Here is a 49,924-nt window from a genome sequence, read left to right on the forward strand (position 1 = left end):
GTTCTGCGGAAGTCGCGTATACCGTGATGGGTGGGATGTCGGACCACGACGACGAGATTCCGGATGATTTCGCGCCGGCGATTGTCGCCGAAAGCACCAAGCAACTGAAAACAATGTCCGTAGCGACCGCCGTGATGGCGCTCGACATGACGGACGAGCCGCTGCTGCTTTTTCGCAGCCCCGGCAAGGAACAACTAAACATCGTTTATCGTCGGCACGACGGTAACATTGGCTGGATCGATGCAGCCAGCATCAAAAGCTGAGATCAGGGCGAAGGGCGGCAGTTAGGCTGCCGCTCTCCCTTTCTTGGTGCAGAAGGAAAATAAAATGGCATTGGCAGATTTGCTGCAGCAAAATGCGATAATTCCCGCCCTCAGGGTAAATTCCAAGAAACAGCTCCTCCAGGAATTGGCTGCAAAGGCGTCGAAAGTCACAGGGCTTTCGGAGCGGGAAATTTTCGATGTTGTCCTGCAGCGCGAGCGCCTCGGCTCGACAGGCGTCGGAAACGGCATCGCCATCCCGCACGGCAAGCTCGCAAGCGTCCACTCCATCGTCGGCATCTTCGCACGTCTCGATCAGCCGGTGGATTTTGAGGCTCTGGACGATCAGCCAGTGGATCTGGTGTTTCTGCTGCTGGCGCCCGAAGGCGCGGGCGCCGATCACCTCAAGGCTCTGTCGCGCATCGCCCGCGTGCTGCGCGATCATGATCTCGTCGCCAAGCTGCGTGCGACCGACTCCGCTTCGGCGATCTATGCGTTCCTCAATGAGGAGCAGACCTCGAACGCGGCCTAAGCATTCATATTCCAGCAAAAGGCGCCTGATTGCTCAGGCGCCTTTTTTCGTTTCAGGTGGTCGAATCCGCTTAGAACTCTTCCCAGTTGTCCTGGGCAAGCGCTGCTGAGCCGTGCGTTTGGGGAACCGCGCGCCGTGGTGCCGATGCTGCTGCCGGGCGGTAGGTCGGTACCCCGGTTGGCGCGCGCATCTGCTGAGCCGTCGAGCGAAGCGCCGAAGCGTGACCCATGCCGGATACGCGGAAGCGTGTCACGAGTTGCTTCAGCGTCTGGGCTTCATCGTTGAGCGTGACGCTGGCTGCCGTCGTTTCCTCGACCATGGCGGCGTTCTGCTGGGTAACCTGGTCCATCTGGTTCATGGCCTGGTTGATCTCCTTCAGGCCGATCGCCTGTTCGCTGGCCGAGGCAGAGATCTGGCGGATGAGGCCATTGATACCCATCACCTGCTCGGAGATCTTGTGCAGCGTGTCGCCGGCGCGGCCAACCAGATCGACGCCTTCCTTGACCTGCACGGCCGAGGTGTTGATGAGCGTCTTGATCTCTTTGGCGGCATTGGCGGACCGTTGCGCCAGCTCGCGGACTTCCTGCGCGACGACGGCAAAGCCCTTGCCCGCTTCACCGGCACGTGCTGCTTCGACACCCGCATTCAGCGCCAGCAGGTTGGTCTGGAACGCGATCTCATCGATGACGCCGATGATGCGCGAGACCTCGGTGGAGGATTGTTCAATACCCTGCATCGAAGCAATCGCCTTGCGCACCACTTCGCCCGACTTCTCCGCATCCTCGCAGGCGAGGTTGACGTTATCTGCAGCGGTACGGGCATTCTCGGCGCTAGAGTTAACCTGTGCGGTGAGCTCGTTGAGCGCTGCTGCTGTTTCTTCCAGGCTTGCTGCCTGCTGCTCGGTGCGCTTGGCGAGATCGGAGGCGCTGCCACTGATTTCACTCGTACCGGAGCCGATGTTCACGACGCTGAGATTCATCGTCTTGATGGTTTCCTCGAGGCTTTCGAGCGCCGCGTTGAAATCCTGCTTCAGCTTGGCGTATTCGCCCGGGAAGTCCTCGGTGATGCGATGGCCGAGATTGCCTTGCGACAGCTCCGACAGGCCGGAGCCGACGATCGAGACGATGTGACGCTGCAGCGTAACCGACTGCCGCCGCTCCGCCTCCGACCGGCCGCGCTCGGCCTCGGCGGCGTCACGCTGGTTGTTCGCCTCGGCTTCAAGGCGCTGCGTGTCGGCGAGGGCAAAGCGGAAGCCTTCAAGGGCCTTGGCCACGGAGCCGATTTCGTCGGCGCGATCCTGGCCGGCAACCGGATGCTCGTACTTCCCGTCGCTGAGGTTCTTAACGCTGGCGACAAGACCACCAATCGGGCGCTGAACGAAGGCGCGGACGGCGAAGTAGAGGGCGATCATGACTGCGGCAAGCACGAGGATGCCTGCGACGACCATCATGAAGGTCTGATCCTGAACGGGCGCGTTGATGGCAGTGTGCGGCACGTCCACGAGGATCACCCATGTCGTGTTCACGTCGGGCAGGGCGAAGGGATAGACGACGCGGTCGAAGGGTTCGTAGCCGTCGAAGGTCAGGTTCTTGACGACCGCAGGCTGCAGCGTCGAGAGCGCACTCTTCACCGCATCCGCGCCTTCGCCGTCATAATCCTTCATCGAGAGATCGGGGATCGGCGCGACGATCCATTTACCGGTCTGCGAGAGTAGCGTGACGCGGCCGGAGCCGAAGGGGTGGAGCGTCGAGAGCTTGTCGCGGAGCGATTTCAGCGAGATATCGACACCGCTGACACCAATCATCTTGCCGCCAGACATGACCGGATAGGCGATCGAGGTCATCGCCGTGTTTTCGCCGGTGGTCGTTTCTGCATAAGGCGGCGTGAGCGCCCCCTTCTTGCTCTGCGCAGCAAGCGCGTACCAGGCAGCCTTGTAGTCGGACTCGAAGGTGGAGAACGTGAAGCCGCCGTCCTTGCTCTTCGTCCAGTACGGGTTGAAAGTACCGTCCTTCGCGGCGCCGAAGTCGGCCTTGCCAGCCATGCTGGCCGACTGTCCGTCGAAGGCGTTCGGCTCTTCGGCGAACCAGCTGCCAAAGGCAAACTGGTTGCGCTCGACGTTTGCCTTCAGCATGTCGAGAACCGCCTTGCGGTCGAGATATTTGCCCTCCTGACCACGGCCGATCGCGCCAGCCATGGAGCGTGCCGCCCCTGCCAGTTCACCGACGGAAGAGGCGACCTCGTTGGCTATCGCCTTCGCTTCCAGATTGGCCTGGTCCATAGTGAGTGTCTGGACGCGATTGCGCGTCTCACCGATGAGAAAGAAGTTGGAAACGAGGAGGACGAGGGCGATGGCAATGCCGGTAATGAGGATAAGCTTGGCTGCAAGCGATTTCATGCGAAAGATGAACATGGATTCCTCGGGGAGCAAGGATGTGCCGGACGGGGCATTCATCGGCACAGGGAGGAGGGCGTCGCCCCATCATGGAGCAGCCGTTACAGAAGCCGGTCCCTGGGAGAGATCCGGTGATGCTGGAACATCGCCGGAACCTCTTAAATTTCAATGAAATCCAACGAAAATGGATGGGGACCTGCGGCAAGCCGCTCCACTATGTCGCGGGACGAATTGCCCTATAGCTCGTTTGCGACTTCGGCGCTCGAGGGGATCGATGGCTGGGCACCCTGCTTCAGGCAAGCGAGCGAGCCGGCGACGGCCGCACGCCGCAGGGAGGCCTCGAAATCCAGCCCTTCGTCCAGGCTCGCCGCGAAGTAGCCGCAGAAGGTGTCGCCGGCGCCGACCGTATCGACGGGCTCGATCTTCAGCCCCTTGGCACGGGAAATGACACCATTCCGGATCGCGATCACGCCGTCTGCGCCGAGCGTTACGATCAAGGTCTGCCCAGTTTCCGCATTCAGCCGCTTCAGTGCGGCTTCGCGATCATCCGCTCCCATGTTTTCCTGGCCGGCGAGGCGCTCGAACTCTGTTTCGTTAGCAATAACAATGTCGGCAAGGCGGCCGAGGCGCGGCGCATCATCGATCAGTGGGGCAAGGTTGAGCACGGTCGTCACGCCTTTGGCGTGGGCATCGGCCAGCGCCCGCTCGACGGCCGGAACAGGCACTTCGAGCTGAAGCATCAGGATGTCGCCTTTGTTCATGGCATCGATCGCTGCATCGGCATCGGCCGGCGTCATCGTGCCGTTTGCACCGGGCACAACAGCAATCATGTTTTCGCCGTCGCCACCGACGAGGATCAGCGCGGTTCCGGTCGGCTCGTCGACCTGCTTGACGGTTTCAAGCCCCGTGCCGGCCTCCTTCAGCAATGCGAGCGCCGGCTCTGCGAAGCCATCCCGACCGACGGCGCCTGCCATGTGAACGGTGCGCCCGGCGCGTCGCGCGGCAAGCGCCTGGTTGGCGCCCTTGCCGCCCGCCGCCGTCGAGAAGCCGTTGCCAGCGACCGTTTCGCCGGGCTTCGGCAAGCGCGCGGTGGTGGCGATGAGGTCCATATTGATGGAGCCGAAAACTGTGATCATGGGTGTCCCGTCCGATGCTTTTCTTGGGCGCGACACTGCCCGAAGGCGTTACTCGTCGTCAACCACCCTGAGCTTGAGAAGCCCGCTGCGGCTGTCGACGGATTTCGGCGCCGGGTCATTATCTCGTGCCGTGGCCTTGCCGCTGTCGCCGCCCTCGAACTCCAGAGCCTCGATCTTCGCTCCACGCTTGTTGAGCTTGTCGGCGGACGTGATGATCATGTCGACATCCTTCTGCGCCATCGCGAAATGGCCCTGCAACTTGCGCACGCGCTCGTCGAGGCGGCCAAGATCGTCCATCAGGCTCGCGACCTCGCCCTGAATGACATGTGCCTGGGCCCGCATCCGTTGATCCTTGAGCACCGCCTGAATGACCTGGATGGAGAGCATCAGCAGCGAAGGTGACACGATGACGATGCGCGACCGGTGTGCCTTCTGCACGATCGCTTCGAAATTCTCATGGATCTCGGCAAAGATCGATTCCGATGGCACGAACATGAAGGCCGTGTCCTGCGTCTCCCCCTGGATCAGGTATTTCTCCGAGATATCGCGGATATGCGTCTCCATGTCGCGGCGGAACTGCTGCGACGCAACCTTGGCTCCATCCGGTCCGCCCGCGTCTCGGATCGCGTTCCAGGCTTCGAGCGGGAATTTCGCGTCGATCACCAGCGGCGGCGCGCCGTTCGGCATGCGGATCGTGCAGTCGGGACGCGAGCCGTTGGACAGCGTTTGCTGGAATGCATAGGCGCCCATCGGCAGGCCATCGGCGACAATCGTCTCCATGCGCGATTGGCCGAAAGCGCCGCGCGTCTGCTTGTTGGAGAGGATCGCCTGCAGACCGACGACGTCCTTCGCCAGCGTCTGGATATTGCTCTGGGCGGCATCGATGACGGCGAGACGCTCTTGCAGCCGTTGCAGGTTCTCGTGCGTCGATTTGGTCTGTTCACTGATCGTCGTGCTGACGCGCTGCGACATTCCGTCCAGGCGCTGGTTGATCGCCTGGTTGAGTTCGGACTGCCTGGAGCCGAAGACTTCGGCCATCGTCGACATGCGCCCATGCATCTCGGCCTGGATCTTCAGAAGCTCGGCCATGCGGGCGTCCGTCTCGGCGGCACGAAGGCTCGCGACCTCGGCCTGCTCGCGCCGGACCTGTCCGCTGCGGACGAGGAGGACGACCAGAAGTAGGATCAGCGCGGCGATTGCGCCTCCGGTAAGGGCCAGCATGGCGGGGCTTGTCTGCGACAGGGCAAGGAGAAACGACTCAGAGCTGGGGTTCATGCTGGCAACAATAGCAAACTCAAATGAGATATCCAGATCAAAACGTGAACAGCCCACAAGCTTTCCGGCAAACCAAATGACATCAGAAAGCAAACGGCAACTGACGAATCGGAAGCGCATTTAACCATTGCTCAACCATATTGCGCAAAAGCTCTGCTCAAATTTCCTTCAGCATCAATCGCAAAGCAGAGACATCATGACCAGCCAGCAGTCCGACAGCGCGCTCAAGCAACGCCTCGATTTCATCGAGTTGGATGATGGAGCCCGCACGGCGCTTCGCGAGATGCGCCCGGCGATCGCGGAGCTGCTCGGCGGCGCCCTCGACAAGTTCTACGCGAAGTTGGCGAAGACATCCGAGGTCGCGGGCTTCTTTGCCGACAAGGCGCATATGGGGCACGCCAAGAAGCGCCAGGAAGATCATTGGGCCAATTTGGCCGGCGGCAACTTCGACGAGGCCTATGTGAAAGGCGTGGTTGCGGTTGGCAAGACGCATGCCCGCATCGGGCTGGAGCCGCGCTGGTACATTGGTGGCTATGCCTTGCTGATGAGTGAACTCGTGAAGGGCCTCATGGCCAAGCAGTGGCCCTCGATGTTCGCCAGGCAGCAGGGCAAGGTGCTGGCCGAGAAGCTCGCCGCCGTTATCAAGGCCGGGATGCTCGATATGGATTACTCGATCTCGGTCTACCTCGAAGCACTTGAAGAGAAACGCCGGAAGCTGGAGGAAGAGCGGGCGAAAGCCGAGCAGGATCAGGCAATCGCTCTCGATCATCTTCGCCGCAGCCTGGAAGCGCTCTCGAACGGCGATCTCGAGGCGACGCTACCGCCCGACCTCCCCGGCAATTTCAAGAGCATGGCCGACGATTACAATCGCGCGGTCGCTGCTCTTCGTACGTCCTTCGCGTCGGTACGGGCAACTTCGGGTGAAATCCTGAGGGGCACGGACGTGATTGCCAAGGCCTCGGATGATCTTGCATTGCGCACGGCGCAGCAAGCCGCCGGCGTCGAGGAAAGCTCGGCGGCACTGCAGCAACTCTCGGTCAGCGTCGGCCAGACGGCCGCAAACGCCGAAAAGGCATCCGGTGCTGTTCGCGAGACCCAGCAGAAGGCCAAGAGTTCGGGCGAACTCGTCACCAGCGCCGTTTCCGCGATGGCCGGTATTGAAAAGTCATCGACCGAGATCGCACAGATCATAGGCGTGATCGATGAAATTGCCTTCCAAACGAACCTGCTGGCGCTGAACGCCGGCGTTGAAGCTGCGCGTGCCGGCGACGCAGGCAAAGGTTTTGCCGTCGTGGCGCAGGAAGTCCGCCAACTCGCGCAACGCACCGCCGACGCGGCCAAGGAGATCAAGAACCTGATTTCGGAAAGCTCGTCACAGGTGAATGAAGGGGTCGACATCGTCAGCAGCACCGGCGAGGCACTGAACGACATGATCAACCGCATCGATATCATCAACCGCTTCGTCGCCGATATCGCGGCTGCGGCACGCGATCAGGCGACCGGCGTCAACGAGGTCAGCGTCGCCATTCGCAACATGGACACCATCACGCAGCAGAACTCGGGTATGGTCGAGAATACCTCAGCCGAGACACGGCGCCTTCGCGGCGAGGTCGATAATCTGGTGGCGCTGCTGCAGCGCTTCCGCACCGGCGTCGGACATCGTTCGATGGCCGCCCCGCGCCGCGCCGCCTGACGGGAATGCGGCTAAATTCAGGGATGGAGCGTAAAAAAGCGCTCCACCCGCCTGCCGGATAATTCCATCCTGGAAAAAGATGCGTTATGGGAACGCCATGACCATCAAGCCACTCATCATTCTCCCCGATCCGCTGCTTCGTCAGGTTTCCAAGCCGATCGAGCGCGTCGATGCCGATTTCCAGCGCCTTGCCGACGACATGCTTGAAACCATGTATGACGCGCCAGGTATCGGCCTTGCTGCCATCCAGATCGGCGTGCCGCGCCGCATGCTGGTGATTGACGTTTCCCGTGAAGGCGAAGAGAAGCAGCCCCTCGTATTCGTCAATCCGGAGATCCTCGCATCGTCCGACGAGCGCTCGGTGTATGAGGAGGGATGCCTTTCCATCCCTGACTACTATGCCGAAGTCGAACGCCCGGCGACGGTCACCGTCAAGTACCTCGACCGAGACGGCAAGGAGCAGGCGGTGCAGGCCGACGGCCTGCTCGCGACCTGCCTGCAGCATGAGATCGATCACCTGAACGGCGTGCTCTTCATCGACCACATCTCTCGCCTCAAGCGGGACATGGTGATCAAGAAGTTCACCAAGGCCGCGAAGTCGGCGAAGGCGCTCTAGCTCTGAGTTGCGCCGGCAGCCGGCTTGCAGTGCGCCGATTGCGATCCGACGGCTTGATCTGGCGCTCGCAATCCCGTTTGAAGAGGCCGACCGGAAACATGGCGGGATAAAATGTCGCTTCGCATCATCTTCATGGGTACGCCCGAATTCTCCGTTCCGACCCTGCGAGCGTTGGTCGATGCCGGGCATACGATCCTCGCTGTCTACAGCCAACCGCCAAGGCCGGGCGGACGGCGTGGCCTCGATCTGCAGAAGTCGCCTGTTCATCAGGCTGCCGAACTGCTCGGTATCCCCGTCTTTACGCCAGTGAATTTCAAGGATCCGGAAGAGCGTGAACGCTTCCGGGCATGCGATGCCGACGTTGCCGTTGTCGTTGCCTATGGCCTGCTGCTGCCGGAAGCTATCCTGACTGGCACGCGTTACGGCTGCTATAATGGTCATGCCTCGCTGCTGCCGCGCTGGCGGGGTGCTGCCCCCATCCAGCGAGCGCTCATGGCCGGCGATCAGAAGACCGGCATGATGGTGATGAAGATGGATAAGGGCCTGGATACCGGCCCGGTGGCCCTCACCAGCGAAGTCGAGATCGGCGCCAACACTACGGCCGGGGAGTTGCACGACAAGCTGATGCATGTCGGTGCCAAGGCGATGGCTGAGGCAATGGTCAAACTCGAAATGGGCGACCTTCCCTTGACGCCGCAGCCCTCGGACGGCGTGCTCTACGCCGCCAAGATCGACAAGGGCGAGACGCGGATCGATTTTTCAAAAGACGCCGCTGAAGTTCACAATCACATTCGCGGTCTGGCACCATTTCCGGGCGCATGGCTCGAAGTGGCAACTGGCGGCAAGCCTGAGCGCGTCAAGGTGTTGGCCTCGGAGATTGCGCAAGGCAGCGGCAGCGCCGGCGAACTGCTGACAGACGATCTTGTCGTTGCCTGCGGAACCGGCGCCGTTCGCCTGACCAGATTGCAGAAGGCCGGTGGCAAGCAGTTGCCGACCGCCGACTTCCTGCGTGGGACACCGCTCGCATCTGGCACGAGGCTGTCCTGATGCATCGCTATCGCATGATCGTCGAATATGACGGTGGTCCTTACGTCGGCTGGCAGCGGCAAGAAAACGGACCTTCCGTTCAGGGCGCGATCGAGAAGGCGATCCTGTCGGCAAGCGGAGAGACGGTCTCGGTCCGTGGGGCGGGCCGCACCGATTCCGGCGTCCATGCTACGGGGCAGGTGGTTCATGCCGACCTTTCCAGAGAGTGGTCGGCCTTCAAGCTCCAGAACGCGGTGAACGCCCATCTCAAGCTGGCGGGCGAGCGGGTCGCGATCATCAGTGTGGAAGCGGCAAGCGAGTTCTTTGATGCCCGCTTCTCGGCACTGCGGCGCCACTATCTTTATCGCATCATCAGCCGTCGCGCGCCATTGGCGCTTGAGGCCGGTAAGGCCTGGTGGGTGCCGAAGCCGCTCGATCACGAGGCCATGCATGCAGCGGCGCAGACATTGGTCGGCAAGCACGATTTCTCGACGTTCCGCTCCGCCCATTGCCAGGCCAACAGTCCGATCCGCACGCTCGATCGGCTGGACGTGACAAGAAACGGCGAATTGATCGAGATTCGCGCCACCGCCCAAAGCTTCCTGCACAACCAGATCCGTTCTTTCGCGGGAACACTGAAGCTTGCGGGCGAGGGCAAATGGACGCCGAACGATGTCCGTGCCGCGCTGGATGCCCGCGACCGCAAGGCCTGCGGTCCCGTTGCACCCCCGGATGGACTTTACTTCATGCAGGTGGATTATCCGGCGGTGATCACCGATCGCCGCCCGCTGCTGGAGGGCGGCGACAGCGATGACGGTGACGAGCTATCATGACCCGGCCTACAGGGCCCGATAGATGGCCTTGCCGATATCCAGCGGGAAGGCGCCGAACAATCCTTCGAGCGCTGTGTTCGTAAGCGCCACCACTGTCAGTTTCCTTTCCCGATCGACGAACCATGAGTGGCCGTGGACGCCGCCCCACTGGAGCGCTCCCGGAGCCAGCGGCAAGTCGGAACGGTCCGGATCGGTCACAACAGCCCAGCCGTAGCCGAAACCTAGCCCGGCGCGCGCAAGCTCAGCAAGGCCCTTCGTCCGGTCGTGGACCATTGCGGAAACGGTGTCTGAATCAAGCAGCGGCGCTCCGCCACGTCTAACGGTTTCGAGTATGGCGAGGATGTCCTCGGCCGTGCCTGCCATGCCGCCGCTGGCGGAGTGATAGCTGTGAGGATCGAGGATGCGCTCCGTCGAATAGCGGATCACGCCGGAAGAGGTGACGACCGAATCCTCGCACGCCATCGGCTCGGGTTCCGGCGTCGCATTCTTGTAAGGGACGGCAAGACGACCACGATCCGTTACATGAAACGCGGTATCGGAAAGTCCGAGCGGTTGAGTGACGAGCGCGGCGACTGCTTCGCCCAGCGGGCCGCCGGTTTCTTTTTCGATGACGCCGCCGAGCACATCCATCGAGATCGAATAGCGCCAGGCTCCACCGGGCTCGTAAAGCAACGGTTCGCTCGCAAGCCGGCGAAGTTTTTCTTCGAGCGCGATGCAGGCAGGGTGTCCGCCCGCGAGATTGGTGCCCTCTGGCCTCCCTTCGCCCCCGTCGCCTGTCAAACTGTCGCCGAGGCCCGCCGTGTGCGTCAGCAGATGATGGATCGTGATGGCCGGTGCAGATCCATCCGGCAGCCGTGGACGGAAATAGGGCAGCCAGCGAGTGACAGGATCAGCGAGATTGATCTGTCCCTCTTCGACGAGCCGCATGGCGGCGATGGTGACGATCGGTTTGGTCACCGAGGAAAGCCGGAAGATCGTGTCCGTGCGCATTGGCAGGCTGTTCTCCCGATCCGCCATGCCGGCGGCGCGACTATAGGCGATGCTGCCCTCCTGGGCGACGAGGACCACAGTTCCAACGAGCCGCTTCTCTTCCAGTGCGGAGTCGATTGCGCTGTCGAGCAGCCGAGTCATTTGCGGGTTCGGTCTGATGGCGATTGTATCGGAAGGCATGTTTTTCCTCTCAAAGAAATGGCGTGCAGTATCGGTCAGCCGCCCGCGGGACCAGCGGTGTGTAAAATCCGGAAGAGGTGGGTCGCGCCAAGGAGGGCTCGTGTGACGACAGCGAAGACCTTAATACTTGCGCACAGCTGCGATAATCGGCTCTATATTCTCAGGAGCTGAGCATAGGGCGCAAAGATGACGGGTTTCGCGGATCGATTGGACATCTTCCTCAAGGTCGTTGCCGCGGGAAGCTTTTCCGCTGCCGGTCGGGAACTCGGCATGCAGGCGTCGTCGATATCACGGCAGGTCGACCTGCTGGAAAGTGAACTCGGGGTGGAGCTATTCTATCGGTCCACGCGTCGGCTCGCATTGACGTCAGCGGGGGAGACACTTTGCCATCGCGCCCGGCAGGCGCTTGGCCAGCTCGAGGAGACCCGGAGCGTTGTCGCGGCAATGGCGAGCGAACCGCAGGGATGGCTGACGATTTCGGCGCCGGTCTGTTTCGGCCGGCGTCACGTCGTTCCGTTGGTGCCGATCTATCTGGAACGATTCCCGAAGGTGCATCTCGAACTGTCTTTGGAGGATCGGGCCGTGAATCCCATCGGGGAGAGCATCGATCTTGCTGTCCGCATCGGCAAGCTGCAGGATTCCGCGCTTCTCGTGACGAAGCTTGCGGCAACGGAGAGCGTCGTCTGCGCCGCGCCGTCCTATCTTCAGCGCCACGGCGTTCCGGCGGTCCCGGCAGACCTCGTGCATCACGCCTGCCTGACCACACCGAAGCCGATGAAGGCTGGGATGTGGCAGTTCGGCGAAACCGGCTCGGAAGACCGGCTCGAGGTTTCCGGTCGTTTTGTCTGCGCCGACATGGACGGGCTTCTTGCAAGCGCCATCGCAGGGCTGGGGATCATCCATCTGCAAACATGGCTGGTGGCCGAGCCGCTCCGGGACGGCCGGCTGGTGCGGCTCTTCCCCGCGCTGCCGCCGAGACCAGACGGCAGCGGCATCCACGCGCTCCGACCGCCGGGCGCGTTGACGACGAAGGTGAAAGGGATGATCGACCTCCTGAAGGCGCGCATGGCCGCACTGTCGGAATAGAACGATTCCGGCGGATCTATATTGGATAGATGCCCAGAAAGCGCTGCAGGTATTCCGACAGCATCAGCGATGGCACCAGCAGCACCAGCGTCAACGCGCCGACCATCAGACCCTGGCCGTAGAAGATCATCCTGAGAATGCGTGCGATCGCAAAGACCTGTGCCAGCATGAAGGCCAGCAGCAGCAGCGAGACGAGGCCGACCATCTGTGGCAGGAAGAAGACCAGTGCGAGCAGCAAGCCGTTGACGTAGGAGAGCGGCACGCCCAGCCAATTAACGCTGACGATAACGGGCGCGAAACGCTCGCCCTTCTTGAAGGCGAGCAGTAACAAGCCCGCAAAGACCAGCGGGACGAACCAATTGGCGGCTTCGACAAGCCCGAGCCGGAAATAGAAGAGGGCGCCGACATTGGTATGCGGCGGCATCGTCTGCAGGAAGGCCTGGCGCCACCAGAGCCACGAGATTCCCATCGGCGGCAGGCACCAGAAGATCGCCCAGAACGAACGGTTGACGCCGCGCTCCGACATGTCGAGGAAACGGAAGCCACGCGGATCCATGCGGATCAGCAGCCAGATTCCGGCGAGATAGTACTGAACTTCCCTAAAGCCCGGCATTCGCAAACCAGCGCTCGATGAAGGTTTCATAGATTACCGTGAGTCGCTCGAGGTCGGAAACAGCGACGCGTTCATCGACCATGTGCATGGTCTGGCCGACGAGACCGAATTCGACGACGGGGCAATAATCCTTGATGAAACGGGCGTCGGAGGTGCCGCCTGTGGTGGAGAGCTTCGGCGACTGGCCGGTGACGCTCTCGACGGCGGAAGAAAGCGAGGCGATCAGCGCATTGTTGCGCGTCAGGAAGACGTGGCTCGGCCGCTCCGCCCACACGATATCGTATTTGAGTGGCGGCCGGCCGGGGCGAAGCACGCCTTCCGCAGCGGCGGCATCGAGGCGGCGCAGGATCTCCTGCTGCAGGCTCTCGGCGGTCCAGGTGTCGTTGAAACGGATGTTGAAGCTCGCCGTTGCCTTGGCAGGCACGACGTTCGTCGCCGGATTGCCGACGTCGATTGTCGTCACTTCGAGGTTGGATGGCTGGAAGTTGTCGGTGCCGCCGTCGAACGGCGGGTCCATCAGTGCTTGCGTCAGCTGCAGGATGCCGCGCACCGCGTTGTCGGCCAAATGCGGATAGGCGGCATGGCCCTGGACGCCGTGCACAGTGATCTTGCCGGAGAGCGAACCGCGGCGGCCGATCTTGATCATGTCGCCAAGCTTATCGGGGTTGGTCGGCTCGCCGACGAGGCAGGCATCCCAGCGTTCGCCGCGTTCGGCTGCCCATTTCAATAGTTTGATCGTGCCGTTGATCGCCGGGCCTTCCTCGTCGCCGGTGATCAGGAAAGAGACCGAGCCCTTCGGCGCGCCATGCTTTTCGATATGGCGCGCGATGGCCGCAACAAAGCAGGCAACGCCGCCCTTCATGTCGACGGCGCCACGCCCGAACAGTTCACCGTTCGCGATCTCGGCGGCAAAGGGCGGATGCGTCCAGGCGGCTTCGTCGCCAACGGGGACCACATCGGTATGCCCGGCAAACATCAGGTGTGGGCCGCCATCGCCAAGCCGTGCATAGAGGTTCTCGATATCGGGCGTTCCCGGCGCAGTCGCCTTCACCTTGTCCACCTTGAAGCCGAGCGGCGACAGCATCGCCTCAAGCGCCGAAAGCGCGCCGCCCTCGGCGGGCGTGACGGACGGGCAGCGAATCAGGGTCTGAAGATTGGCGACGGGATCGGTAGCGGTCATGGGAGTGGAACTATCCAGCGGTAGTGGCAAAGAAAAGGCAAGGCGGCGATACCGCCTTGTTGAAATGTGCCGTCATTTTGCCGGATCAAGTCCGACTGTCAGCGTTCGGGCCGCGCGTATCGCCCGAGACACGCAGGCCGCTGGAACCTCAAGATTTATCAGTCGCGTAGCAGTTCGTTGATGCCGGTCTTCGAGCGGGTCTTTTCGTCGACGCGCTTGACGATGACGGCGCAGTAGAGGTGCGGTGCCGGCTGGCCGTTGGCCATGCTGGCATTGCCCGATGGCATCGAGCCGGCGACAACCACGGAGTAGGGCGGCACTTCGCCGTACATGACCTCGCCGGTGGCGCGATCGACGATCTTGGTCGATTTGCCGATATAGACGCCCATGCCGAGAACCGAGCCCTCGCGGATGATGCAGCCTTCAACGACTTCCGAACGAGCGCCGATGAAGCAGTTGTCTTCGATGATCGTCGGGCCAGCCTGCATCGGCTCCAGAACGCCGCCGATGCCGACGCCGCCCGAGAGATGCACATGCTTGCCGATCTGGGCGCAGGAGCCGACAGTCGCCCAGGTATCGACCATCGTGCCTTCGTCGACGAAGGCGCCGAGGTTGACGAAGGACGGCATCAATACGACGTTCTTGGCGATGTAGGCGGAGCGGCGCACGACGCAGTTCGGAACGGCGCGGAAGCCGGCGGCGCGATATTGGTTTTCGCCCCACCTCTCGAACTTGGACGGCACCTTGTCCCACCAGGTCGAATTGCCCGAACCACCCTTGACGACTTCCATGTCATTCAGGCGGAACGAGAGAAGCACGGCCTTCTTCAGCCACTGATTGACCTTCCAGGCGCCGTCGCTGCCACGCTCGGCAACGCGCGCCTTACCGCCGTCGAGAAGTTCGAGTGCTGCTTCGACCGCGTCGCGAACCTCGCCCTTCGTCGACGTATTGACGTTGTCGCGGTTGTCGAAGGCCGCTTCGATGGTCTTTTCGAGGGAAGAAAGGTCGGTGGCGCTCATGGGAATTCCTTAAACTTCGGTCTCTATCGTGGAGACCGAAGCCTCCGGGAATTGTGATTGGCGGGATGCGATCTGCTCTATCGCATGCAAGGGTAAAATGGAATGATTTTTCGGGGCATAGTAATTCTCCCGATTCAAGCATGAAACGACATACCGGCAGCGTTTGCCGGCTGTACTGAAAGGCATTTAGACATGGCAAAGGCAAGAAACGGCAGGCTGCGGCGCAAGGACGGCGTCTGGGACCCGCTGAAGACGAGCGCAACCGACAAGCACCGCGCAGAAGCTGTGCCGAAAACGCCGCAAACGCTGTCGCCGTCCTACCGCCTTGCCTATGTCGACGAAGAGTTTCTGTGTCGCGAGGAACTGCGGCCGATCCGGCTGCAACTCGAATTGCTGAAAGTCGAGATGATGCTGGCTGAACGCGGCATCCGGTCGACGGTCGTGATGTTTGGCGGCGCCCGCATTCCCGCTCCGGGCCAAAGCGCCTGGGCGGCACGCAACGAGGTGCAGCGCGCCAACCTTGAGGCGGCATCGGTCTACTACGACGAGGCGCGCAAGTTTGCTCGGCTATGCTCGAAATATTCGGCCGGCTTCGATTTTCGTGAATATGTGATCGTCACCGGCGGTGGCCCTGGTGTCATGGAAGCCGGCAATCGCGGCGCGGCCGACGAGGGCGCGCCCTCGATCGGCCTCAACATCGTGCTCCCGCACGAACAGGCGCCGAACGTCTACGTGACACCGGAGCTGAGCTTCAATTTCCATTATTTCGCGATCCGCAAGATGCACTTCATGGTGCGCGCTAAGGCAATCGCTGTCTTTCCCGGCGGCTTCGGCACTCTCGACGAATTCTTCGAGTGCCTGACGCTGATTCAGACCGGCCGCATGGAAAAGATGCCGCTCATCCTGTTCGGTGAAAAGTTCTGGAGGAGCATCGTCAATTTCGAGGCGCTTGCGGAGTTCGGAACGATCGCGCCGGACGATGTCGATCTGATCAGCTTCGTCGACACTGCCGATGCAGCGTGGAAGATCATCGAGGATTTTTACGAGCGGCACGAATAGGAAGCCCGCCGAGGGTGAACTGACCCCCGAAGGTTGTTGTCCAATTTTCGGGGGGCAGTTCAGGGTGGCGGGCTTCGGTCTCGGTAAGTGCTTGCTTACGGGAACGGGCGATCCGGCATGTCGTCGAGCGAGATCACGCCGTCCTTGTTGCGGTCCATCCAGGTGAAGAACTTGTCGAACGCGGCTTCGGCTTCCTCCTTGGAAATCTGGCCGTTCTCGTCGGTGTCGAAGCGTTGCATCATCATCATGCCTCGCATCATCCCGCCATGCATGCCACGGCGATCCGGTCGGCCGTCGGGGCTGGGTTGCGGTGGGGCTGGCTGGGCGTCGTCGGCATCCGGCGGCGGCGCCATCGGCGTAGCATCGTCATCCGTGGCGTCATCGGCGGGGGCTTTCGCCTTGGCGATCTGGGCTTCGCGGTATTTGCGGATTTCGCCCGGCGTCAGCGAGCCGTCCTTGTCGGTATCGATGGCAACGAAGATTGCCTCCATGCCGTCCTTGACTTCCTGCTTGGAAATCTGGCCGTCCTTGTTCGTGTCGAACTGCTTTAGCATGCGAACGAAGACGACTTCACGGATCGCGCCCATGCGCGGTCCCATCATCATGCCCATGCCGTGTTGCGGGCGAGGCGGATGATGCTTCTTGTCGTGAGACGCAGCAAAGCTGGTGCCGGCTGCGGCACCGACGATCATGACGGAGGAGAGTGCGGCCAGTATCAGCTTGTTCCGAGACATTTCAGCTCCTTTCAATGTGCAATCGCATGGGATCGCAGACGAAAGGGTAGGGCCGATGTGGCAAATCGCCCAATTAAAGATCGGTAAGCTGGATGAAACTTTAGTAATCTAGCCGGCAATCTTCGCAAGAAAATCAGTGAGATCGTCGGTCACGAAGTCGATGTGATCATCCTCGCCGCTGGTCTTTTCCCACCATTCGACAACCGTATCCTCGAGATTGTTAGGTACCAGCAGGACAGTCTGCATGCCAAGCGTTTTTGGAACCTTGAGATTGCGGGGCAGGTCCTCGAACATCGCCGCTTTGCCGGTCTCGATCCGCTTCAGTGCCGCGAACTTGTCATAGGTCGCCTGCGCCGGCTTCGGCACGAAGTCCGCCGCCACGATGTCGAAAATATCGTCGAAATGCTCGAGGATGCCGAGCGCACCGGCCGCCATCTCGGCATGCTTGACGCTGCCATTGGTGAAGATGAACTTGCGACCCGGCAGGGCCTTGATGGCCGCGCCCAGTTCGGGCTGCGCCGTCAGGCTCGAATAGTCGATCGCATGCGCCTTCTCGAGAAAGTCGTTCGGATCGACGCCGTGGTGAATCATCAGACCCTGCAGGGTCGTTCCGTGATCGAGATAGTATTGTTTCTGCAGCTTGCGTGCCTCGTCCCGCTCCATCTGCAGCAGAGTCGAGACGTAGGCCGTCATGTTCTTGTCGATCTGCGCGAACAGATTGACATGATGCGGGTAGAGCGTGTTGTCGAGGTCGAAAACCCACTCGGTCACATGTGAGAAGTCTGCCTTGGTCGGCGCGCGATCTATCTTGGTCATGGGGGCGTTATGGCACGGCTTCCCGGGCAAGGAAATCGGCAAGAAAAAATAGACGCCCGATTTGCGGCGGACGCGGCGCGGAAGGGATGGTAAAACGCCTCATGCTCTTTGATCTGCCCAATGACGACGCGCTGTACGATGCGCTGATTGACCGCAGCCCGGCCTATGAGGGCCTTGCCTATGTCTGCGTCAAAACAACGGGTATTTTCTGCCGGCTGACTTGCCCCGCTCGCAAGCCGAAGCGGGAAAATACGCTGTTCTACGATTCTATCGCCACCTGCATGCAATCTGGCTTCCGGCCGTGCCAACGGTGCCGGCCGCTGGAAGAGGCAGGCAGGGAGCCGATCGTCGACCAACTCCTCACGGTGCTCGACCGTGATCCCGCAGCGCGATGGACAGAGGACCATCTGATCGCGCACGGCTACGATCCCTCGACCGTGCGGCGGGCTTTCAAGCGATCCCTCGGCATGACCTTTCTCGATATCGCCCGCTATCGCCGTCTTGGCGAGGCGGCAAAGCAACTGGCGAATGGCGCCCGTGTCATCGATGCTCAGATCGAGGCAGGATTTGAATCGGGCAGCGGCTTCCGCGCCGCGTTTCAGCGGCTGATCGGTAAAGCGCCTGCGATGTCGCAGAACCGCGATCTCTTGTTTGCCGACTGGTTCGAAACGCCGCTCGGCCCCATGGTTGCGGTGGCCGACCAGACGCATCTGCATCTTCTCGAATTCCACGACCGCAAGGCGCTGCCGGCCGAGCTGGAGAAGCTACAGCGCAAGACACGCTCCACGGTCGCAGCCGGCCGCACATCGGCGATTGATCAAATCGGCGCCGAGCTGAAAGCCTATTTCGATGGCAGGTCCGCAACGTTCCGGACGCCGCTCGCGTTGGGTTTCGGTACGGCCTTCGAATGCGAGATCTGGTCGAAGCTGATGCACATACCCATCGGTGAGACACGCGCTTACAGGGACATTGCGCGCAGCATGGAAAACCCGCAAGTGGTGCGCGCCGTCGGCCGCGCCAATGGGGCGAACCAGTTGGCGATTGTCATCCCCTGCCACCGGCTGACAGGCGTTGACGGGTCACTGACCGGCTATGGCGGCGGGCTCTGGCGCAAGCAATGGCTTTTGCGACACGAAAATGAGATGAAGACCAAGGGATTGTTTGTGGAGGAGATCCAATGAATCAGGCTGAGAAGGCAAAGGCGTTCGGCGCGCTCCATCAAAAGGGCAATCCTGTTGTTCTTTACAACATATGGGACGCAGGAACGGCGAAAGCCGTGACCGAGGCCGGCGCCAAGGCGCTGGCAACAGGAAGCTGGTCGGTTGCCGCAGCACAAGGTTATGGGGATGGTGAGAGGATTCCGCTGGATGCGCTGGTAGCAACGGTTCGCCAGATTACGGCAGTCAACGACCTGCCTCTCTCCGTCGACTTCGAAGGGGCGTATTCGACCAATCCGGCCGGGGCAGCCGCCAATGTCGCCAAGCTGATCGACGTGGGCGCCATCGGCATCAACTTCGAAGATCAGGTGGTGGGCGGCGAAGGGCTGCACCCGGTCGAGAAACAGGCAACCCGCATCCGGGCCATTCGCGAGATGGCTGATGCGAGGGGCATACCCTTTTTCATCAATGCGCGCACCGATCTGTTCTTGCGCGAAGGTGATCTCTCCAAGCATGCAGATCTGGTCGACGAAGCGATCGAGCGCGGCAAGGTTTACGCCGCAGCTGGTGCAAATGGCTTCTTTGTGCCTTGGCTGATTGACGAGGGCCTGATCGAGAAAATCTGCGCCGCGTCAAACCTGCCGGTTAACATCATGATGAGACCGGGTGCGCCGGACGTGAGGACGCTCGCAAGACTTGGCGTCAGCCGCATCAGCTACGGACCGGGACCCCACCGGGCGATGATGGAAAAGCTGAAAGAGGCAGCCGCGGCGGTCTATGCCGCCGCGGGCTAAAGCAATTCCAGGAAAAGTGTAAAGGGCTTTCCGTCCGGGATTGCGTAAAAGAAAAAGGCTCAGGGAACGATCAGCGTTCCCGCGCCATGCTCTGTGAAGATCTCGAGCAGCACGGAATGGGCGGTCTTGCCGTTCAGGATGACGACGCCCTGCACCCCTGCCTTGATCGCATCGATGCAGGTTTCGACTTTCGGGATCATGCCGCCGGAAATCGTTCCGTCAGCGATCAGCGCGTGCGCCTGCGCGACGGAAAGTTCCTTGATCAGGTTGCCCTGCTTGTCGAGAACGCCGGGAACATCCGTCAGGAAGAGTAGGCGGGTGGCGTTCAGCGCACCGGCGATCGCCCCAGCAAAGGTGTCGGCATTGATGTTGTAGGTCGCGCCGTCGCGACCGGGAGCGACCGGAGCGATAACAGGGATCATCTCTGAGCGGGCGAGCAGGTCAAGTAGCGTGCGGTCGACTTCGACGACCTCGCCGACGAAGCCGAGGTCGAGGACACGCTCGATGTTAGAATCCGGATCCTTGACCTTTTTCTGCGCTTTTTCGGCAAAGACCATGTTGCCGTCCTTGCCGCAAAGACCGATCGCCCATTCGCCCGTCTGGTTGATGAGCGCGACGATTTCCTTGTTGATCGAGCCGGCCAGAACCATTTCGACGATCTCGACCGTCTTGGCGTCGGTGACGCGCAGGCCGCCTTCGAATTTCGATTCGATGCCCATCTTCGTCAGCATCGCGCCGATCTGCGGGCCGCCGCCGTGAACGACGATCGGGTTGACGCCGGATTGCTTCAACAGCGCGATGTCGCTTGCGAAGGCCTTCCCGAGCTCGGGATTGCCCATGGCATGGCCGCCGTACTTCACGACGATCGTCTTGTTTTCGTAGCGCTGCATGAAGGGCAGCGCTTGCGCAAGGAGGCGTGCCTGAGTTTCGCTTTCGGACTGGTTCATGGGATACCCCGCAGAATTGATCGCGGCCTTTTATCTCAAGTTTTTGACAGAGGGAATAATCTAGAGACCATTAGTTTTCCGTATGTGTTGGCGAGCGGGTTCGAGGGGCGGGCGTTTGGCAAGAGGCATGGGATGACCAGCGACGAAATCGCACGTTTGATAAGCCTCGTTGCGATCGGCGATCGCAAGGCCTTTGCCGCGCTCTATCGTGAGACGAGTCCGAAACTCTTCTCCATCTGCCTGCGTATTTTGAAAGACAGGACGGACGCTGAGGAATCGCTGCAGGAAGTCTACGTCAAGATCTGGCAGCGCGCCGGCGTGTTTGCCGCGGGCTCCGGGGCGCCATCGTCCTGGCTGGCGGCAATTGCGCGCAACCAGGCAATCGACATCATTCGTGCGCGCAAGCCGATTGCCGACGAATTGGACAGTGCCTACGACCTCGCGGACGACGATCCTTCCCCCGAGATACAGACTGTGATCAAGGATGAGGGAAGGCGCATTGACACCTGCATGGAAGAGTTGGAAGCTGATCGGGCGGTGGCAGTGAAGAGAGCCTACGTCGAAGGACAAAGCTATCAGGAACTGGCCGATCAGTTTGGCGTCCCTTTGAACACGATGCGCACATGGCTGCGTCGCAGCCTCTTGAAACTGAGAGAGTGCATGGAACGATGACATCGCCGGATCAGAGCAAGGGAGGCCGCTCCCGCGACGAGGTACTCGCCGGTGAGTATGTTCTTGGTGTTCTTTCCTTCAAGGATCGACGGGTTGTGGAGGAGCGCATGCGCCGCGATAGACAGTTCGCCGCTATCGTCAGCCGATGGGAAACCAACCTCTCCGCTTTCAACGATGATTATGACATCGTCAGCCCCAGTCAGGAAACGTTTAAGCAGATCGAAGCGCGGCTGTTCGGCACGCCGGAAGCTGCCCCGACGCCGGCGCGCGGTCTGTGGGGTTCCATCGTCTTCTGGCGCTGTCTTGCGCTCGTCTCGCTGCTGATTACGGTGGGGGCGCTGACGATTGCCACCGTCGTCGTCGCTCCGTCGCAGACGTCCGCGCCGCTTTTGGCCGAGCTGACCGCCTCCAACAGCCAGGTCAACCTCTTGGCCTCCTATGAGCGGCAGAGCGGAAAACTAAAGATTGTACCCGTCGCTATCGGCAACCCTGAAGAGAAGTCGCTGGAGCTTTGGCTCGTTCCGGCAAGCGGCGCGCCAAGATCGCTTGGCGTGTTTCCTCCGGATCAGGCCGGCGAGTTGGTCATACCCGCTGATATGCGCGGTAGCATAAACGAGGGCGCGGCCCTCGCCGTCAGCCTCGAACCTTTCGGCGGCTCGCCGACCGGGCAGGTCACGGGGCCGATCGTGGCGAGCGGCACGACGCATCGCCGCTAATGTTTTTTCAACAAGCGCGCTGAAACTCTTCCTGCGAGCCTTCCGTAGATCTTCATGTCCGCAACGGAACGCCGGCATTCGGCCGGTCTTGTGCGCGGACGTTAGAGGAGAACAATCATGATGAAGTCCGCACTGCGCTTGAGTGTGCTTGCTGCTGCCGTTTCCGCATTTGCTTTGGCTGCGCAGGCCAAGAACCCGATGGTCGGCGGCGCTGCCATGTATCCGACGAAGAACATCGTCGAAAATGCAGTGAACTCCAAAGACCACACGACGCTGGTTGCTGCCGTCAAGGCGGCCGGTCTGGTCTCGACGCTTGAGGGCAAGGGACCATTCACGGTCTTTGCGCCGACCAATGAAGCTTTCGCAGCACTGCCGGCCGGTACGGTCGATACGCTGCTGAAGCCGGAGAACAAGGCGACGCTGACCAAGATCCTGACTTGCCACGTCGTCGCAGCCGACGCAATGTCGAAGGCCGTCGCCAAGATGATCAAGGATGACGGTGGCGAACACGACATCAAGACCATAGGTGGCTGCGTGCTCAAGGCCAAGGAAAGCATGGGCAAGATCACGTTGACCGACGAGAACGGCGACGTCGCCGACGTCACTATTGCCGACGTCAAGCAGTCGAACGGCGTGATTCACGTGGTCGACAAGGTACTGCTGCCAAAGATGTAATCGAGTGAGACAGTTCGGGGTAGCGCCCTTGGCATTGGGGCGCGCCCCTCTTTCATTTCCAGTTGGCGATGCCGACCGTTTGCGCGATTGCCTCGCGCAGGTCATCGAGCCCTTCGCTCTTTTCCGATGACGTGGCAATGATCCCGGGATAAGCGGCCGGCCGCTTCTTGATCTTTTCCGTCGTCTCCGCGAGCAGCTTGGTCACGGCCGGTGGCTTGATCTTGTCCGTCTTGGTCAGAACGATCTGGTAGGAGACGGCCGCCTTGTCGAGCAGATCGAGAACCTCATCGTCGTTCTTCTTTACCCCGTGGCGGCTGTCGATCAGCACGTAGACGCGCTTCAGCGTCGCCCGCCCGCGCAGGTAATCGAAGACGAGCTTCGTCCAGGCATCGACCTGGTCTTTCGGCGCCTGCGCATAGCCGTAGCCCGGCATGTCGACCAGTGCCATCGGCGGCAGGTCGCCGCCTTCACCCGAGTAACCCTCCGGCACGAAGTAGTTGAGCTCCTGCGTGCGCCCCGGCGTGTTGGAGGTGCGTGCCAGCCCCTTGTGGCTGACGAGCGCATTGATCAGCGACGACTTGCCGACATTCGAGCGACCGGCAAAGGCCACTTCCAGCGGTCCTTCCGGCGGCAGGAATTTCAGGGACGGCACGCCGCGGATGAAAGTCCAGGGGCGTCCGAAGAGCGGCTTGTCGTTCTTGCTGTCGGTCATTCGGCCTTTTCCAGTCCAATCCAGTGTGCCTATGGCATTCAGGTTTCGGGCGATTTTGTCAACCGCCACGCCGGCAGTCGCCCAGATGCGGCGGCCACGCCGGCAGAAATGAAAAGCCCCGCCGAAGCGGGGCTATAATCATTTCTCTGTTGGAGCCGGCTTTCGTTTGAATAGCCCCTTCAGATTGTCGAAGAGCTCGATCTTCACGCCGTGCCGCTTCATGATCACCGACTGCTGAAGCACTGAAAGCGTATTGTTCCAGGCCCAGTAGATGACCAGACCGGCCGGGAAGCTCGCCAGCATGAAGGTGAAGACCAGCGGCATCCAGTTGAAGATCATCGCCTGCGTCGGGTCCGGCGGTGTCGGGTTCATGCGCATTTGCACGAACATCGTGACGCCCATGATCAGCGGCCAGATGCCGAGATGCAGCAAGGTTGGCGCTTCGAACGGCAGAAGGCCGAAAAGGTTGATGAACGAGGTCGGATCGGGTGCGGAGAGATCCTGGATCCAGCCGAAGAACGGCGCATGGCGCATCTCGATGGTGATGTAGATCACCTTGTAGAGCGCGAAGAACACGGGAATCTGCAGCAGGATCGGCCAGCAACCGGCAATCGGGTTGATCTTTTCGTCCTTGTAGAGCTGCATGGTCGCCTGCTGCAGCGCCATGCGGTCGTCGCCAAACTTGCTCTTCAACTCCTCCATCTTTGGCTGCACGCGCTTCATGTTCGCCATCGAAGCGTACTGCTTGCTGGCAAGCGGGAAGAACAGCGCCTTGACGACGATCGTGGTAAGCAGGATCGCAACGCCGAAGTTGCCGAAGTAGCGGAAGAAGAAGTCCATCAACCTGAACATCGGCTTCGTCAGGAAGTAGAACCAGCCCCAGTCGATCAACCGGTCGAACTTCGGGATCGAATAGGTCTTCTCGTAGCCGTCGATAACAGGAACTTCCTTGGCGCCGGCAAAGACGAGGTTCTTGAGCTCGAGCGACTGGCCCGGTGCAACGGTAACCGCGTTCTGCTTGTAGTCGGCCTGGAAGCGCGGCTGGCCATCGGTGAAGTGGGTGAAGCGCGCATCGTAGGGCGTCTGCTGCGGTGGAATGATCGTCGCTGCCCAATATTTGTCGGTGATACCGAGCCAGCCGCCGGTTGCCGTTTCCGGCGTCACGGCTTCCTTCTCGACGGCTGCATACTTGCTCTCGATCAGGCTATCGCCGATCACGCCGATGAAGCCTTCGTGCAGTACGTAGGTCGAGGCGACCGCCGGCTTGTTGTAGCGCGTGACACGGCCATAGGAGGACAATGCAGCGGCGGCTTGGCCAGCATTGGTGATCTTGTCGGTGACGGTGAACATGTAGTGCTCGTCGACCGAGATCGTACGGGCAAAGGTGATGCCCTTTTCGTTCGTATAGGTGAGAGTAACCGGCGTCTTCTCCGTCAGCTTGGCACCTTCCGGTGCCGTCCAGACGGTTGAGGGGCCGGGAACAGAGCCGGTGGCGGCGTCACCGATGTAGCCGAGTTCGGCGAAGTAGCCATCCTTGGTTTCGGAAGGGCTAAAGAGCGTGATGATCGGGCTCGAGTCGTCGACCGTCTCGTGGTAGCCCTTGAGCTTCAGGTCGTCGAGGCGTGCGCCGACTAGGTTGATCGAGCCTGCGAGTGCTGCCGTATCGATCACGACGCGCGGGTTCTTGGCAAGTGCGTCGATCAGGGAGGTCGTCGTGGTTGCCGAAGGGGCTGCGCCATCGGGCTGAGCCGTACTCGCTCCACCGGCGGTCGGGGTCTGCACCTGTTCGGTCTTCTGCTGCGCCTTTTGAGCGAGTTCTGCCTTGCGCTGCGCTTCGATGCGCGGATTCATATAGAGGAATTGCCACCCGAGAACGATCAGCACGGAAAGAGCGATCGCAATGAAGTAGTTGCGGTTGTTTTGCATCATACGTTCCTGGGGCGGCCGTCTCCGGACCGCTTGTGTTTCGGCTTGGTCTCGACGCGAGTTTTGAGCTCTGCGGCTAATTCTTTGAAGGATGCTTTCAGCACGTCCCTTCGCGCGACAACCACATAGTCGTGTCCGGGCTGCATTGCAAACCCTGCATGAAGTCGCACCGCCTCTTTCAGGCGCCGCCGCATGCGGTTTCGCTCGACTGCATTGCCGTGTTTCTTGGTGACGGTGAAGCCGACACGGGCTTCTGTCTCGGGTTCCTTCCGGTCGAGGACCTCAAGCAGGAAGAAACCGCCCTTGCGTTTTTCGCCTTGGCGGACAGCAAGAAACTGCGGGCGGCTTTTCAGCCGCCCGGCAGTCATTTTCTCATTATTGGTCGTCAATTCGCCCGCCATCTCTTATCGGGCAACTCCGGCCTTAGGCCGAAAGACGCTTGCGGCCGCGTGCGCGGCGAGCAACGATAACCTTACGGCCGCCCTTGGTGGCCATACGTGCACGGAAACCGTGGCGGCGCTTGCGAACAAGCTTGGATGGTTGGTAGGTACGCTTCATTTATTTAAACACCGCGGAGTGCGGCCCTTCTTGAATTTGCATATTGCAAGGAGCGTTGTTTTTCGAACGGGCGAGGCCAACGAGAGCCTTAAATGACCGGACGTGCGGCGGCTTATACGGATGAAGGCCGCCAAAGTCAATTATTGCCCGGAATTTCCCGATTTCGGTGCTGCGATACAAGATTTAGCGAAGCGCATTAATGTTTGTGACAAGCGACAAGCCATGCGCTTGCGTAATATTTTTCTCAGATCTCAACTATTGCGCGCATTTTGCCGATAGCCAGACGCCTCGCGCGCAAAAAATAAAACGGCGACGACTAAGTACAGGTAATTTTTTGTAGTGATGCGGCCAAGCATACGAAAGCTAACATTAATTTATTTCGGCCAAATTTAGCTATCGGCCGGAATGCTTTCCCGGCTTGTGATTAGTCTTGGGGGGCTTCCTTTGAAAATTCGCGGTAAGATCAATCTGCTTGTCTCCGCCATGTGCGGCGTTGCACTGCTGATCGGGGCAACGGCACTTTGGGCTGTGCGTCAATACGAAGAGAATCTGTCGGCGTACGGAGATGCATCCGATCGCGCTTACGCCGGCGAGCGCCTTAACCGCTTCGTGACGGCAACGGTGATGGAGGCCCGCGGGATTTATAACGCGCAGTCGACAAAGGAGGCCGCAAACTTTGCCAAGGGACTGCTGTCCGATCTCGATCAGATCGACAAGGTAATCGCCTCCTGGGCTCCGCTGGTTCCGGAAAGCCAGAAGGATACCTTCGTGAAAATGACCGAGCGCGCAAAGGAATTCCGGACATTCCGCGCCGAAACAGCACGTCTCGGCACTGAAGTGAGCCCCCAGGCCGCGAACGAGCAGGGTAACAACGACGCCAACCGTGCTAACCGCAAGGCTTTCCAGGCGGAGATCGATGCGATCGTCGCCACCGACAAGGCGACACTGGACGCCGTCAATGCGCAGGTCGAAAGCTCGCGCACCTCTGTTTTGTGGCTGGTGATTGCGATCACTGGCGTCGGCATCGTGGCCGGCGTCGGCATGGGCTTCTATATCGGCACCATTCAGCTCAGCCGTCCGATCAAGAAGGTCACAGACGCGATTAAGGAAGTCGCCGATGGCAACTTTGACGCCGAAGTGCCTTTCGCTGGCCGCCAGGATGAAATCGGCGAGATGGCTGCCGCCGTCGCCGTCTTCAAGGAGAATGGTCTCGCCGTTCGCCGCATGAATGCGCAGGAAGCCGCCATGCGTGCCAAGAGCGACGATCTGCAGTCCAGCATGTCCGTTGTCGTTGCATCCGCGGCTGCGGGCGATTTCAGCCGCCGCATCGAAAAGGACTATGGCGATGAAAACCTCAACCAGTTCGCCAGCAATATCAACCATCTGCTTTCCAGCATCGATGCCGGTATCGGCGAAACGCGCCGGGTGATCGCAAGCCTGGCGGAAGGAGACCTGACGCAGACGATGCGCGGCAGCTTCCAAGGTGCCTTCGCCGAACTGCAGCAAAACGTCAACAGCACCTTCGCGACCCTGCAGACGACGATGCGCGAGGTCCGCGAAACGGCTGAAGGCTTCCACGGCAACACCAACGAATTGCGCGCCGCCAGCGACGACCTTTCCAAGCGTACCGAGCAGCAGGCCGCCGCCCTCGAACAGACTTCGGCTGCTCTCGACGAGATCACTGCGGTGGTCAACAATTCGACCGAGCGCGCTCAGGAAGCCAGCGTCATGGTCTCCGAGGCCAAGGACGATGCCGGCAAGTCGGGCGTGGTTGTCCGTAACGCCGTCGACGCCATGGGCCGGATCGAGCAGGCCTCGCGCGAAATCAGCCAGATCATCAACGTTATCGACGAGATTGCCTTCCAGACGAACCTGCTCGCCCTCAATGCCGGAGTTGAAGCCGCGCGTGCCGGCGAGGCAGGCAAGGGCTTTGCCGTCGTCGCCCAGGAGGTCCGTGAGCTGGCGCAGCGCTCGGCGACAGCGGCGAAGGACATCAAAGGTCTGATCACCAAGTCGGGCGACGAAGTGCAGGTCGGTGTGAAGCTGGTGCAGGCAACCGGCGAGGCACTGTCCCAGATCGAACGCCGCGTCAACGCGATCAACGACCACATTCACTCGATTGCGACCGCCGCGAAGGAGCAGTCAACCGGCCTCAAGGAAGTCAACACGGCCGTCAACCAGATGGATCAGGTGACGCAGCAGAACGCCGCCATGGTCGAGGAGACCTCGGCAGCAACGCACAAGCTTTCCGGCGAAGCCGACGGCCTCGTCCGTCTCATCTCGCGTTTCAAGGTCTCGAACGTGCCGGCCGCGGCCCCAGTCGCCGTTGCCCGTCATCAGGAGCACCGGCCAGTGGCCTCTCCGGCCCGTCGTGCCATGGGCACCGTCGCCCGGGCGTTCAGCGGCAATGCCGCCGTCGCCGAGCAGAATTGGGAAGAGTTCTGATCCCCTTCATCTTTTCGACCGATAAACGCCGCCTCCGGGCGGCGTTTTCTTTTGTCGCAAATGGCTTTGCTCGCAAAGATTTGAAAGCGGACCGTCATCGTCTAATATAGAAGGCGCACAGGGCGCTTTGCGCCAAGCGGACGAAAGACTATGCAAGCCCAGGATCAAGGTGACAATCTTCCCCCCGGCGGTGCTGCTGGGACCGAGGCTGACAAGGCGGAACAGAGCCCGCCTGGCAAGTTCGGCGGGCTTTCCGGCAAGCTGCTGTGGCTGACGGTTGTCTGCATCATGCTCGCCGAGGTGCTGATCTTCTTTCCCTCGGTGGCCAGCATGCGCCTGCGATGGCTGGACGAGAGGTTGAATGCCGCGGCTGCGGCCGCGATCGTGATCGACGGCCTGCAGCCGGTCGAACTGCCGCGCGCGCTGCAAAAGGAGACGCTGGAGGCGACCGGCACCAAGGCAATCGTGCTGCGCAAGGAGGGCACCTCTCGCCTGCTTGCCACGACTGACATGCCCACTTCTGTCGATGAGCAATACGACCTGACGGATGTGCCGGCTTTGACGGCGATCAGCGATGCGCTCGATACGATGATTTTCGGCGGCAACCGCCTGATCCGTGTCTATGGCCCGGTGCAGGACACCAATACCGGCGTCGAAGTGGTGATGAAGGACAAGCACCTGCGCAATGCGATGCTTGCGTATTCCCGCAACGTCTTCCTGTTGTCGATCCTGATCTCGCTGTTCACCGCGACGCTGGTATTCTTCGCGATCAACCGCATCCTGATCCGGCCGATTCGCAAGCTGACCGGCAGCATGCAGCAATTCTCCTCGGATCCGGAAAATCTGCACAACGTCTTCGTTGGCGATGGCGGCCGCGATGAGCTCGCGGTGGCCGGCCGGCACCTGACCTCCATGCAGATGGAACTGCAAAAGACGCTGAAGCAGCAGAAGAACCTGGCAGCGCTCGGCCTCGCCGTCTCGAAGATCAACCACGACATGCGCAACATCCTGGCCTCGGCGCAACTGATGTCGGACCGTCTCGTGGATGTCGACGATCCGATGGTGAAGGCCTTCGCGCCAAAGTTGCTGCGCACCATCGACCGCGCGGTCGGCTATACGACCGAGGTGCTGTCCTATGGCCAGGCAAGCGAAGCGGCGCCTCGCAGGCGCCGCATCCGGCTTTATGACCTCACCCAGGACGTGAAGGACATGTTGGCGATCGATGCCCAAAGCGGCATCGAGTTCATCGACCAGATGGCGCCCGAGCTCGAGGTCGACGCGGACAGCGAGCAATTGTTTCGCGTCATCCACAATCTCTGCCGCAACGCCGTAGAGGCGCTGAGTGCCACGGGCGCGGGGCGCGGGTCGGAGGGCGGTAAGCGCATCACCGTCTCGGCCCAGCGCGTCGGTAGCGTCGTCAGCATCATCGTCGACGACACTGGCCCCGGCATGCCGCAGAAGGCCAGACAAAATCTCTTCGCCGCCTTCCGCGGCTCGGCCCGCTCCGGCGGCACGGGCCTCGGCCTAGTGATCGCCCGTGAACTGGTGCTGGCCCACGGTGGCACGATCGCTCTTGTGGAAAAGCCTTCCGTCGGAACGCAGTTCCGCATCGAGATTCCGGACCGCCCGGTATCGCTCGACGACTATCGCAGCCGCGCTCTCCAAGAAAAGTGATGCATTTCTGCGCATTTCCGCTCTGCACCACCAAAGTCGCGATTTTTTCAGAAAGCCTATTGCAATCCCCGAAAGGACCCTTTAGAGAACCGCCCACGCAAGCGGTTCGGCCGCTTCCGGCACGCACCCGTAGCTCAGCTGGATAGAGCACCAGACTACGAATCTGGGGGTCAGGAGTTCGAATCTCTTCGGGTGCGCCATTTTCCACCGCTTCAGAACAGAACTGGGCACTTGGGGTCCGCTATCGCGACCCAAGCAGAAACTTGCGCGTCTTCAGCTGAGCTTACGACAATGACCCTTGTTGGTCGTCGACTACGAGCACGCGAAAATCTCAAATGCGGCGTGAACAGGACGACTGCTGCCTCATTGCCTGGCGCCATCAGCGGGTGGTCGCCCTGTCGGTTGACGGCAATGAGGCAGCCGCAGGTCGCACCGGACCACGCTTTGCCGAGGCATTTCGTCGGGCCGCGGCTGCCGGCTGGCGGCGTACCGTTTATGCTGGCGAGTCGAACGGCCGGGAAGGAGTTCGAGATGCGGTCGAACTATTGGGCGCGGATCGCATCGACCACGGTGTCCGAGCTGTCGAGGACGACCGTGTGGTGGCGCTTCTTGCCGAACGCGGTATCCCCCTGGGCGCCTGCCCCACCTCGAACCTCATGCTCAAGCTTTATCCCTCTATTTAGGCCCATCCCGTCGACCGCCTCCGAAAGGCGGGCGTCAGGGTGTCGGTCAACACCGACGATCCAAGCCTGTTGGCTACAAACCTTCCAAATACGAACTGGCGGCGGCCGCCTTCGGGTGGAGCGACGAGATCATGCGCGACGTTGCTCGAACGTCCATCGACGCGAGTTTTGCCAACGCTGACGTGAAAGCGCATCTGAAGTCCGCAGTGGCCGACTGGCAATCGTAGTGCTGGCTCACAATAGTCACCTCAAGTCGCCCAAGCTGGGTCACCTTACACGGCTGGCAGCGAAAAACGCCCAGGGAGCGCCAGGGCTCTACGGAGGAGGCAACTACAAGGGAGCGTTCTTGGCGTAGATCTCATCGTACGCGAACAACGCTGGCGCACCGCCGGTGTGGATGAAGAGCACCTCATCCGAGGGCTTAAAGGTCCCCGCCTCGATCCGGTTGTAAAGAGCCGCCATCGCCTTCGACGTGTAGACCGGGTCCAAAAGGATGCCCTCGGACTTCGCGCACTGAACGACGGCATTCCTCGAAGGGTCGTTCGGAAGCCCGTAGCCGGGAAGGTACATGCTGTCGTCGAGTTCGATAGCATCCGTGGTTCCAGATTCATGGATCCCGACCAGGGGGGCGACGTCAGAGACTAACTGCTCGATAATAGGACGCTGCATCGCTTTCGACCGTGATATTGTCGCGCCGACAAGCTTCGCCGTCGAGCCGGTGAGTTTGAGTCCGGCAAGCAGCCCCGCATGAGTCCCGCCTGATCCTGACACGACGAAGATGTGGCTAAAGGCCCTTGCGAGTTTCCGTTCCTGTTCCGCGATTTCCAGGGCGCAGGTCACGTAGCCCAGGCAGCCGATCGCGTTCGACCCGCCCAGCGGCACGACATACGGCGAAAGCCCTTTCGCCCGCAACGACGCCGCATGAGCCTCCACCGCGTCGGCGAGCGGGTCGTGGCGTCCGACCTGCACGATCTCCGCACCGACAAGCTTGTCTAGAAGCAGGTTTGCCGAGTTGTGGTAGGTCTCGGAACGGTCGGCAACGTCGTCCTTTAGGACCAAATGGCAAGTCAGGCCAAGCTTGGCGGCGACCGCCGCAGTCAAGCGAGCGTGGTTCGATTGTAAGGCTCCGGACGTGACGACGATGTCGCATCCCTTCGCCAGAGCGTCCCCCATCAGATATTCGAGCTTCCGCAGCTTATTGCCGCCCATGGCGATGCTGCCGAAATCATCCCGCTTGATGGAGATCCGCGGGCCACCGTAAGCGGCGGAGAGCCGGTCGAGCGTCTCGATCGGCGTCGGCCATTGGGACAGTATCTGCCGAGGGTGTGCGTCGAGCTGCATGGGATCGGAACCTCGCTCGGTGTAAAGCAGTGAAATCAGTAGGAAGGTATAGAGTTGTGCAGGGCGCGTATAGCCCGTGACGAGTGGCGAACGCGGTTCGCCTTATCGAGGCAGACTTCAACCGCTCGGTGTGGCCTAGATAAGAAAAGCCCCGAGGCCGTGTCATCCGCTACAGGAAACACGACATCACCGCCGGTTTGAAGCGCGCGATTTGTGATTCTGAACTACTAAGACAGGCGAAGAATCGCTCGCAAGGCGGACTACTCGGGATAGGACTCAATGCCCTCCAGCGTCGGCTTGTGGAAGAGGATGAATACCAGGGGGTTGCCGGGCTCGGACATTGCATCGCTGCGCTGGCCCGTTATCTCTCCGGCCACGCCGCTCGTATACTCCGCGACCACTTCGCCGAAGCTGTTGCGCTGGATGGCCACCTTCTGTCCGGGTTCGACCTTGTCGTTGAGCTTGACTAAATGCTCGACGATGCCGCCCTGGGTTGCCAGGATAGGGAACGCACTGTTGCCGACGAAGACATTCACGTCCTTGCCTGTCCGGCCCATCGGCCCGGCGACGATGCCGTGATGCTTGAGGACGTTCATTGTGCCTTCCACGAACAGTGAGATCATCTCTATGTTCAGAACGCGAGCAGCACCAATCTCCGGTGTAAAGGACGGGATGCCCGCGTCCATGAACGCGTTGTGCAGGACGCCGGGATAGACATGGTTGTCGAAGATCTGGCCGACGGGATAGAGCTCTACCATTGCCTTGACCTCGGGCACATCCATGCCGCCAATATTAAATGCGGTGACTTCGAATCCGGTTGTTCCGGTGTGGAAGTCGATCGCGAAGTCGGCGTTCGGCCGCAGCAGCCGGTTGAACAGCAGCCCGGCGTGTCGGCTGGGCGCGGTGGCACCGTTCTCGTTCCCTGGCCATTCCCGATTCATATCGATCAGATCTAGGCCTCGGCCCTGATTGGGCCACCTGCGCTGCATGCTTTCAATGGCCGGGCGTGCCACGTCGGTGACCGCCATGACCGTGCCCGACATCTGCGCAGGATCGAGCTGGTTCATCACGGTCTGGACCGCGTGAATGTTACTCATTTCGTCGCCATGCACACCACTGGTCAGGACGCCGCGCTTGCCCGGCCTTGCCCCCTTGGCGACCGTCACGGACACGTACCAGTGCTGCCCCGTGGGCATCTGCGCACCCTGAAAATACAGGAGGTGCTTCTGTCCCGGCTCCAGGTCGTTGACGTCGAGCGCGCTGATAACCTTTTTTCCCCGGATAACATCGCCGGTATAGGCCGTTCCTGATGTCGGATGGGCAGCGGGTGTTGCTGCGTCCTGGGCGTTCGCAGCACCCGCGTTGACGGCAAGGGCAGCCGACGCGCCGACCGTGGCAATAGATGCAATCAACAGATCGCGGCGATCGATGCCGTTCTTCGATTTGTCCGACATGATGGAGGCCCTTTGTGATTGAAAAGCTACCTTAAACAACGGCATGCACGTTGGTCGCGAAAATCCCGCGCGACTTCAAACTAGGGTATGCTGCTGAACTGGCAAGGTTGCGTGACTTCTGCCAAGACATGCCGAGCTCGTGAACTTGCGGGGTCGTTCGGCAAGATCCGGAGATAGCGCGCGAAGGAGGCCTGCCGTGTAGACGTCGACGGCGATAACGATCACATGCGAGTTCGCAGTTTCATCTCGTCCGGCGTGCGAGTTATTTCCGGGACCTACCAAGAAACGAGATCGCAGCAAGCGACGCGTCCGGTGTGCGCCTCTTGACGTACCAGCCGGCAGGATTGATCGACTTTTCGGGCGGCATCGAGCCGCGTCAATACAACCCCAGGATCACGATTTTACGGTCGGTGACTGAAGCGGGCGATTTGCGCGTCCTTCATCAGGTTGCGAAAGCTGAGGCCGCTCATATGCACCAGTGTCGTGTGGTCGCCGCCTTCGAAATAGATGTCGCTGGCATTGCCGAGGCTTTCGTCGAGGATCACAGGCACGTTGTAGGCCGATCCGATCGGCGGAACTGCGCCAATGTCGCAATCGGCGAAAAGTGAACTGACTTCATCTTCCGAGGCGAGGCCAAGGCGTCGGTTCATCACATCCTGCAACGTGCTGAGCTCGATCCGGTGTGTGCTGGGAACGACGGCCAGGACGTATCCCATTTCATGATGTACGACGACTGATTTGGCCAGCCGGCTGCCCGGAACATGTGCGGCTTGTGCCGATTGGCTGGTTGTCGCTGTGCGATGATGAGGCACGGTGTCGTAGACGACACCCTCACCGTCGATATAATCCTGAAGTTTCCTTGCGATCGTCATCTGGGCGCCCCCTATATTGCGTGGCGAGGCATGAAAGGTATTCTCCTCTCATCGCCTGCGAAGTCAACGGCGAGCGGCCGCAAATGCCTGTTGCGGTTCGTTGGCTGATGACCGCCACTGGCGATGGCGGTCGAACAAGCTCTCCAGTGCTCCGCGTACGGTTGACACGCGCCCGATATTGCCGTGCTAGGCGGAGCCTCTCAGTTCGCTGCGTACTGCCAGTGCCTCGTCCGTCGAGAGCACGGAGGCGTAGGCGAAGGCGAATGCCGCCATGAAGGCCGCATGCGCCTGCGCGGCAGGGACCGGCGTGCCGTTGAATTCGAGGTCGCGCGTTGCGCAGGCATCGTGGATGACCGTTACCCGGTACCCGAAATCGCTGGCGGCGCGCGTGATGGCATCGATGCACATATGACTCATGCTGCCGACGACGGTGACCTCGTCGATGCCATTGCGGTCGAGTGTCGCCTTCAGATCCGTTTCACGGAACGAGTTGACATGGTTCTTGACGATGACGGTTTCGCCGGGCCGATCCAGCACTTTCGGGTGAATCTGCGCACCCTCCGAGCCGGCAAGGAAAAAGGCCGCATTCTCGCCGGCCGACTCATGTCTGATATGGACGACAAGATCGCCCGAATCGCGGGCTGCCGCGATCATCCGTGCGGCATTGTCGGCGGCTGCGTCAGCACCGTTCAACGGCCACTTGCCGTTCGGAAAGTAATCGTTCTGAATGTCGACGACGATGAGGGCTCGCTTGTTCATGTCCTTGTATCCTTTCATTCCTTCCGGGGACGGTCCCCATTCGTTGATGGACAAGTTACGTCTGAAGCCGCATGGTGTGGATTGGCGAAATTGACATTATCGAGGCCAAAACTGACAAATGAGCCAGACCGACGCGCCGGCCGAGATCGGTATCCTGCTTTATCCGCACGTCCAGCTCGCAGCCGTCTACGGCCTGACCGATCTCTTCTACCTAGCCAATCGGTTCGCAGTGGCCCGGCAACCGTCGGGAGGCCCCGCCCTGCGTGTAAGCCATTGGCGCGGGACAGAAACCGCAGCGATAATCGAGCGCGTATTCGATACGGTGCCCGGCACTCCGGGGTCGCCTACCGTCCTCATCTTGCCTCCCAGCTTCAGCGAGCCGATGACCTCGGAGGAAGCCGGTCCGCTGGCGCGATGGCTTCGTGAGCGGCATGCCGAGGGAACGACGCTGAGCTCCGTTTGCGTCGGCGCTTTCCTTCTTGCAGAAACGGGGCTTCTGGCACACCGCATGGCGACGACCCACTGGGTCTATGCGGACTTGCTGGCGCAGCGCTTTCCCGAGGTGCGGGTGGACACCGACAAACTCATCATCGACGAGGGCGACATGATCACTGCGGGTGGCCTGATGGCCTGGACCGATCTCGGTCTCAACCTCGTCGACAAATTGCTGGGATCGACCATCATGCTCGATACCGCTCGCCACCTCCTCGTCGATCCGCCGGGCAGGGAGCAGCGCTGCTACAGCAGTTTCTCGCCACGCCTGAACCATGGCGACGGGCAGATCCTAAAGGTGCAGCACTGGCTGCACGCGAACGGCGCGCGCGGGGTGACACTTGCGGCGATGGCGCAGCGTGCCCGCCTGGAAGAGCGCACCTTCCTTCGTCGGTTCCACAAGGCGACCGGCCTTCGGCCGACCGAATATTGCCAGCATCTGCGGGTCGGCAAGGCGCGCGAGATGCTCGAATTCTCGAACCGCACCGTCGAGCAGATCGCCGTTGCGGCCGGTTACGAGGATTCGGGTGCGTTCCGAAAAGTGTTCCAGAAAATCACCGGGCTATCGCCGGGAGATTACCGCAACCGCTTCGGATTGACCGGGCGGGTATGAGGTCCGGCATTATGCCGCGCAACGGGGATCGCGCCGTAGCGGCTAGTTGTGCTTCTCAGCATCCATTTCTCCTTCGAGTCTTGCTCGCAGCGTCGCCATCACGCGGTGCGCTATCCTGATATCTTCAACTGAAAAGCCCTCAGCCAACGCGTCGACCCTCGGGTTGTAGGCGTTGATCGCGGAATCGTAGGCGCGGCGTCCCTTCGCCGTAAGCACCACGAGATGCGCCCTCCGGTGGTGCGGGTTGGGCTCGAACACCACGATTCCTTCCTGGTGCAGATCATTCACGATGCGCTGAACATTCTGCCGGTTAGCCCCGAGATCACGGGCGAGCCACGCCACCGGCTGCGGCCGGTCGGCGTGCACGATCGCTCCGAGAATCTGCCACCGAGCACTGGTCAGCCCGTACGGCCCAACTAGCCTGTCTCCCCACATCAGGGTCAGGTTGTTCGCCCTGAACAGGCTGAGGATCAGGTCGGTCAAGGCATCGCCGTTCCGGTTTCGGGTCGTTTCGCTCATTGGCAACATCCATCTATATTGACATCATTATGTCAAATTGGTATGTCTTCATCGTATCGAATTGACATCATGTATACTACTCGGAGGGAGCACGAAATGTCCCACATGAAGCCCATGGATGAGAGACTACCTATCGAACGCCAACTGGCCATCGAAGCCGCACCGGTCGTACTCATCAACCTCTTCACCCTCGATGCGGCCGATGAAGAGCGCTTTCTCGAAGTCTGGAAGGACGACGCCGAGTTCATGAAGCGCCAGCCGGGCTTTATCTCGACCCAACTCCATCGCGCCATAGGCGAGAGCCCTGCCTACCTGAACTATGCGGTGTGGGAATCGAACGAAGCATTTCGCGCAGCTTTCACACATCCTGAGTTCCGGGCGAAGCTGACGAGCTATCCATCGTCCGCAATTGCAAGACCGCAGCTGTTCCAAAAGGTCGGCGTCGCCGGCATCTGCACGGCCTGACCGGCGGGAAAGAGACACGACAACGAAGGGAGAGGGCTCACGACGCTTCTGTTCAAAATCCTTGCGGTTACGGGGGCAGCGATGTCTGCCGGCGTCAGGAGATGGCAGCTCGTAGAAGGTCATTAGCGGCCGCTCGATCGATCGGAACCTTCCTTGAGGTCACCTCAGTGTTGCCTCTGCGTTGTGAAAGCGCCATGCCGCCGATATCGGCATAGCCGGCTCGCTAGCTTGGCGCAATATTGCGAAGCCATGATGCGGTCGGCGCTGCGCGTGTGCAGCGATTCATGGCGCATGGCCGGAGGGAATATGCTGAGGAGTATGGTGCGAGCGTTTGCGTTGTGCGCGGCCGGAGTGACGCTTGCCGGCTGCGTCGACGCCAATGCGCCGACGCTCGTGCCCGTCGCAGCACCCTTTGACCCGCCTCTCAATCTGCCGGCTGTCGCCCATCACATCTGCGTCGGCGACGGCAATTTCATGTATCGCGAGTCAAAGAAGCAGTATGAACTGCGCGCCGGGATGGGTGGCTATCCAATCGATCCGGCCCAGGAAGAAGCGAACGCGACCGCTGCCGCACACCGGCAGTATGTCACGTGCCTGTCGAGCCAGGGATACCGGATCGCCGACAGATAAGTTCTGCCCAGTGAATTGCTGCCGACGGACCCTGCATCGCCTGACACCATCTCCGAATGGAGCAAGCAGTTCTTGAGATCAACGCCTGCGGATCACGCGCAGTCGCTGCCGATCACGACTGCTGGAGGCTGCGTGTGATCGCGGAACTTTGCTACGAAAGAACGCATTTTTCTCGGATAAATCCAGAAGGAGGATTTATCATGAAAGTCTCCAGCTTCGTTCCCGCCCTGTCAGCAGGGGCTCTGCTCACGCTCGCATCCATCACTCCCGTTCAGGCGGCGCCTGTGCAGCGGGTCCCGCACCCAAGCGCCTCGAACGTCGAAATGGTGCAGTACAGTCAGCCGGCAGGCCACTTGAACGGCTATCGTGGCACGCGCACCGAGCGCCCGGGCACCCGCCGCGGTCCGGACGGCTATTGGTATCCGCTGGCAGCCTTCGGCGTCGAGGGCGGCGCAACGGGTTCGATCGGCAATCAGCCGGTGCGGCCGATGCAACGGCAAACCTACTGCCAGAACACGTTCAGCGGCACCAATGGCGATGGCAGCATGCCATGTGACAACGGCTATTGATCGCTTTGGGCCCAAGGGAAAGGCGGGACGATCTCTCGCCTTTCCGATCATCGATTTCCTCCGACTTTTGGTGATATTTTTGCGGTGGGCGCGCCGCGGTGCGGCAACCGTCTGGTAGTATGTGAGCTGCCCTGCGCAGATTGGCCTGCTTCGCCTAAGAAATTGACTAACTGGTCAAAAATGCCGCAAAAAGAGGCTTCAATAATAGGCGAGATATGCGTGAGACGCATTGCTGCATTGCGGTAATCTCCCTATTCCTGATCGAAACAATGGGCTATCTATTATCTCGAAGGCAGCGCACTCCTCCTCCCAGCGCTCCTTCATCGGACTGACAACACTCCTCCTCCCAGTTGTCAGTCAGGATCAAGAGCCCGGTGCACCTCCTCCCGCACCGGGCTCTTTTCTATTTCAGCCTCCCTCACACATGATCAGGCGCTTGTGCTGGCCCATCTGCTCGGGACTGCGCTACACTGGCGCGAGCCATGGCAGCGTCGGGAAGTCTTTTACCGAGCGAAAAATTCCCGTAGGCAATCGCCAGTGATCTGATATATCAGGCCGTTCGTGTTGATTTGCGGCAGCATCACGCGGCAGGCTTGAGAGGAGTTGACTCATGAGATGGAAGCGCACGATCCAGCTTCTGGATGTTCACGCCGAGGGTGAAATCGGCAAGGTCGCGATCGGCGGCGTGCCAAAGATTCCCGGCAATACGGTCGCCGAGCAGCTGAACTGGCTGAACACCGATCCGAAGGGCCAGGAACTGCGCCGCTTCCTCTGCCTCGAACCGCGCGGCGCGCCGATCGGCTCTGTCAATCTGCTGCTGCCGCCGAAGCATCCGGATGCCGATGCGGCCTTCATTATCCTGCAGCCGGACCAGGCGCATGCGAGCTCCGGCTCGAACTCGATCTGTGTCACAACCGCGCTATTGGAAACCGGCGTCGTCGAGATGAAGGAGCCGGAAACCATTGTCACGCTGGAGACGGCCGCCGGCCTCGTCAAGGCGACCGCGACCTGCCGCGACGGGCGATGCGAGAAGGTGAAGCTCACCATGGTCCCGTCCTTCGTGCACGAGCTCGACGTGGACATCGACACGCCGCACTGGGGCAAGGTCAAGGTCGACCTATGCTACGGCGGTATTTTCTACGCGCTGGTCGACGTCGGGCAGATCAACCTGACAATCGAGAAGGGCAATGCTGCCGCCCTGGTTCAGGCCGGCATGGTCCTGAAGGAACTGATCAACCGCAGCATCGAGGTTGTCCATCCGGAAATCCCAGCAATCTCCGGCGTTGCCTACGTCATGTTCCGCGACCTTGAGGCGGACGGCACCGTTCGCACCTGCACCACGATGTGGCCGGGCCGCGCCGATCGCTCGCCCTGCGGCACGGGCAATTCCGCCAATCTCGCGGCATGGCATGCGCGCGGCAAGGCAAAGGTCGGCGATGTCTTCAAGTCGCGCTCGATCATCGGTTCGGAGTTCGAAGTCGGATTGCTGGCGGAAACCGAAGTTGCCGGTCGCCCCGCGATCATTCCGACCATCGCGGGCCGCGGTTTCACCTTCGGTCTCTCGCAGGTCGCACTCGATCCCTTCGATCCGCATCCGGGCGGTTTTGCCTTGACGGATGTCTGGGGGCCATTGGCCGGCGAGATCTGACGCTCAATAGGTGAAGGGGTCGACCTCTGCCTTTTCAACGGCGTGGTCGCCCGCTCGCTCCGGATAGATGACACCCTTGCGCAGGATGATGTTGGCGTAAAGCCGCGGTTCGCTGGTCTGGATCACGGCGTGAGCGGTCCGTACTCGATTGTAGAAGTCCGCCCCGACGAGCGGCACGACCTGTCGGTGCGGCTCGTGGCGGGCGCAGCAGTCGATCATCTCCTCGTGAACCGGGTCAAGCCTGTCGCGCTCGGCCTTGACGGTCGACCGGAAGATCGCCTCTGTAACAAAGTCGTCGATCGGCAGGACGCTGAGAACGGCGTCGAGCACGGCCACGATGCCGTGGCCATCAAGACGGATCAGCCGCCGTGCATGTTCGACGCCGGGGTAATTGCCGTCGACGATAGCGATTTCGTCGCCATGCCCCATGGCACGCAGCGTCGAAAGCAATTCCGGGCTCAAAAGTGGGTTAAGTCCCTTCAGCATTTTCGACCTCCTTGAATAAAACGTTCTGGTCCGTGAGATAGCGCGCGAAGATCGGTAGGCTGGCGCCGCCGATGGCGCGCGCATGGGCTCCGATTGCACCCTCGATGATGTCGGGCATGACGACGCCCTGGAGATCGAGCATCGCTGCTTCGTGGATGGTCGCCTGCACGATCCGTGCTCGCACCCATCCGGGAAAGCCGCCGTCGATCACGGCCGCGCTGAAGTCGATGATCGAGGCTGCGGCGACGATCGCTTGCGCGAGTGCTCGGGCAGTGTCCTGGATCCACGTTTCCAGGGGCTCGCCGAAGTCGATCCAGTCGTCGGCTGAATACCAGAGCGGCTGCGGGTCGATGCCGCGCTCCCGCAACATGTTCTCGAGAACGAAGATTGAGGCAACTTCAAGCAGCTGTAGGGTTTCGCCGTTCTTGCCGCGCACCGGGAGTGGGCCGATGGCGCCAGCCGTACCCGTGCGCCCCGAAAAGATCGCGGAATTGAGGACAATGCCGCCGCCGATGAAGGAGCCGATGAAGAAATAAACGAAGTCGGGATAGGACGGCCCGATGCCGAACACGAGTTCTGCGCCGCAGGCACTTGTCGCATCGTTCTGTAGATAGACCGGGTAGGGCACGCGGGCGGCAATCTCGGTGTGGAGATCGAAGTCGCGCCATACGTCCATCGCGCCCTTGGGTGAACCGACTTCCTCTTCCCAGTTCCAAAGCTCGAACGGTGCCGCGATACCGATGCCGGCAATGCGGCCGCGTTGCTTCTCGTCGAGCCGGCTTTCGAGTTCGCGGATCCCTGAAGTGATGAAATCCAGAAAGACGTCAGGCAGCGGATAGGCATAGGTCTGGTGAAGCTGCAGGCGGATCTTGCCCACGAAATCCATCAGCACCAGGTCCGCGCTGCGTCGGCCCATCTTGACGCCGAACGAGTAGACGGCATCGGCATTGAGGCGCATCGGGATAGACGGCTGGCCAACCCGGCCACGCACCGGCTCTCCGCGGGAGAGCAGCCCTTCCTTCTCCAGTGCCCGCATGATGACGGAAACTGTTTGCGCCGAAAGCCCGGTTCGCCGCGCGATATCGGCCTTCGACTGGGAGCCGTAAAGGCGCACCAGCGACAGCACAAGCCGCTCGTTATAGGCGCGCACCCTGATCTGGTTCGCGCCGCCTGCCGGACTCAAAATAGGCGGTTGAGCCGGCGTATGTACCGGACCGTCCAAAGACGACATTGGCCACTCCTCCCGTCTGTTGGCCTATGCCCTATTTTCATCGAGCATGCCATATAGAATTAATAATTCAATTGGATTTATTTATTGACAAGGCAATTCCTTTCGCTCTTAATTGCCATCGTCAAACGGCACGGAACGGCTTGGAGGAGGCCGTCGGCGAGACTGCAGCGGTTCTCGTGCCCGTCAATTCCGGCACCGCCAGGGGGCGGGTCGGCTAATCTCAGGGAGGACTCAATGAAGAAATCAGTGCTTTCCGCCGCGCTTGGCGCGCTCGCCCTCGGTGTCGCTTTCTCGGCGCCGGCCATGGCTGCGGATGTTTCCGCCTGCCTCATTACCAAGACCGACACCAACCCGTTCTTCGTCAAGATGAAGGAAGGCGCGACGGCCAAGGCTAAGGAACTGGGAGTGACGCTCAAGTCCTACGCCGGCAAGATTGATGGTGACAGCGAAAGCCAGGTTGCCGCGATCGAAAGCTGCATTGCTGACGGTGCGAAGGGTATCCTGATCACGGCGTCCGACACGAAGGGCATCGTCCCCTCGGTCAAGAAGGCCCGCGATGCCGGCCTCCTGGTGATTGCCCTCGACACCCCGCTCGATCCGGCTGACGCTGCCGACGCAACCTTCGCAACTGACAATCTGCTTGCCGGCAAGCTGATCGGCCAGTGGGCCAAGGAAACGCTCGGCGACAAGGCAAAGGATGCCAAGGTCGGCTTCCTCGACCTGACGCCATCGCAGCCGACTGTCGACGTTCTGCGTGACCAGGGCTTCATGATGGGCTTCGGCATCGACACCAAGGACCCGAACAAGATTGGCGACGAAGACGATGCGCGCATCGTCGGCCACGACGTGACGAACGGCAACGAAGAAGGCGGCCGCAAGGCGATGGAAAACCTTCTGCAGAAGGATCCGAGCATCAACGTCATTCACACGATCAACGAGCCAGCCGCAGTCGGCGCCTACCAGGCCCTCAAGGCTGTCGGCATGGAAAAGAACGTCCTGATCGTCTCGGTTGACGGCGGTTGCCCGGGTGTCCAGTCGGTCAAGGAAGGTGTCATCGGTGCCACCTCCCAGCAGTATCCGCTGCTGATGGCTTCGCTCGGCATCGAGGCGATCAAGAAGTTCGCCGACAGCGGTGAAAAGCCGAAGCCGACCGAAGGCAAGTCGTTCTTCGATACCGGCGTTTCGCTTGTCACCGACAAGCCCGTCTCTGGCCTCGAGTCAATCGACACGAAGGTCGGCACCGACAAGTGCTGGGGCTAAGTCTCACGATATGAATCTAGCGCCGGCCGGGGGCTTGATCCTCGGCCGGTTTCGACTGACCATAGCTGCTGCCTCAGGAACCGGCGAACGAAGACCGGCGTGATAAGGGGCAGGGGCTTTCCGCGCGCGGTTTGGCGCGAAAGCGGAGGAGGAACAATGACCGGAGCACAGGAATTCGAACGGGTGCTTGACGGCAGCGACAAGAACGTCGCGTCGTTCGAACACCAAAGCGTACCATTTGTGAAACGTGCGCAGCACTTCCTGCATTCGACCCCGGCGGCCGTGCCGCTGATCGTGCTGGTGCTGGCGATCATCATCTTTGGCTTCGCGCTCGGCGGACGGTTCTTCTCGTCCTACACGTTGACGCTCATCTTGCAGCAGATCGCCATCGTCGGCATTCTCGGTGCTGCACAGACGCTGGTCATCCTGACTGCCGGCATCGATCTTTCGATCGGCGTCATCATGGTCATTTCGGCTGTCATCATGGGCAACTGCGCCATTACCTACGGCATTCCGACACCGATCGCTGTGCTGGCCGGGATGCTTGTCGGCGGTCTCTGTGGCTTGCTGAACGGTTTCCTCGTCGCCTATGTGAAGCTGCCGCCGTTCATCGTAACGCTCGGCACCTGGAACATCGTCATGGCGACGAACTTCATCTATTCCGCCAACGAAACGATCCGCGACACCGATGTCGATGCGCAGGCGCCGCTGCTACATTTCTTTGCGATCAGCTTCAGATTGGGCACTGCCGTGCTTACTCTCGGCGTCATCGCCATGGTGCTGCTCGTTCTTGTGCTCTGGTATATTCTCAATCACACGGCCTGGGGCCGCCACGTTTATGCCGTCGGCGACGACCCTGAAGCGGCCAAGCTCTCCGGCATCCAGGCCAAGAGTGTATTGCTGACGGTCTATACCGTCTCCGGCATCATTGCCGCCTTCGCAGCCTGGGTCTCGATCGGCCGTAATGGCTCGATCTCTCCCTCGTCCGCGGTGACGGATTATAACCTGCAGGCCATCACGGCGACCGTGATCGGCGGCATCTCGCTCTTCGGCGGTCGTGGCTCGATCCTAGGCACCCTGTTCGGCGCGATGATCGTCGGCGTGGTCTCGATGGGCCTCAACATGCTCGGCGCCGATCCGCAGTGGAAGGTGTTGCTCACCGGCGTGCTCATCATCGCCGCAGTCGCAATCGACCAGTGGATCAGAAAGGTGTCGGTGTAACATGGCAAACGAACCCATTCTTTCGGCTCGCGGGCTCGTCAAACGCTACGGACGCGTCACCGCACTCGATTATGCCGATTTCGACCTTTATCCCGGCGAGATTCTCGCTGTGATCGGCGACAACGGTGCTGGCAAATCGTCGCTCATCAAGGCCATATCAGGCGCGGTCACTCCCGATGAGGGCGAGATTACGCTGGAGGGCAAGCCGGTCCACTTCAAGTCCCCCATGGAGGCGCGAGAGGCGGGCATCGAGACCGTCTACCAGAATCTCGCGCTTTCGCCGGCACTATCGATTGCCGACAACATGTTCCTGGGTCGCGAGATCAGGAAGCCTGGCTTGCTCGGCAGCTGGTTCCGTATGCTCGATCGCCCGGCGATGGAGAAGCGGGCGCGCGCCAAGCTCTCCGAGCTTGGCCTGATGACCATCCAGAACATCAACCAGGCGGTCGAAACGCTCTCGGGCGGGCAGCGCCAGGGTGTGGCCGTGGCGCGCGCCGCCGCCTTCGGATCGAAGGTCGTTATCATGGACGAGCCGACGGCCGCCCTCGGCGTCAAAGAAAGCCGCAAGGTGTTGGAACTGATCCTCGACGTACGCTCGCGCGGTTTGCCGATCGTGCTGATCTCGCACAACATGCCACATGTTTTCGAGGTCGCCGACCGCATTCATATTCATCGGCTTGGCCGCCGTCTCACGGTCATCAATCCGAAGGAATACACGATGTCCGATGCCGTTGCTTTCATGACCGGCGCCAAGGCCGTGCCGACGGAGCCGGTCGCCGCATGAGCGTCACGATCGACGAAATCGCCGGCGAGGTCATCGACCGCGCCGGCGATGTCAAACGCTTCCTGATCGCCATTGCCGGTCCCCCCGGCGCTGGAAAGTCCACCATGGCAGACAATCTTGCCGATGCCCTGAAGGCCAGGGGCGAAACGGCCGAGGTCCTGCCGATGGATGGCTTCCATATGGACAATGCCATCCTCATCGAACGCGGTCTTCTGGCGCGCAAGGGTATCCCGGAGACCTTCGACGTTCGAGGCTTCCTGGATATCATCCGGGCTGTACGCCCTGCCGACCAGGAAGTCCTGATCCCGGTCTTCGACCGGACCCGCGAGATAGCCATCGCCTCGGCGCGTGTCGTTTCGCAGGAGCATCGCTTCATCATCGTCGAGGGCAACTACCTGCTGTTCAGCCAGGGCAAATGGGCCGAACTCGAAGGCATCTTCGACTACTCGGTGATGTTGGCGCCGCCGATCGAGGTGCTCGAGGAGCGGCTGTGGGCGCGCTGGCGCGGCTACAGGCTGACAGAGGAGGAAGCGAGCGCCAAGGTCTACGGCAATGATCTGCCTAATGGCCGGCTGATCCTCGGCAACCGCCGCAGGGCGGATGTGACGCTCGACATAGCCTGATCTGTCCGCTGTTCCGGCTGAAGTACTGGACTTGTCGCGCGTGATGGAATCGTTGCAGGTTTATCCTCATGCAACTTCTACTTTATCAGCGGAATGCCTGGAGGGAGAGCGCATGGGTTTCACGGAAGCAGTCTCGACAGTTTTCTCGAAATACGCCGTCTTCAGCGGCCGCGCCGGCCGCCCCGAATTTTGGTGGTTTGCGCTCTTCAACGTCATCGCCTCACTGATCCTGGCCTTTCTCGACAAAGTCCTCTTCGGTTACGAAATACTCGGCGCCCTCTACGGTCTTGCCGTGTTGCTTCCCGGCCTCGGCGTCGCGGTTCGGCGCCTCCATGATATCGGCCGCTCTGGCTGGTGGATTCTGGTCGGCGTCATTCCGCTGGTGGGCTGGATCGTTCTTCTCGTCTGGTATGTCAGCCGTGGCACGCCCGGCTTCAATGAACATGGCGCACCTGTCTGAAGAACCGTGGCCAAAATGTTTGCCATGCCCCGCATCGGGGTGATAATGCGCAGGGCTGAACCTTACAGGCCAGCCCGCGGAGTTTCAGCGCATGCAATCGATCACCATCCGTCGCCCCGATGATTGGCACCTGCACTTGCGTGACGGCGCCATGCTGGAAGGTGTGATCGGCGATACCAGCCGTGACTTCGCCCGCGCGATCATCATGCCGAACCTTGTGCCGCCGGTGGTGACCACGGCGGACGCTGAAGCCTATCGCGGGCGCATCATGGCGGCGCTGCCGAAGGACGACAAGTTCCAGCCGCTGATGACGCTCTATCTGACGGAACATACGAATCCCGATGATGTGGAGGCCGGCAAGGCGAGCGGGCTGATCACCGCCGTCAAGCTTTACCCGGCCGGCGCCACGACCAATTCGCATGGCGGCGTGCGCGATATCGAAAAGGCGATGCCGGTGCTGGAACGCATGGCCAGGATCGGCCTGCCGCTTTGCGTTCATGGCGAGGTGACGACACCTGACGTCGACATCTTCGATCGTGAAGCGGTGTTCATCGAAACCGTGCTCGATCCGCTCCGCAAGCGTTTGCCAGAACTCAAGGTCACGATGGAGCACGTCACCACCAGGGACGGCATCGATTACATCAAGTCCGCGGATGACAATCTCGCGGGCTCGATCACGACGCACCATTTGATCATCAACCGCAATGCTATCCTCGTTGGCGGCATCCGCCCGCATTACTACTGTCTACCGGTCGCCAAGCGCGAGAACCACCGCCTTGCCCTCCGCGCTGCCGCAACAAGCGGCGATCAGCGCTTCTTCCTCGGCACCGATTCAGCCCCGCATGTCGATCCCTTGAAGGAGTGCGCTTGTGGCTGCGCCGGCATTTACACATCGGTCAACACGATGAGCTGCCTTGCGCATGTGTTCGAACAGGAAAACGCGCTCGACAAGCTCGAGGCCTTCGCATCGCTGAACGGACCCGCCTGGTATGGCCTGCCGGCCAACGAAGAAAGAATAACGCTGGTCAAGCATGATAACCCCGTCAGTTTTCCGAGCAAGGTCGAAACCGGCGCAGGCCTGGTTACCGTTTTCGATCCAATGTTCCCGCTCCATTGGGACGTTGAGCGCTAAAGATCTTTTGTCATTGCGGAATGTTTACTGCCGCTCTTCTTTGAGGGTTGCGGCGATATGCTATGCCTGCGGCATCTCTAATCTAAATGCATGAATTTTTAACGAAATAAGTAAGACATTCGTCATAGCAGACCCGTAGGCTTCGCACGAATGGGGGCGCGATGGCCGTCGCGATTTCTAAAGCATGACGCTTGACTACAATTCCCTTTTGATGGCGCTTGCTGTCTCGACCACGTGTCTTGCCCTTACGTCGCTGGGCAGTTGGTTTGTGCGCCGCTCCGAGACTTTTCTTTTAACCTGCACTTTGGGCCTCGTTCTGATCGTCAGCGGCATCGTTGCTTACGGCATGTATGTCGACGATCCGGTGGTGGTGTTTGCCGTTGTCTCGTTCGTACTTTTCCATGCCGGCTTTGCAACTGTCTGGGGTGCCGGTTGCCAGTTTCGTACTGACAGACTGCCGTTGCGAGCCACCGTCGCCGGCGCCCTGGTGGCAATGCTCTTTTCCATTCCTCCGCTGTTGATCGGTTATGATGGGCTCGCATTTATCGCCGAAAATGCGGCGATCGCTGCCATGCTCTTCGCTACCGCCTGTCAGTATTGGCGGGCGCGGCAAGAGGCGCCGGCGCCTCTGACCGGAATTACCGTCCTCTATTGCCTGACGGCGATCTCCTTCGTCCTGTGCGCAGCCGTCCTGATCGCCGATGGAAAGATGGTGCTGGGCGTTGCGCCGAGCAATTGGGCCGAGGATCTGAGCCTTGCGATATGCATCGCCAGCATGACCGGTATCGGTGCCCTATCGCTGGCACTTCACCAGTGGCGGCTCGCCGCGCGGCACCGTCTGGATGCCATGACGGATCCGCTGACCGGGCTCGTGAACCGCCGTGCGCTTTTCGATCGCTACGGGCAGGGTCTGATGGGATCGGCAACCGCAGTGCTGATCTTCGATCTCGATCACTTTAAGTCCGTTAACGATACCTTTGGGCACGCCGGAGGCGACCGTGTGCTGAAGGTTTTCGCAGCTGAGCTCGCGGCGAATTGCAGAACCGGTGATACCGCCGCGCGCCTCGGCGGCGAGGAGTTTGCGCTGGTTCTGAAAGAGATCATGCCTGGCCGTGCCGAAATGGTGGCCGAGCGCATCCGCAAAGCCTTTGCCGGCCGCGAGATCTACCTCGACGACGAAACACTCACATGCACGGTCAGTGTCGGTGTCGCGCCAGGGCGCTCCACACCGATCGATTTTGACGCCATGCTGAATGCTGCAGACAAGGCGCTCTACGCCGCCAAGCGCGCGGGCCGGAACCGAATCGAGCTCGCAAGCCATCTCCACTCTGTGCCGGCGGGTGCGGCTCGCACCGGCTCTTGATCGAAAAACTCAGCTCGCCTATTGTCGCCGTCGGCCGGATGCGGCCAGCCGCCCCGCGGCGCGAAAGCGCGATGGTGAATGCATCCAGATATATCCTTCACATCCCTTGCCGTTTGGCGATTGATGGCGAACGGGTCAGCAGACGCGGGCACTGATCATCCTGTTTGCCGCCAACGTAAGGAATGAATCATGCGCGATTTTCGCGACGCCAAGCTCATGGCGAAAGCTCTGCGGCAGGCTCTGGCTACCCGCGACATAGACTTCACCCATAGCGAAACCCTGGAGATCGTTGCCCGCCAGTTCGGGTTCGATCAGTGGAATATCCTCTCGGCCAAGCTTGAAGAGCAGGAAGCGGCAACGCCCGCGATTGCCATTCAGCAGCCGATTCCGATTTTCCGCATCTTCGACGTCGACAAGGCGAAGGAATTCTATTGCGGCTTTCTCGGCTTCGCGCTGGATTGGGAGCACCGCTTCGGCGATCATTTCCCGCTCTACTGCCAGGTGTCGAGAAGCGGCATGATCCTCCATCTCAGCGAACATTCCGGCGACGCCAGCCCCGGCGCCCGCGCCTTCGTGCCCGTCACTGGTGTTCGTGTCTTGCACTCCGAGCTCGCGGCCAAGCAATATCGCTACATGAAGCCCGGCCTACAGGAGGCGCCCTGGGGCCTCGAAATGGAGGTCATCGACCCCTTCAATAACCGGCTCACCTTCTGCGAACGGATATAATGTCGCCAGCGGGAGGAGGTATCCCCTCCCGCCTTATTTCACACGAGCATCAAGGCGCGCACGAAGGCGATCGAGGCGAGGAGCGAAGCAATCGTCCTCACGTGGTTCCACCAGGTCCAATCCTTGAGGTAGGCCGTCCAGAGCGCGGTGGCCTCGGCGCCGCTGCCGCTGACTTTCGCCAGCGCGTCGTTCATTGGCACGTTGAAGACGATGGTGGAGAGGAACGATGCAAAGACGTAAAGCACTGCGCCGGAGAGCATCCAGACGCTGATGCCACCGCGCCAGTTGAAGAACGCGACGGCAGCGATCACGAGGCATAGGACCACGGTCGGTACGAAAAGCAGCATGAAGGGCGAGCGCACGATCGTGGCATTGATGGAGTTCATCGCCGCTATACCCTGTTCGGTGGGAATGCGGGCGAACGACGTCATGATGAAGGTTGAGAACGCAAAGAAGATGCCGGCAACAAGGCCGCTGCCGATCGCCGCGGCCGCCAAAGCGATACTGAGAACAAGTGTCATTGTCATACCCTCCACGTTCCATTGGCAGCAGCATCGCGTGCATAGTCGCCGAAATCCTTGGCGGGGCGGCCGAGAATTTCCGCGACCCCATTCGCAACCTGCGAATTTCTGCCATCAAGCACCTGCGTGAAGAGCTCTTCGAGAAGGTCGATCATGTCTTTCGGCAGCCCAGCGGCAGCAAGTCCCACCTTGAACTCTGCCATGGATACCTGCTGATAGGCGATATCCCTGCCGCATGCTTCAGCGATCTCGGCCGCCGCGCGGAAGGTTAGCGCGCGTGGACCGGTCAGTTCGCAGGTCTTGTCAACATGGCTGGCGTCGGTCAACGCCACAACGGCGGCATCGGCAATGTCGTC

Annotated in this window: 51 protein-coding genes, 1 tRNA gene and 1 pseudogene (1 of these 53 running past the window's edge); 30 read left to right on the top strand and 23 right to left on the bottom strand. The window is 60.7% G+C overall.

What is annotated here, in order from left to right:
• Both hpf and ptsN read left to right on the top strand, forming a co-directional pair.
• On the top strand, positions 1-263 hold the final stretch of the coding sequence (gene hpf, locus K9B32_RS07135; RefSeq protein ID WP_224561230.1) for a ribosome hibernation-promoting factor, HPF/YfiA family. 313 nt of this gene lie to the left of the window's left edge; 263 of the gene's 576 nt are visible here — the last part of the coding sequence; its start codon lies beyond the left edge, outside the window; it ends in the stop codon at positions 261-263.
• A 64-nt stretch (positions 264-327) separates the two neighbouring features.
• Positions 328-792: a PTS IIA-like nitrogen regulatory protein PtsN gene (ptsN, locus tag K9B32_RS07140; RefSeq protein WP_007529605.1), complete on the top strand. Its 465-nt coding sequence runs from the start codon at positions 328-330 to the stop codon at positions 790-792.
• A gap of 70 nt (positions 793-862) precedes the next feature.
• Here the strand turns inward: ptsN and K9B32_RS07145 are convergent, their stop codons facing one another.
• The 3 genes from K9B32_RS07145 to K9B32_RS07155 all read right to left on the bottom strand — a co-directional run bounded on the left by K9B32_RS07145 (position 863) and on the right by K9B32_RS07155 (position 5,595).
• Positions 863-3,202 (bottom strand): methyl-accepting chemotaxis protein, encoded by a 2,340-nt coding sequence (locus K9B32_RS07145; protein WP_224561237.1) that lies wholly within the window; start codon positions 3,200-3,202, stop codon positions 863-865.
• Positions 3,203-3,420: 218 nt separating this feature from the next.
• The gene (locus tag K9B32_RS07150) at positions 3,421-4,320 is read right to left on the bottom strand and encodes a ribokinase (protein ID WP_224561239.1); all 900 of its coding nucleotides are present in this window, start codon (positions 4,318-4,320) and stop codon (positions 3,421-3,423) included.
• A 48-nt stretch (positions 4,321-4,368) separates the two neighbouring features.
• Complete coding sequence (locus tag K9B32_RS07155; protein WP_224561241.1) at positions 4,369-5,595, bottom strand: DNA recombination protein RmuC; 1,227 nt, start codon at positions 5,593-5,595, stop codon at positions 4,369-4,371.
• Between the two features lie 196 nt (positions 5,596-5,791).
• Here K9B32_RS07155 and K9B32_RS07160 point away from each other — a divergent pair, with 196 nt between their 5' ends.
• From K9B32_RS07160 to truA, 4 genes are all read left to right on the top strand, one after another.
• The gene (locus tag K9B32_RS07160) at positions 5,792-7,288 is read left to right on the top strand and encodes a methyl-accepting chemotaxis protein (RefSeq protein WP_224561243.1); all 1,497 of its coding nucleotides are present in this window, start codon (positions 5,792-5,794) and stop codon (positions 7,286-7,288) included.
• A 97-nt stretch (positions 7,289-7,385) separates the two neighbouring features.
• Complete coding sequence (gene def / locus K9B32_RS07165; RefSeq protein ID WP_224561245.1) at positions 7,386-7,904, top strand: peptide deformylase; 519 nt, start codon at positions 7,386-7,388, stop codon at positions 7,902-7,904.
• A gap of 111 nt (positions 7,905-8,015) precedes the next feature.
• A complete protein-coding gene (gene fmt / locus K9B32_RS07170; RefSeq protein ID WP_224561252.1) occupies positions 8,016-8,951 on the top strand; it encodes a methionyl-tRNA formyltransferase in 936 nt (311 codons plus the stop codon).
• A complete protein-coding gene (truA, locus tag K9B32_RS07175; protein WP_224561254.1) occupies positions 8,951-9,763 on the top strand; it encodes a tRNA pseudouridine(38-40) synthase TruA in 813 nt (270 codons plus the stop codon). Before fmt ends, truA begins: the two co-directional genes overlap by 1 nt.
• 6 nt (positions 9,764-9,769) lie before the next feature.
• Here truA and K9B32_RS07180 read toward each other — a convergent pair whose 3' ends face one another.
• On the bottom strand, positions 9,770-10,933 hold the full coding sequence (locus K9B32_RS07180; RefSeq protein ID WP_224561256.1) for a serine hydrolase domain-containing protein: 1,164 nt from the start codon (positions 10,931-10,933) through the stop codon (positions 9,770-9,772).
• A gap of 186 nt (positions 10,934-11,119) precedes the next feature.
• Between K9B32_RS07180 and K9B32_RS07185 the strand changes: the two genes are divergently transcribed.
• Positions 11,120-12,019, top strand: coding sequence for a LysR family transcriptional regulator (locus K9B32_RS07185; protein WP_224561261.1), 900 nt, complete (start codon positions 11,120-11,122; stop codon positions 12,017-12,019).
• A 16-nt stretch (positions 12,020-12,035) separates the two neighbouring features.
• Here the strand turns inward: K9B32_RS07185 and K9B32_RS07190 are convergent, their stop codons facing one another.
• The 3 genes from K9B32_RS07190 to dapD form a co-directional block, all read right to left on the bottom strand.
• On the bottom strand, positions 12,036-12,632 hold the full coding sequence (locus K9B32_RS07190) for a hypothetical protein (protein ID WP_224561263.1): 597 nt from the start codon (positions 12,630-12,632) through the stop codon (positions 12,036-12,038).
• Positions 12,619-13,812, bottom strand: a complete 1,194-nt coding sequence (gene dapE, locus K9B32_RS07195) for a succinyl-diaminopimelate desuccinylase (protein WP_224561264.1) — start codon at positions 13,810-13,812, stop codon at positions 12,619-12,621. The genes K9B32_RS07190 and dapE overlap by 14 nt, the downstream gene beginning before the upstream one ends.
• Before the next feature lie 158 nt (positions 13,813-13,970).
• A complete protein-coding gene (dapD, locus tag K9B32_RS07200; RefSeq protein ID WP_224561265.1) occupies positions 13,971-14,831 on the bottom strand; it encodes a 2,3,4,5-tetrahydropyridine-2,6-dicarboxylate N-succinyltransferase in 861 nt (286 codons plus the stop codon).
• A 192-nt stretch (positions 14,832-15,023) separates the two neighbouring features.
• Between dapD and K9B32_RS07205 the strand changes: the two genes are divergently transcribed.
• The gene (locus K9B32_RS07205; RefSeq protein ID WP_007802046.1) at positions 15,024-15,890 is read left to right on the top strand and encodes an LOG family protein; all 867 of its coding nucleotides are present in this window, start codon (positions 15,024-15,026) and stop codon (positions 15,888-15,890) included.
• Between the two features lie 95 nt (positions 15,891-15,985).
• Here K9B32_RS07205 and K9B32_RS07210 read toward each other — a convergent pair whose 3' ends face one another.
• Positions 15,986-16,624: an EF-hand domain-containing protein gene (locus tag K9B32_RS07210; RefSeq protein ID WP_224561266.1), complete on the bottom strand. Its 639-nt coding sequence runs from the start codon at positions 16,622-16,624 to the stop codon at positions 15,986-15,988.
• Positions 16,625-16,732: 108 nt separating this feature from the next.
• Positions 16,733-17,440, bottom strand: coding sequence for a pyrimidine 5'-nucleotidase (locus tag K9B32_RS07215; RefSeq protein WP_224561267.1), 708 nt, complete (start codon positions 17,438-17,440; stop codon positions 16,733-16,735).
• Positions 17,441-17,541: 101 nt separating this feature from the next.
• Between K9B32_RS07215 and K9B32_RS07220 the strand changes: the two genes are divergently transcribed.
• Both K9B32_RS07220 and K9B32_RS07225 read left to right on the top strand, forming a co-directional pair.
• A complete protein-coding gene (locus K9B32_RS07220; protein WP_224561303.1) occupies positions 17,542-18,621 on the top strand; it encodes a bifunctional transcriptional activator/DNA repair enzyme AdaA in 1,080 nt (359 codons plus the stop codon).
• Positions 18,618-19,391 (top strand): isocitrate lyase/phosphoenolpyruvate mutase family protein, encoded by a 774-nt coding sequence (locus K9B32_RS07225; protein ID WP_224561268.1) that lies wholly within the window; start codon positions 18,618-18,620, stop codon positions 19,389-19,391. The genes K9B32_RS07220 and K9B32_RS07225 overlap by 4 nt, the downstream gene beginning before the upstream one ends.
• 59 nt (positions 19,392-19,450) lie before the next feature.
• Here the strand turns inward: K9B32_RS07225 and argB are convergent, their stop codons facing one another.
• Positions 19,451-20,338, bottom strand: a complete 888-nt coding sequence (argB, locus tag K9B32_RS07230; protein WP_007529633.1) for an acetylglutamate kinase — start codon at positions 20,336-20,338, stop codon at positions 19,451-19,453.
• Positions 20,339-20,470: 132 nt separating this feature from the next.
• Here argB and K9B32_RS07235 point away from each other — a divergent pair, with 132 nt between their 5' ends.
• The 3 genes from K9B32_RS07235 to K9B32_RS07245 all read left to right on the top strand — a co-directional run bounded on the left by K9B32_RS07235 (position 20,471) and on the right by K9B32_RS07245 (position 22,401).
• A complete protein-coding gene (locus tag K9B32_RS07235) occupies positions 20,471-21,010 on the top strand; it encodes a sigma-70 family RNA polymerase sigma factor (protein ID WP_224561269.1) in 540 nt (179 codons plus the stop codon).
• Complete coding sequence (locus tag K9B32_RS07240) at positions 21,007-21,726, top strand: anti-sigma factor domain-containing protein (RefSeq protein WP_224561270.1); 720 nt, start codon at positions 21,007-21,009, stop codon at positions 21,724-21,726. The genes K9B32_RS07235 and K9B32_RS07240 overlap by 4 nt, the downstream gene beginning before the upstream one ends.
• A gap of 117 nt (positions 21,727-21,843) precedes the next feature.
• The gene (locus tag K9B32_RS07245; RefSeq protein WP_224561271.1) at positions 21,844-22,401 is read left to right on the top strand and encodes a fasciclin domain-containing protein; all 558 of its coding nucleotides are present in this window, start codon (positions 21,844-21,846) and stop codon (positions 22,399-22,401) included.
• A gap of 52 nt (positions 22,402-22,453) precedes the next feature.
• On the opposite strand, the gene yihA is transcribed toward K9B32_RS07245, so the two are convergent.
• The 4 genes from yihA to rpmH form a co-directional block, all read right to left on the bottom strand.
• A complete protein-coding gene (yihA, locus tag K9B32_RS07250) occupies positions 22,454-23,113 on the bottom strand; it encodes a ribosome biogenesis GTP-binding protein YihA/YsxC (RefSeq protein ID WP_224561272.1) in 660 nt (219 codons plus the stop codon).
• Positions 23,114-23,251: 138 nt separating this feature from the next.
• On the bottom strand, positions 23,252-25,039 hold the full coding sequence (gene yidC, locus K9B32_RS07255) for a membrane protein insertase YidC (protein WP_224561273.1): 1,788 nt from the start codon (positions 25,037-25,039) through the stop codon (positions 23,252-23,254).
• The gene (gene rnpA, locus K9B32_RS07260) at positions 25,039-25,440 is read right to left on the bottom strand and encodes a ribonuclease P protein component (protein WP_224561274.1); all 402 of its coding nucleotides are present in this window, start codon (positions 25,438-25,440) and stop codon (positions 25,039-25,041) included. Before rnpA ends, yidC begins: the two co-directional genes overlap by 1 nt.
• 22 nt (positions 25,441-25,462) lie before the next feature.
• Positions 25,463-25,597 (bottom strand): 50S ribosomal protein L34, encoded by a 135-nt coding sequence (gene rpmH / locus K9B32_RS07265; RefSeq protein ID WP_016552555.1) that lies wholly within the window; start codon positions 25,595-25,597, stop codon positions 25,463-25,465.
• A gap of 444 nt (positions 25,598-26,041) precedes the next feature.
• On the opposite strand from rpmH, the gene K9B32_RS07270 reads away from it, so the two are divergent.
• The 4 genes from K9B32_RS07270 to K9B32_RS07285 all read left to right on the top strand — a co-directional run bounded on the left by K9B32_RS07270 (position 26,042) and on the right by K9B32_RS07285 (position 30,399).
• Positions 26,042-28,042 (top strand): methyl-accepting chemotaxis protein, encoded by a 2,001-nt coding sequence (locus K9B32_RS07270; RefSeq protein WP_224561275.1) that lies wholly within the window; start codon positions 26,042-26,044, stop codon positions 28,040-28,042.
• A 150-nt stretch (positions 28,043-28,192) separates the two neighbouring features.
• Positions 28,193-29,716, top strand: a complete 1,524-nt coding sequence (locus tag K9B32_RS07275) for a sensor histidine kinase (RefSeq protein ID WP_224561276.1) — start codon at positions 28,193-28,195, stop codon at positions 29,714-29,716.
• Between the two features lie 123 nt (positions 29,717-29,839).
• A tRNA-Arg gene (locus tag K9B32_RS07280) sits at positions 29,840-29,916 on the top strand.
• Between the two features lie 135 nt (positions 29,917-30,051).
• Positions 30,052-30,399: a hypothetical protein gene (locus K9B32_RS07285; RefSeq protein ID WP_318013315.1), complete on the top strand. Its 348-nt coding sequence runs from the start codon at positions 30,052-30,054 to the stop codon at positions 30,397-30,399.
• Positions 30,400-30,729: 330 nt separating this feature from the next.
• On the opposite strand, the gene K9B32_RS07290 is transcribed toward K9B32_RS07285, so the two are convergent.
• The 4 genes from K9B32_RS07290 to K9B32_RS07305 form a co-directional block, all read right to left on the bottom strand.
• The gene (locus K9B32_RS07290; RefSeq protein WP_224561277.1) at positions 30,730-31,740 is read right to left on the bottom strand and encodes a D-cysteine desulfhydrase family protein; all 1,011 of its coding nucleotides are present in this window, start codon (positions 31,738-31,740) and stop codon (positions 30,730-30,732) included.
• Positions 31,741-32,000: 260 nt separating this feature from the next.
• The gene (locus K9B32_RS07295; RefSeq protein WP_224561278.1) at positions 32,001-33,194 is read right to left on the bottom strand and encodes a succinylglutamate desuccinylase/aspartoacylase family protein; all 1,194 of its coding nucleotides are present in this window, start codon (positions 33,192-33,194) and stop codon (positions 32,001-32,003) included.
• A 401-nt stretch (positions 33,195-33,595) separates the two neighbouring features.
• On the bottom strand, positions 33,596-34,066 hold the full coding sequence (locus tag K9B32_RS07300; protein WP_224561279.1) for an aminoacyl-tRNA deacylase: 471 nt from the start codon (positions 34,064-34,066) through the stop codon (positions 33,596-33,598).
• Between the two features lie 186 nt (positions 34,067-34,252).
• Positions 34,253-34,825: a cysteine hydrolase family protein gene (locus tag K9B32_RS07305; protein ID WP_224561280.1), complete on the bottom strand. Its 573-nt coding sequence runs from the start codon at positions 34,823-34,825 to the stop codon at positions 34,253-34,255.
• A gap of 118 nt (positions 34,826-34,943) precedes the next feature.
• On the opposite strand from K9B32_RS07305, the gene K9B32_RS07310 reads away from it, so the two are divergent.
• Positions 34,944-35,930 (top strand): GlxA family transcriptional regulator, encoded by a 987-nt coding sequence (locus tag K9B32_RS07310; protein ID WP_224561281.1) that lies wholly within the window; start codon positions 34,944-34,946, stop codon positions 35,928-35,930.
• 42 nt (positions 35,931-35,972) lie between these two features.
• Here the strand turns inward: K9B32_RS07310 and K9B32_RS07315 are convergent, their stop codons facing one another.
• Positions 35,973-36,449, bottom strand: a complete 477-nt coding sequence (locus K9B32_RS07315; protein ID WP_224561282.1) for a MarR family winged helix-turn-helix transcriptional regulator — start codon at positions 36,447-36,449, stop codon at positions 35,973-35,975.
• A 96-nt stretch (positions 36,450-36,545) separates the two neighbouring features.
• On the opposite strand from K9B32_RS07315, the gene K9B32_RS07320 reads away from it, so the two are divergent.
• The 4 genes from K9B32_RS07320 to K9B32_RS07335 all read left to right on the top strand — a co-directional run bounded on the left by K9B32_RS07320 (position 36,546) and on the right by K9B32_RS07335 (position 39,761).
• A complete protein-coding gene (locus K9B32_RS07320) occupies positions 36,546-36,914 on the top strand; it encodes an antibiotic biosynthesis monooxygenase family protein (RefSeq protein WP_224561283.1) in 369 nt (122 codons plus the stop codon).
• A 306-nt stretch (positions 36,915-37,220) separates the two neighbouring features.
• A complete protein-coding gene (locus K9B32_RS07325; protein WP_224561284.1) occupies positions 37,221-37,544 on the top strand; it encodes a hypothetical protein in 324 nt (107 codons plus the stop codon).
• Between the two features lie 200 nt (positions 37,545-37,744).
• Entirely contained in the window at positions 37,745-38,113 is a 369-nt protein-coding gene (locus tag K9B32_RS07330; RefSeq protein ID WP_224561285.1) for a surface protein, read from the top strand.
• Positions 38,114-38,723: 610 nt separating this feature from the next.
• Positions 38,724-39,761, top strand: a complete 1,038-nt coding sequence (locus K9B32_RS07335; protein WP_224561286.1) for a 4-hydroxyproline epimerase — start codon at positions 38,724-38,726, stop codon at positions 39,759-39,761.
• 3 nt (positions 39,762-39,764) lie between these two features.
• Here the strand turns inward: K9B32_RS07335 and K9B32_RS07340 are convergent, their stop codons facing one another.
• Together K9B32_RS07340 and K9B32_RS07345 are read right to left on the bottom strand one after the other, a co-directional pair.
• On the bottom strand, positions 39,765-40,247 hold the full coding sequence (locus tag K9B32_RS07340; protein ID WP_007801982.1) for an RbsD/FucU family protein: 483 nt from the start codon (positions 40,245-40,247) through the stop codon (positions 39,765-39,767).
• Positions 40,231-41,478 (bottom strand): ROK family transcriptional regulator, encoded by a 1,248-nt coding sequence (locus K9B32_RS07345; RefSeq protein ID WP_224561287.1) that lies wholly within the window; start codon positions 41,476-41,478, stop codon positions 40,231-40,233. Before K9B32_RS07345 ends, K9B32_RS07340 begins: the two co-directional genes overlap by 17 nt.
• A gap of 234 nt (positions 41,479-41,712) precedes the next feature.
• Here K9B32_RS07345 and K9B32_RS07350 point away from each other — a divergent pair, with 234 nt between their 5' ends.
• The 8 genes from K9B32_RS07350 (at position 41,713) to K9B32_RS07385 (ending at position 49,047) form a co-directional block, all read left to right on the top strand.
• Positions 41,713-42,738 (top strand): sugar ABC transporter substrate-binding protein, encoded by a 1,026-nt coding sequence (locus K9B32_RS07350; protein WP_007801977.1) that lies wholly within the window; start codon positions 41,713-41,715, stop codon positions 42,736-42,738.
• 156 nt (positions 42,739-42,894) lie between these two features.
• Positions 42,895-43,959 (top strand): ABC transporter permease, encoded by a 1,065-nt coding sequence (locus K9B32_RS07355; protein ID WP_007801975.1) that lies wholly within the window; start codon positions 42,895-42,897, stop codon positions 43,957-43,959.
• Between the two features lies 1 nt (position 43,960).
• The gene (locus K9B32_RS07360; protein ID WP_224561288.1) at positions 43,961-44,743 is read left to right on the top strand and encodes an ATP-binding cassette domain-containing protein; all 783 of its coding nucleotides are present in this window, start codon (positions 43,961-43,963) and stop codon (positions 44,741-44,743) included.
• Entirely contained in the window at positions 44,740-45,366 is a 627-nt protein-coding gene (locus K9B32_RS07365) for a nucleoside triphosphate hydrolase (RefSeq protein ID WP_224561289.1), read from the top strand. The genes K9B32_RS07360 and K9B32_RS07365 overlap by 4 nt, the downstream gene beginning before the upstream one ends.
• A gap of 112 nt (positions 45,367-45,478) precedes the next feature.
• Positions 45,479-45,826: a DUF805 domain-containing protein gene (locus K9B32_RS07370; protein WP_224561290.1), complete on the top strand. Its 348-nt coding sequence runs from the start codon at positions 45,479-45,481 to the stop codon at positions 45,824-45,826.
• Between the two features lie 91 nt (positions 45,827-45,917).
• Positions 45,918-46,958 (top strand): dihydroorotase, encoded by a 1,041-nt coding sequence (gene pyrC, locus K9B32_RS07375; RefSeq protein ID WP_224561291.1) that lies wholly within the window; start codon positions 45,918-45,920, stop codon positions 46,956-46,958.
• A 184-nt stretch (positions 46,959-47,142) separates the two neighbouring features.
• A complete protein-coding gene (locus K9B32_RS07380; RefSeq protein WP_224561292.1) occupies positions 47,143-48,321 on the top strand; it encodes a GGDEF domain-containing protein in 1,179 nt (392 codons plus the stop codon).
• A 189-nt stretch (positions 48,322-48,510) separates the two neighbouring features.
• Positions 48,511-49,047: a glyoxalase superfamily protein gene (locus tag K9B32_RS07385; protein ID WP_224561293.1), complete on the top strand. Its 537-nt coding sequence runs from the start codon at positions 48,511-48,513 to the stop codon at positions 49,045-49,047.
• Positions 49,048-49,085: 38 nt separating this feature from the next.
• Here the strand turns inward: K9B32_RS07385 and K9B32_RS07390 are convergent, their stop codons facing one another.
• Positions 49,086-49,574, bottom strand: coding sequence for a DUF1772 domain-containing protein (locus K9B32_RS07390; RefSeq protein WP_411969682.1), 489 nt, complete (start codon positions 49,572-49,574; stop codon positions 49,086-49,088).
• Positions 49,571-49,924: pseudogene (locus K9B32_RS07395) on the bottom strand (NmrA family transcriptional regulator); the annotation flags it as partial. The pseudogene K9B32_RS07395 and the gene K9B32_RS07390, both read right to left, overlap by 4 nt.

The sequence above is a fragment of the Rhizobium sp. 3T7 genome, assembly GCF_020166565.1.
In the GTDB taxonomy this organism is placed as follows: domain Bacteria; phylum Pseudomonadota; class Alphaproteobacteria; order Rhizobiales; family Rhizobiaceae; genus Rhizobium.

Excerpts from the sequence above, each read along its gene's own strand:
- K9B32_RS07235 (WP_224561269.1), top strand. The coding sequence starts at position 20,471 with ATGACCAGCGACGAAATCGCACGTTTGATAAGCCTCGTTGCGATCGGC.
- K9B32_RS07290 (WP_224561277.1), bottom strand. The coding sequence starts at position 31,740 with ATGCAGCTCGACGCACACCCTCGGCAGATACTGTCCCAATGGCCGACG.
- K9B32_RS07150 (WP_224561239.1), bottom strand. The coding sequence starts at position 4,320 with ATGATCACAGTTTTCGGCTCCATCAATATGGACCTCATCGCCACCACC.
- K9B32_RS07220 (WP_224561303.1), top strand. The coding sequence starts at position 17,542 with ATGCTCTTTGATCTGCCCAATGACGACGCGCTGTACGATGCGCTGATT.
- K9B32_RS07190 (WP_224561263.1), bottom strand. The coding sequence starts at position 12,632 with ATGCCGGGCTTTAGGGAAGTTCAGTACTATCTCGCCGGAATCTGGCTG.
- K9B32_RS07345 (WP_224561287.1), bottom strand. The coding sequence starts at position 41,478 with ATGTCGTCTTTGGACGGTCCGGTACATACGCCGGCTCAACCGCCTATT.
- K9B32_RS07305 (WP_224561280.1), bottom strand. The coding sequence starts at position 34,825 with ATGAACAAGCGAGCCCTCATCGTCGTCGACATTCAGAACGATTACTTT.
- yihA (WP_224561272.1), bottom strand. The coding sequence starts at position 23,113 with ATGACCGACAGCAAGAACGACAAGCCGCTCTTCGGACGCCCCTGGACT.
- argB (WP_007529633.1), bottom strand. The coding sequence starts at position 20,338 with ATGAACCAGTCCGAAAGCGAAACTCAGGCACGCCTCCTTGCGCAAGCG.
- K9B32_RS07365 (WP_224561289.1), top strand. The coding sequence starts at position 44,740 with ATGAGCGTCACGATCGACGAAATCGCCGGCGAGGTCATCGACCGCGCC.
- ptsN (WP_007529605.1), top strand. The coding sequence starts at position 328 with ATGGCATTGGCAGATTTGCTGCAGCAAAATGCGATAATTCCCGCCCTC.
- K9B32_RS07340 (WP_007801982.1), bottom strand. The coding sequence starts at position 40,247 with ATGCTGAAGGGACTTAACCCACTTTTGAGCCCGGAATTGCTTTCGACG.
- K9B32_RS07315 (WP_224561282.1), bottom strand. The coding sequence starts at position 36,449 with ATGAGCGAAACGACCCGAAACCGGAACGGCGATGCCTTGACCGACCTG.
- K9B32_RS07185 (WP_224561261.1), top strand. The coding sequence starts at position 11,120 with ATGACGGGTTTCGCGGATCGATTGGACATCTTCCTCAAGGTCGTTGCC.
- K9B32_RS07385 (WP_224561293.1), top strand. The coding sequence starts at position 48,511 with ATGCGCGATTTTCGCGACGCCAAGCTCATGGCGAAAGCTCTGCGGCAG.
- K9B32_RS07155 (WP_224561241.1), bottom strand. The coding sequence starts at position 5,595 with ATGAACCCCAGCTCTGAGTCGTTTCTCCTTGCCCTGTCGCAGACAAGC.
- K9B32_RS07300 (WP_224561279.1), bottom strand. The coding sequence starts at position 34,066 with ATGACGATCGCAAGGAAACTTCAGGATTATATCGACGGTGAGGGTGTC.
- K9B32_RS07180 (WP_224561256.1), bottom strand. The coding sequence starts at position 10,933 with ATGCCTTCCGATACAATCGCCATCAGACCGAACCCGCAAATGACTCGG.
- K9B32_RS07320 (WP_224561283.1), top strand. The coding sequence starts at position 36,546 with ATGTCCCACATGAAGCCCATGGATGAGAGACTACCTATCGAACGCCAA.
- rpmH (WP_016552555.1), bottom strand. The coding sequence starts at position 25,597 with ATGAAGCGTACCTACCAACCATCCAAGCTTGTTCGCAAGCGCCGCCAC.
- K9B32_RS07275 (WP_224561276.1), top strand. The coding sequence starts at position 28,193 with ATGCAAGCCCAGGATCAAGGTGACAATCTTCCCCCCGGCGGTGCTGCT.
- K9B32_RS07145 (WP_224561237.1), bottom strand. The coding sequence starts at position 3,202 with ATGTTCATCTTTCGCATGAAATCGCTTGCAGCCAAGCTTATCCTCATT.
- rnpA (WP_224561274.1), bottom strand. The coding sequence starts at position 25,440 with ATGGCGGGCGAATTGACGACCAATAATGAGAAAATGACTGCCGGGCGG.
- K9B32_RS07240 (WP_224561270.1), top strand. The coding sequence starts at position 21,007 with ATGACATCGCCGGATCAGAGCAAGGGAGGCCGCTCCCGCGACGAGGTA.
- K9B32_RS07225 (WP_224561268.1), top strand. The coding sequence starts at position 18,618 with ATGAATCAGGCTGAGAAGGCAAAGGCGTTCGGCGCGCTCCATCAAAAG.
- K9B32_RS07310 (WP_224561281.1), top strand. The coding sequence starts at position 34,944 with ATGAGCCAGACCGACGCGCCGGCCGAGATCGGTATCCTGCTTTATCCG.
- dapE (WP_224561264.1), bottom strand. The coding sequence starts at position 13,812 with ATGACCGCTACCGATCCCGTCGCCAATCTTCAGACCCTGATTCGCTGC.
- fmt (WP_224561252.1), top strand. The coding sequence starts at position 8,016 with ATGTCGCTTCGCATCATCTTCATGGGTACGCCCGAATTCTCCGTTCCG.
- K9B32_RS07370 (WP_224561290.1), top strand. The coding sequence starts at position 45,479 with ATGGGTTTCACGGAAGCAGTCTCGACAGTTTTCTCGAAATACGCCGTC.
- K9B32_RS07215 (WP_224561267.1), bottom strand. The coding sequence starts at position 17,440 with ATGACCAAGATAGATCGCGCGCCGACCAAGGCAGACTTCTCACATGTG.
- K9B32_RS07350 (WP_007801977.1), top strand. The coding sequence starts at position 41,713 with ATGAAGAAATCAGTGCTTTCCGCCGCGCTTGGCGCGCTCGCCCTCGGT.
- K9B32_RS07295 (WP_224561278.1), bottom strand. The coding sequence starts at position 33,194 with ATGTCGGACAAATCGAAGAACGGCATCGATCGCCGCGATCTGTTGATT.
- K9B32_RS07380 (WP_224561292.1), top strand. The coding sequence starts at position 47,143 with ATGACGCTTGACTACAATTCCCTTTTGATGGCGCTTGCTGTCTCGACC.
- K9B32_RS07330 (WP_224561285.1), top strand. The coding sequence starts at position 37,745 with ATGAAAGTCTCCAGCTTCGTTCCCGCCCTGTCAGCAGGGGCTCTGCTC.
- K9B32_RS07205 (WP_007802046.1), top strand. The coding sequence starts at position 15,024 with ATGGCAAAGGCAAGAAACGGCAGGCTGCGGCGCAAGGACGGCGTCTGG.
- K9B32_RS07245 (WP_224561271.1), top strand. The coding sequence starts at position 21,844 with ATGATGAAGTCCGCACTGCGCTTGAGTGTGCTTGCTGCTGCCGTTTCC.
- K9B32_RS07325 (WP_224561284.1), top strand. The coding sequence starts at position 37,221 with ATGCTGAGGAGTATGGTGCGAGCGTTTGCGTTGTGCGCGGCCGGAGTG.
- K9B32_RS07360 (WP_224561288.1), top strand. The coding sequence starts at position 43,961 with ATGGCAAACGAACCCATTCTTTCGGCTCGCGGGCTCGTCAAACGCTAC.
- pyrC (WP_224561291.1), top strand. The coding sequence starts at position 45,918 with ATGCAATCGATCACCATCCGTCGCCCCGATGATTGGCACCTGCACTTG.
- K9B32_RS07210 (WP_224561266.1), bottom strand. The coding sequence starts at position 16,624 with ATGTCTCGGAACAAGCTGATACTGGCCGCACTCTCCTCCGTCATGATC.
- dapD (WP_224561265.1), bottom strand. The coding sequence starts at position 14,831 with ATGAGCGCCACCGACCTTTCTTCCCTCGAAAAGACCATCGAAGCGGCC.
- K9B32_RS07355 (WP_007801975.1), top strand. The coding sequence starts at position 42,895 with ATGACCGGAGCACAGGAATTCGAACGGGTGCTTGACGGCAGCGACAAG.
- K9B32_RS07160 (WP_224561243.1), top strand. The coding sequence starts at position 5,792 with ATGACCAGCCAGCAGTCCGACAGCGCGCTCAAGCAACGCCTCGATTTC.
- K9B32_RS07335 (WP_224561286.1), top strand. The coding sequence starts at position 38,724 with ATGAGATGGAAGCGCACGATCCAGCTTCTGGATGTTCACGCCGAGGGT.
- K9B32_RS07285 (WP_318013315.1), top strand. The coding sequence starts at position 30,052 with ATGCGGCGTGAACAGGACGACTGCTGCCTCATTGCCTGGCGCCATCAG.
- K9B32_RS07390 (WP_411969682.1), bottom strand. The coding sequence starts at position 49,574 with ATGACAATGACACTTGTTCTCAGTATCGCTTTGGCGGCCGCGGCGATC.
- yidC (WP_224561273.1), bottom strand. The coding sequence starts at position 25,039 with ATGCAAAACAACCGCAACTACTTCATTGCGATCGCTCTTTCCGTGCTG.
- def (WP_224561245.1), top strand. The coding sequence starts at position 7,386 with ATGACCATCAAGCCACTCATCATTCTCCCCGATCCGCTGCTTCGTCAG.
- truA (WP_224561254.1), top strand. The coding sequence starts at position 8,951 with ATGCATCGCTATCGCATGATCGTCGAATATGACGGTGGTCCTTACGTC.